The organism is Hymenobacter sp. FMD4 (genome assembly GCF_058932745.1).
Map to the genome: position 1 here is coordinate 1 of NZ_JBZYWH010000018.1, position 56,445 is coordinate 56,445.

Here is a 56,445-nt window from a genome sequence, read left to right on the forward strand (position 1 = left end):
TACAGCAGGCCCATTAGCGTTTCCAGGCCCATGCCGCGAGAGCCTTTTACCAAGATCTGCTGCTGGCTAAACGGGTGCTCCTGCAGCCATGCGGCAGCTTCGGCTTTGGTGGCAAAGTGCTGAAAGCCGGGTTGGTGAGCATACTGCATGTCCTGACCCACAAGTACCACCGTTCCAAAGCCCTGCTGCGCCAGCAACTCGCCGAGGGCCCGGTGTTCGGCTTCGCTTTCCGAGCCTAGCTCAAACATGTCGCCCAGCAAAGCCACTTTGCGGATAGCCTCACCAGGGCGGGCGGCCAGGCTGTGAATGGCAGCAGCCATGGACGACGGGTTGGCGTTGTAGGCGTCCAGAATTACTTCGTTACGCTCTGTGCGCACCAGTTGCGAGCGGTTGTTGGTAGGGTCGTAGGCGGCGAGGGCAGCGGCAATGTCTGAAGTCGGGACGCCGAAGTGTGCCCCCACGGCGGCGGCGGCGGCCAGGTTTACGAAGTTGTAAGCGCCGGTAATGGCCGCCTCCACGGGCGTGCCGTCAAATAGGCGCAAACGCACCTGCGGCGCAGCTTCTACCAACTCAGCGGGGTAGGTATCAGTAGGATTGGGGTAAGTAATGCGCTCTGCCACTGGCCCGGCCAGAGCCGGCAGACGTGCATCGGCGGTGTTCACGAAGGCCGTGCCGCCCGTGGCGGCCAGAAAGCGAAACAGCTCGCTTTTGCCTTTGGCCACGCCTTCAAGGCCACCGAAGCCTTCCAGGTGGGCCTTGCCAATGTTGGTAATTAAGCCGTGCGTGGGCTCGGCCAAACTGCTCAGCAGCTCGATTTCACCCTGGTGGTTGGCTCCCATCTCGATGATGGCCAAATCATGCTCGTCGGGTCGGATGGTGAGCAGCGTCAGCGGCACGCCGATGTGATTGTTGAGGTTGCCGCGGGTGTACTGCACCCGAAAGCGGCGGCTGAGCACAGCGTGCAGCAGCTCCTTGGTGGTGGTTTTTCCGTTGGAGCCGGTGATGCTCACCACCGGAATGCTTAGTTGGCGACGGTGGTGCCGGCCCAGCTGCTGCAGGGCCACCAGGGTATCGGGGGCGTAGCAGTAGCGGGTGGGGTCAGAAGCAGCTAGCTCGGCATCGTCCACTACGGCAAAGAGGGCGCCCTTTTGCAAGGCTTGGGAAGCGAAATCGGCCCCGCGGAACGACGGACCATTCAGGGCAAAAAACAAGGTGCCGTCCTGGGGTTGGCGCGTGTCGGTGCTCACGGCGCGGCATTGTTGGAAGCGGGCGTACAGATCAGCTGTGGTAGAAGGCGACATACCAGCGGTTTGGCGTAATTTGGAGGGCGAGAACGAAACATTCCCGGCGTAAATTTTGCTGTTTGTTTGCGCCCGATTCACTTTTCAGTTCAACACTTTCCTATCCCTGTCTATGCTAGGTCGTTTACCCGCGTTATTGGCCCTATTGCTGCCGCTCAGCTTGGCTGCCCAAAACACCCGGTTTGGCTTCGAATACCGCCCCCAGGCGGCCCGCATAGTGCATGGTACCGAGGAACTGGCTATGCCGTGGGCGGGAGGGATGAACAGTCCGCAGTTCTCCAACATCGATCTGAACGGCGACGGGCAGCAGGATTTGTTTGTGTTTGAGCGCATGACCAACCGCGTCATGACGTTTCTGAACGTAGCCGCCCCCAGCGGTGGCGGACGCCGCTGGCAGTACGCGCCGGAGTACGAAAGCCTGTTTCCGGCCGATATGAACAGCTGGGCCCTGCTGCGCGACTACGATTGCGACGGCCGTCCCGACCTTTGGACACAATCCGGCGCGGGTTATATCCGGGTGTTTCGCAACGTGGCCGGCCCGGGCGGGCGCCCCACGTTTCAGCTGGCCAACAACCGGCTGGAGTTTTTCAATTCGACACTCAACAGCGGCGAAATCCTGCTTGGTGGCTACGACATCCCAGCTATTCAGGACGTCGACGGCGACGGTAAGCTTGATATCCTCTCGTTCGACTTCGCCTTCGGCTCATACCTGCAGTACTACCGCAACACCAGCGCCACCTGCGGCGGTCTTTCGTTCCGGCAGGACTCGCCCAATTGGGGCGGCATCGAAGCTTGCCTGACCTCCTGCACTTCTTACGTCACGGCGGGTACGGCCTGCCGTCCTACCGGCACCGCCCACACCGGCGGCTTCGGCCTGCTACTACAAGATATTGACCGCGACGGTGACCAGGACCTACTCATAGGGCGCGACGGCTGCCCGGAGTGGCTGGGGCTACGCAATACCGGTACGGCGCAGGTAGCCGCCACCTCCAACACCAGCTTGCTGACCTCGCTGCCCAACGGCATCGGCACGGTATCATTGCCCAATTTCCCGGTGGGCTTTTATGCCGATGCCAACCAGGACGGGGTGATGGATATTTTGGTGGCGCCCGCCCTGCTCGACAACGCCGACCGCACCAGTTTGCGCAACAACGTCATCGTGTTTGAAAACACCGGCACCACGGCCGCCCCGACGTATACCCGGCGCGCCGGTGGCTTCCTGCAGAACCAGATGCTGGAAGTAAGCGAAGCCGCCGCCGCCGCTTTTGCCGACCTCGATGGGGACGGCCTGGTGGACATGCTGGTGGCCAATGCTGCCGACCAGTACGGCTCGCCCTTCAGCGACACTGACTACCGCGCTACCCTGGCCCACTACCGCAACACCGGCACTACCGCGCAGCCAGTGTTTACGCTTGTTACCAATGATTACTTGGGCCTGTCGGTGCGCAACTTTCGCAACCTGCGCCCGGTACTTAAAGACCTGAACGGCGACGGAGCCGTGGACCTGGCCTTCGGCGGGTATTACATCGGTGCCTCGTTTGTCTTCTATTATCTGAACACGGCCACCGCCGGCCAGCCCGCTGCTTTCAATACCGCGCAGCTCAACAACCTGAACAACATCAATAGCTTCAAGGGCGACACACCTTATTTTACCGATGTCGACGGCGACGGGCACCTCGACTTGCTGCTGAGCACCGATGTTTCGGGGCAGTCCAGCAGCCTTAGTTACTACCGCCGCAACCCGGCCCAGCCGTTGGCCGATGGCTTCACGCTCGTCACCAATGACTTCGGCGGCATCCGGACGGCTAGTAACGACCGGCCCTTCGGCCTCTCGCCCGCCGTGGCCGACGTCGACGGCGACGGCACGCTCGATCTGCTGGTGCTGGACCACACCGGTGTGCTGCGCTTCTACGCCAACTACCGCGCGCAGGGCAGCATCTTCATGGAGCGAACCGATTTGTTTTACACCAGCCTTTCCGGCCAGTCCGAAAGCTCGCGCTGGAGTTCCAATTCGCGCGCCCGCAACCACATCACTCTGGCTGATATTACCGGCGACGGAGCACCGGAACTGGTAGTCGGCCTCGAAAGCGGTGGCCTGCTGCTCTACGGCACCCGCAACCGCGTGACCAGCGCCCGTAGCAAAGCCGAAACGCTCCCGCTGCAACTCTACCCCAACCCCACGGAAAGCACCGTAACGGTGGAAACGCCCGCGCCCACGCGCCTCGTAATCCGGGACCTGCTAGGCCGCGCCGTGAAGCAAGTAGACACGCCCAGCCGCCGCCACCAGTTGTCGGTTCAGGCTCTGGCCGCCGGCGTATACTTAGTGGAAGCCACCGACAGCGAAGGCCGCCGTGGTGTGCAGCGCCTTACGGTGAAGAAGTAACCCGTGTAAGCCTAAACGAATCGGGGCGCCGCTGCATTTCGCAGCGGCGCCCCGATTCGTTTAGGCAATGTGGTTTTGCAGGGCTACCGGTTCGTGAATGGCGAAGCTATCGGCATCCAGCAGAGCCGGGAACCGGGTGCGGTAGGCCTCCAGATCGGCGCGGCGCAGGGTGCGCGTGATGCTTGTTTCCTGATTGCCGACTTCTACCAAATATTCACCCTTCATGTCCAGCAGAGCCGAGTCGCCGTCGTAGGGCTGGCCGTTGGCGTCCATGCCCACGCAGTTTACCCCCATGGTGTAGGCTAAATTTTCCATGGCCCGGGCGCGCAGCAGCGTCATCCAGGCAGTGCGGCGGGCAGCGGGCCAGTTGGCCACATACAGCAGCAGGTCGTAAGGGGCATTGCCTTCGTTGCGGCTCCACACAGGAAAGCGCAGATCGTAGCAAATCAGCGGACAGATGCGCCAGCCGCGCCAGTCCTCTACCAGGCGGTGCTGACCGGGCGTGTACACCTCATGCTCACCGGCCATGCGGAACAGGTGCCGCTTATCGTAAGTGCTATACGTGCCATCGGGGCGTACCCAGTGCAGGCGGTTGTAGTACCGGCCTTCATCCTGGGTGATGATGCTGCCCGTAACCACGGCGTCGCGGTCGGCCGCGATGTTGCGCATCCACGTCAGGGACGGGCCTTCCACCGGCTCGGCCAACTCGGCCGCAGCCATGCTGAAACCGGTCGGAAACATTTCCGGCAACACGATCAGATCAGTGGCCACAGAAATATCCCGGATATGGCTAAGCAGGGCGGCCCGGTTGACTTCGGGGGCGTGCCACTGAAGTGGCAATTGGATAAAAGAAACAGTTAAGTCGGACACAGAACTAGCGTTGCAGTAGGTGAGGAGGGCAGGTGGTAGAACCAAGTTCGTAAACACAACTCATAGTTCATAAAGTACCAACAATCTATTGTTGAGCTTGCTGAACTCTAGGTCCGAAATGCCGATACGATTTGTCTTCACCCTATCATCTGGTATACGCAACGCGAAAAGCCTTTCGAAAGGGCATAACCCGATAAAGCTTGTCTTGTCAAGCATAGCTGAGTCAGCTCGCATGCTGACTGCTGAGAGCAACCTCAATCAGTGAATTACCACCCGGCAAGAGGTCTAGGTTACTTGCTTAAAGCGCAACATGCTCGTCAGGACGGGCTAGCTTATCGTGCAATAAGATTTACAACTGGCGTAGGCGCTCGGCAGCGGCGCGCAAGGTGTCGTCTTGTTTGGCAAAGCAAAAACGGACGAGGCCGTGGTCGGTCTGATCATGGTAGAACGCTGACACGGGCACCACGGCCACGCCGGCTTCGGTAGTGAGGCGGCGGGCGAAAGTCTGGTCCCCTTCGCCCGGGGCGATGCGGTCGTAACGGGCCAGCTGAAAATAAGAACCTTCGGACGGCAGCAGCTCAAAGCGGGTGTCGCGCATCAGTTCTTGAAACAGGTCGCGCTTCTGCTGCATAAAGGCCGGGAGGTAGTCGTACGACGAGGCGTCACTAAGCACATCGGCAATGGCGAGCTGGGCCAGGGTGCTCACGGCAAAGGTCACGAACTGGTGTACGCGGCGCACTTCGGCGCTCAGGGCCGCTGGGGCTACGCAATAGCCCACTTTCCAGCCGGTAGCGTGGTAGGTTTTGCCAAATGACGATAGCACGAACGCCCGCTCCCGCAGGGCCGGGTACTGCAGCGCCGAGCGGTGCGGCTGCCCGTCGAACACCATGTGCTCGTACACCTCGTCGCTGAGCAGGAAGGCTTGCGTTGGAGCAAGAAGCTCGGCCAGCTGCTGCCAGTCGGTATCGGTAAACACGGCGCCGGTGGGGTTGTGGGGCGTATTTACCATTACCAGCCGGGTGCGCGGCGTGAGAGCAGCCTTAATTCGGTCCCAGTCGGGGCGAAACGTGGGTGCCGTGAGCGGCACATACACCGGGCGGCCACCCTGCAGCCGGATGGCCGGGCCGTAAAGGTCGTAGGCTGGCTCCAGCACCAGCACCTCGTCGCCGGGCTGCACCACGGCCGCCAGCACCGCGTACAGAGCCTCGGTAGCGCCGCTCGTGACGGTAATATCGGTAACCGGATCGGGGGCGGAGACGCCGTACACGGCGGCGGTTTTGGCGGCTATCAGCTCGCGCAACCGCAGCAGGCCTGGCATGGGCGCGTACTGGTGCTGAGTGCCCTCGGCGTGGCGCACGAGGGCTTCAGTGAGGGCCGCGGGCGGATTGAAATCGGGGAAACCTTGGGCAAGGTTAATGGCCTGGTGCTCGGTGGCGAGTTGCGTCATCACCGAAAAAATGCTGGTGCCCACGTCGGGCAGCTTAGAGGAAAGCGAAGGGGAAGGCATAGGTAGAAGTGGGAGCAGAAAAGAGGTCCTAAAGTACGTTTAGCGGGGCAAGGCCGCATGGGCTGGCAGGTGCAGGCGGAAAGTAGTGCCCTCATCGAGCTGGCTTTGAACTTCCAGGCGCCCGCCGTGCATCTGCACGATGCGTTGTACCAGGTACAGGCCCATACCCGAGCCCTCCACGTGGTCGTGGAAGCGCCGAAACATCTGGAACAGCTCCGACCCGTAACGCTCCAGGTCGATGCCCAGGCCGTTGTCCTGCACCGTCAGCACCACTTCATCGTGCTCCAGCACCGAGCATACCCGGATGCGCGGCGGCCGACCGGGCGCGGCGTACTTCACCGCGTTGCTGAGTAGGTTGTAGAGCACGCTTTGCAAGTTGGGGCGTACGAAATGCACCGCCGGCAGGGCCGAAAAGTCCACTTCGACGTGAGCCTCGGCGGCGCGCAACTGCTCCCCGATGCTGTACAGCACTTCCTGCGTGAGGACGGCCAGCTCTACCAGTTCGGCCGGCACGAGCTGATTTTGCTTCTGTACCTGCACCAGCGCGGCCAGATCATGGATGGTGACGTAGATCTGCTCCAGTGAATGCTCAAACATGCCCACTAAAGATTTGGCCTCCGGGTCCTGAAACCGGGCCATGTGCGTAAGCTCAGCGAAGATGCCGGCCATGTTGTCGATGGGCTGCTTGAGGTCGTGCGAGGCCGTGTACACGAAGTTGTCGAGGTCTTGGTTGATGCGCAGCAGCTCGTTGTTGCGGACCTGCAGCTCCTGCTGAAAGCGCTTGTAATCGTCGATGTCGGTGCTGGTGCCAAACCAGCGCAGGATCTGGCCGGCGGCATCGCGCATGGGGCGGGCCCGGTGCAAAAACCAGCGGTATTGGCCATCGGCGGCGCGGCGCATGCGGTGTTCCTGCTCGTGGTAGCGGCCCAGGCGCACGTTTTCGGCTAGCGTGTGCTGTGCCAAGGTGCGCTCCAGCGGGGGCACCAGGGTCAGCCAGCCGCCTGCGCGGGATTGTTCCAGCGTCAGGCCAGTATACTCTATCCAGCCTTCGTTCACAAACGAGACGGTGCCATCGGGCTCTAGGGCCCACACCAGCTGCGGAATGCTGTCGGCCAGAAAACGAAATTGCTCTTCCGAGCGCCTCAACTGCTCCTGCAGCTCGTACTGCTCGTGGATATCGGTAGTGGATCCGTACACTCGTACCAGGGTGCCCGCATCATTGGTTTCGGGTACGCCGCGCACCAGGTGCCAGCGGTACTGCCCGTCGCGGCGGCGCAGACGTAGCTGCAGTGCGTAAGGCAGGTGGTCGGTGAGGATGTGTTGCAGATGAGCTTGCGCATTGGCTATATCGTCGGGATGCACCGCTTGCGCCCAGCCGCTATCGGTGCCGATCAGGGTTGGATCGAGCGGGTCTTGGCCCGTAAAGCGGAACCACTGCGGGCTGAGGTAGTCCACCAAGCCTTGCCCATCAGAGGTCCAGATGATTTGCGGAATGCTGTGGGTGAGAAAGCGGAACCGCTCCTCGGAGCGGAGCAGGCGGTCTTGCAAGCTGCGCTGCTCGTGGATATCGGTGCTGGTGCCGTACCACTTCGTGATTTGTCCGGTGGCGTCGCGCATGGCAGTGGCACGCACCAAGTGCCAGCAGTAAGCGCCATCGGTGCCCAGCAGGCGGTGCTCGATCTGAAAATCCTGGCCCGTAGCCAGGCTGGTGGCCCACTGTTGCCGGGTAGCGGCGTGGTCGTCGGGGTGAATGGTGGTTAGCCAGTCGGGTGGAGTAGTGCCGTCGGGCTGCCCCACGTAGGCGCGGTAGCGGCGGTTCATGTAATCCAGTGCACCGGCGGGCGTGGCCGTCCAGATAAACAGCGGCACGGTATCGGCCACAAAGCGGAAGCTCTGCTCGCTGCGCAGGAGCTGCTCTTGCAGCTCTAACTGCTCGTGCACGTCCATCACCGAGCCGTACCACTGCGTGAGGTGGCCATCGTCATCGAGTACGGGCAGGGTACGGGCCACGTGCCAGCGGTACTGGCCATCGTGGCGGCGCAGGCGCAACTGTCCGGTCCAGAGGCTACGCCGGCGGTAAGCCTGCGCAAAAGAAGCCGTGCAGGCCGGCAAATCATCCGGATGCACGTAGTGCTGCCAATGCAGGTGTGCGGCCGCCTCTACAGGCTGGCCGCTATAAGCTGCCCACTGCGGGCTGATGTATTGCACGGCGCCATTGGCAGTCTGAATGTAGCTGATGAGCGGCAGCGCTTCCGCCATGGTGCGGATCTGGGTGTCGCGTTGGCGAATTTCGCGGGTTAGCTGCTCGCTTTTTTGCCGGGTAAGCACCCGCTGGGTGACATCGATGGCGAAAATCAGCACCCCCTGAATGATGCCCTGAGCATCGAGCAGGGGCTGATGCGTGAAGTCGAAATAATGCAGCTCGCGCTGGCCGGTGGCCGCATTGAGCACCTCATGGGCTGATTCCTGCTGCGTGATGGGCTGGCCGGAACGGTATACTTCGTCCAAGGATGCGATAATGCCGCTGGCGTGCAGTTCGGGTATGGTTTCGGCCAGGGCCCAGCCCACGCGCAAGCGGCCGCCCATCAGAGCCAGGTAGTTGGGCGTGGCAAAGGCGCAGATATGCTCTGGCCCGCGCACGGCGGCCAAGTACGCCGGCACCTGGCCCAAAATCAATTGTAGCTGCCGGTCCTTTTCCAGTAAGCGTTGCTGCACGCGTTTGGCGTCGTCGATGTCGGTGCAGGCGCCAAACCACTTGCTGATGCTGCCGTTGGTATCGCGCAGCGGCAAAGCCTGCACCAGAAACCAGCGGTAGCAGCCTTCGTGGGTGCGCAGGCGGCACTCCGTTTCGAAGGCAACGCCCGCCTCCAGCGCCTGCTGCCAGCGCTGCTCGGCGCCGCGCAGATCGGCTGGGTGCAGGGCCGTGGTCCAGGACATAAGCGCGTCGGGTGTAGCGCCGGTGTACTCGTGCCAGCGGCGGTTAAAGTAGTCGTGGCGGCCGGCGGCATCGGCAGTCCAAACCAACTGCGGAATAAACTCACTCAGGAAGCGGAACTGCTCCCGCTGCTGCGATTCGGTAGTGGGCTGCACGACCTGCGCCTGCGGCTCTACCACCTCGATGCGGCCAAGCAGATACCGAGGCACGGTGCCGGGCGCATCGGCCACCGGCCAGACCGTGAGCGAATAATGACAGGCGTGGCCGGTAACTGCAGAGGAGGCGGGCGGACCAAGCTGCTCGAACCCAAAGGTGCACTCTTGCCTTCGGCTAAGAACCTGCCAGAAGGCTGCGCGGCAGGGTTCGGGCTGCCCGATAGCCCCCAGCACCGCAGCCACCGGCTGACCTACCAGCTGTTCCGGAGTACGAGCCAGCAGCCGGCACAGAGCTGCATTGGCCGCTACTACGCTGAAGTCAGCAGGAGCCACTGCCAGATGCGGAGCTGGCAAAGCATTGAATAGCAGCTCAAAATCTGGTTGAGAAGGCGTAGTCATGGCTTGCGGAGTGATTCGCACTTTTCGAAGCCACTCCGTCAAATATACTGTTCTGGTCGCGGGTGGCGTACAAGTGTAACCCTAACCTCGACCATTCGTTATAGCGAGACGCCCGTAAGTAGCATTCCTATGGCCATGCGCCCGCTTTACCAGGACGAATTCATCAGCATCGCCTACGATTATGCCAACGACTGGCTGTACGTCGACTGGCAAGACCAACAGGATCTGCACAGCGTGCAGGCCGGGGCCATGAAGATGCTAGAACTGCTTAAGCAGGAGCGCTGCCGCAAGGTGCTCAACGACAATCGCCGCGTGCAAACCATCTGGGCTGATGCCGCCGAATGGGGCGGAAAGGTGTGGTTTCCGCTGATGGCCGATGGGGGCTGCGAGTACTTCGCCTGGATTTATTCGCCCAATATCTACAGCCGCCTCAGCACCGATCTGACCCTGCAGCACACGCAGGCGGGCGTCATCGTACTCACGTTCGACAACGTGGACACGGCCGCCAGCTGGTTGCGGCAGATGTAAACTTGGATTGGTATTGCTTGGTTAGCAGCAGCTTCCTTTACCTTTTCAGGTACTGGAAGATCGGTGCTGTCGCTAAGCAGGAAGTTAATGGGGTGCTATGTTGTATTCAGTAGTAGTAACATAGCGGCCTGAGATGAGTTGGGCCGTGGTACTGGTATGCTGCGTAAACACGAGCTCCGTTCGGTTTTCGTACACACGCACATCGAGCGAATGGCCTGCTGGCGGCTGATTTGAAGTAGACATGACTAGGCGAAGCTTGGCCGCCGGCCCACCTGAGAGCGTGGTAATGCTCGGCAGCTCTACCGTAGGGGTAGCCGACGCATTGCCGTAGCTGTTGCGCAAGGTGTAAGGCCTCAGGACATAATTGCCATTGCTATAAACCGGTTCTGAAGTATGCACCACAATAACAGCATCGTTAAGCTCAGCTAGCTGACCGTTAGTAGCTTGCTTGCTATAAGTCATGGATAAAGTGCGGTTTTGTTCGACTATCTGGGCACCCGGGTTGGGTTTGGCAACCTCCTTGCCGCAGCCAAACAGAAACAGAAGAAAGATAAAGGCAACAGATTTTGTCATTGCAATACAGGAGAGAATACAGGTAGAAAGCCGCAAATAGTATCGAGAAGCTTGAACAATTCTATTGAGCAAGTTAGCGCAATTGGACAACTACCGAGGAAAAAACCATTGCCGACTTAACTATACTGCCAGGGTGCCGTGTCTTATGGTTGGAAATACCACGTAGGCACAGCAGCTTTACTGCCTATGCTCCGCTTTTCTGCCCTTGCTGCCGTTGGACTGATGCTGTCGGCGGCGCTGCCTATCGCCGCCCAAACGCTTCCCATACTCACACAAAACCCACCCAGCCTGCGCTGGCAGCAGGTGCGCACGCCCAATTTTCGGGTGGTATATCCGGCGGGGTCTGACTCGGCGGCGCAGCACACGGCGCGGCGCTTGGAGCAGGTGCACAGCGTGGGCACGGCTACGCTGGGCGTAAAGGCGCGGCCCCTGACAGTGGTGCTGCAGAATCAGACCACCGTCAACAACGCCTTCGTAACGTTTTTGCCGCGGCACGCGCAGTTTTTTATCGTGCCGCCGCAAGATGCGAGCTTAGGCACGTTGGACTGGATTGATCAGCTGGTGGTGCACGAATTCCGGCACGTGGGACAGTTTGATAAAGCCCGGCAGGGCATCGGCAAGCTGCTGGTGCCGCTGTTCGGCGACGGGGCCCTGGGCATTGCCTCCGTGGGGCTGCCGCCGTGGTTTTTTGAGGGAGACGCCGTAGGCGCCGAAACGGCCCTGTCGCGCAGCGGGCGCGGGCGCATTCCCACGTTCGACGTGGGGCTGCGCGCCAACCTGCTCAGCGGCCGCCGCTACAACTACCAAAAGGCCGTGAACGGCTCCTTTCGCGACCATGTGCCCAACTGGTACGTGCTGGGCTATTTCATGACCTCGTCGCTTAAAAACCGCTATGGTGCTGAGGTGTGGGACCGGGTGCTCAATCGGTACTACCGCTTCCCGTTTTACCCGTTCTCGTTTTCGCGCAGCATCCGCAGCACCACTGGCCTGCGGGTGGAGGACCTCTACGTCCGCAGCATGGCCGAGACCGATTCTGCCTGGCGTGCTCAGCAACAGGCGCTGCAGCTGACGCCGGCGCGGGAGTTTCAGGCCGTGGCTTCGCAGAAAGTATTCACGCAGTACGAGCACCCGCAGTACCTCTCCGATAGCACCGTGCTGGCCCTGAAAACCGGCCTAGGCGACATTGCGCAGCTGGTGCGCCTGTCGCGCCACGGCCGCGAGGAGCGGGTGTTTGTGCCCGGCCTGCTGCACCTGCCCGACATGCTGTCGGTGGCCGCAGGCAAGGCGGTGTGGCCGGAATTCCGCAACCACCCACGCTGGGGGCAGGTGGTGTATTCCGAGTTGCGCGTGCTCGATCTGGCCACCGGTAAGCTTACGCACCTTGCCAAGCGCAGCCGCTATTCCGCGGCTACGCTTTCGCCGGACGGCACGCGCCTCGTGGCCACTGCCACCGACGAAAGCTACCGCCACGTGCTGCAGGTGCTCGACGCCCGTACCGGCGCCGTGCTCCAGACCTTGCCCAACCCACAAAACGACCTGTACATCCAGCCGCGCTTCACGCCCGACGGCCAGCAAGTGGTGACGGTGACGCTCAAGCCCGGCGGCAAGACCATTGAGCTGATCGACTTGGCTGCTGGCACCAGCCGCGCCTTACTGCCGGTGGCCAATGTGAACCTGACCAACCCGCAGCCCTGGCAGGACTACGTGCTGTACAACTCGCCGCAATCGGGCATCGACAACATCTTCGCCGTGCACCAGAGCACCGGCCAGGTATACCAGGTGACGAGCCGGCCCTTTGGCGCGTACCACGCCACCGTCGCGCCCGACGGGCGGCACCTGGCCTTCCACGATTACCAGGCGCAGGGCGCGCGCATCGCTGAAATGCCTCTCGATCCGGCTACGTGGACGCCCGTGGCCACTCCCGCCGCCGACCCCGAGCGTCTTTACACCGAGCGGCTAACCCAGCGCGAAGCAAACGCCGCCGATAGGCAGCCACTGCTGTCGAATGCAGTGGGTAGCCAGCGGTATCCGGTGCGGGCATACTCGCCGCTGCGCCACGCGTTCAATGTATTTAGCTGGGGCGCGGTGCAGAGCCCAGCCGGCAACGGCCTGAGTTTGGGCCTTCGCTCCCAGGACTACCTGAACACTACGCAGGCCATCATCGGCGGAACTTACAACCAGGCCGAGCGCACTGTCTCCGCGTTTGGCGGGCTGAGCTACCAAGGCAGGTTTCCGGTGTTCGATCTGAACATCGAGCACGGCGGGCGCAACGTGGCTTTGTACACCGACCGCCAGTTGCCGCTCGATTCGTTGGTGCGTGACCAGTGGCGCTACACCCGCCTGACCACCGGCCTGCGGCTGCCTTTGGTGCTCACGCGCTCCAAGTACCTGCAGGTCCTGACCCTGGGCGCGTACTACTTACACGAGCAGGTACAGGACTATGATCTGCCCGTGCGCCGACGCAACGAAGTCGGGCCGAACCGACCGCTCAATGCCATTCAAACCAGTCTGAGCTACGCCCGCCAGCTCAAACTCAGCACCCGCGACGTGGGCCCGCGCTGGGGCCAGTCGGCCCTGATTACCTGGCGCACCACGCCCTTTGGGCGCGGGCTGGATGCCTCGCAGCTTGCCGCGCAGGGCAGCCTGTTTTTCCCGGGCATCGGCAAGCACCACTCCGTGCGGCTGCGCGGCGGCTACCAATGGCAACAGCAACGGCAATACCAGTTCGCGCCGGCCGTGTTCTTTCCCCGCGGCTCCAGCTACGTGAGCTTCGATCGGCTGGCCATCGGCAGCCTGGAGTACCGCCTGCCGCTGGCCGACACACACTGGTCGTTTGGCCGCTGGCTGTACGTGCAGCGCTTCAAAGGCTCTGGCTTCGTGGATGTGGCCGAAGGGCGCAATATTTCCGGCGCTACCAGTGGCACCCGCACGTACCGAAACTTGGGTTTGAGCGCCACGGTGGTGTTCAACGTGTTGCGTCTGCGCACACCACTGGAAACGGGCCTGCGGGCCGTGTACAATACCCAGACCGGCCTGTGGACGATTCAGCCACTGGTGTTAGATATCGGCATTTAGCACCATTATTGCTGAGGTTTGCCAACGAAGAGGCTAACCTTGGCCTCCAGCTTCAATACATGCTAAGCGGTGGAGTCAGCCCAAGCTGCCCGCTAGCAACGTGAAGTAGCTCCTACTCTCTGCATCACATCTATTGAGTAATAACTACCCTTGTATATGCTTCAGTTGTCCCGCTTAGTCAAAAATGGTTTGCTGCTGTTGTCGCCTGTGCTGCTGGGCGCGGCTTACTTCAAGGCCGATGACCCGGCCGTTAGTCGCATCGTAGCCCGGTTGCGCGAGTACTACACCGCCAACAACCCCGAAAAGGTTTATCTCCATTTCGACAAAGCGTACTACGCATCTGGCGAAACGGTCTGGTTTCGGGCGTATGTGGTAGATGCAGGGCTGCACCGGCCCGATACGCTGAGCCGCGTGCTTTATGCTGATATAGTAGCCCCGAATGGACGCGTGTTTGCGCAACGCACCCTACGCCTGAATCAAGCCGGTGCTGCGGGCGACTTTGCCTTGGACGATTCGTTGGCTACGGGCGTGTATACCGTGCGGGCTTATACGTCTTGGATGCGCAACGCTGCGCCCGAATACCTTTTCTCCCGCCGAATCCCGATTTACCGCCTGACGGCCCCCACCACTGCCCAGCGCGCAGGCACGACCGGAAAAAGCCGGGCAGCTGCTCCCGCAGTAGCTCCGCGCACCGATGTTCAGTTTTTTCCCGAAGGGGGTAATCTGGTAGCGGAGCTGGACAACACCGTGGCCTTCAAGGCTACCGATGCCACTGGTGTGGGAGTGGCCGTGAGTGGGGTAGTGGTAAATGCTCGAAATGAAACAGTAGCGGCTTTTGAAAGCCGGCACCGCGGTATGGGCAGCTTTCCGTTACGCCCAGCCGCCGGCGAAACCTATCGGGCCCGCGTAAAACTAACCAACGGAGCCACGGCAGAGTATCCGCTGCCGGCGGTGCAAGCCACGGGCTACACCTTGGCAGTGCGGCCAGTGGGCGAAACGCTACTGGTAGTGGTCCAGCGCCGCGACGAGTCCGCCGCCCCGGCGGCGCCCGTGATGGTAGTGGCCCACGTGCGCGGGCAAGTGGTATATGTGGGCCAAGGGCAAGTAAGCAACGGCAGCGGTTTTTCGGCGCGCATTGCCCGCAACCGCTTTCCGGCAGGGGTGGTCCATTTCACGCTGTTTGATGCTAGTAGCGTCCCCCAAGCCGAACGCCTCGTGTTTATGCCCTCCCTCGGTAACCCGCGGGTGACGCTCACGCCCGATAAAGCCAGCTACGGACCGCGCGAGCAAGTGCAGGTGCAGGTAGACGTGCGCGATGCGGCCGGCCGACCCGTCGCCGCCGATTTGTCGGTAGCGGCCAGACAGGCGCCCGAATTGCCCGGTACGGCAATCTTCGGCGAGAATATCCTGACCAACCTACTGCTGACCTCTGACCTGCGGGGTTTTGTGGAAGACCCCACCTGGTACTTCCGTGAAGGTCAGCAGGAAACCCAGCAGGCGCTCGACTACCTGATGCTGACCCAGGGTTGGCGTCGCTTCGTGTGGCAGGAGCTATTGAGCCCTAAGTCCGAAGCAGCGAAGTTGCTGTACCCGGTGGAGCAGGGGCTAAGCGTGGGTGGGCAGGTATTGAGCACGAATGGCAGAAAGCCTGTGGATCAGGCTAAGGTGACGATGCTGAGCTCGAAGCCCGAGCGGTTGATATTACAAGCCACCACCAATGCCGATGGACGCTTCCTGTTTACTGGCTTTCAGTGGCAGGATACCGCTAAGGTGGTAGTGCAAGGAAAACAGGGTAAAAGCAGCAATGTACTGATCCGTATGCTGCCGCCGTGGCCCGATGTGGTGGCGCGCCCGCCCTTTGTGTTGCCCGAAACCACGGAGGGAACTGCGGCATTGGAGTCGTACGCCGTGCGCAGTCGCCGTCAGCAGCAAACCGAGCGGCAGTTCCGCCTCGATACCACCAAAAGCATTTTGTTGGGCAACGTGGATGTGAAGGCCCGCAAGCCCGTGACCCCGTCCGACGGGCACTTACGGCTACACTCCGCTAGCAGTGCCGATGTGGTCAGGGCTGCCGACATTCCGGGCGCCGACAACTACTTCAGTCCTTTGGAGCTGTTGCAGGGGCGAGTATCGGGCGTGTGGATTTCGGGCAATGGCATAAACGCGTCGGCCCAAATTCGCGGCGCCACTTCCATGATGGGGTCCAATGCCCCAATGTACCTCATCGATGGGATGCCTACCGACGTAACGGCCATCAACTCCATTCCTGTTAGCATGGTGGAAAGCATAGAGGTACTAAAAGGGACCAGGGCGGCCATCTACGGGAGCCAAGCCAGTGGAGGCGTTATTGCGGTATACACGAAACGGGGAAATCCCAATTATAACTATGCCAATGACCCGGTACCGGGCGTGGTTACGCTGAACAAGCCGGGCTACTACCGCGCCCGTGAGTTCTATGCTCCGCGCTACGACAAGCCTAGCCAAGCCCCGCGCCCCGATCCGCGCCGTACCACGCTGTACTGGAACCCCGTAGTGCGCACCGATGCGAGCGGACGTGCCCAACTTACGTTTTTCACTTCCGAAGAAACGGGTTCGTTTCAATTGCAGGCCGAAGGCCTGACCGCTTATGGTCAGCCGGGGTTGGGCACTGCTGAAGTCAAAGTAGCCGGGCGGTAAATGCGTGGCTGATTATGGACAGTGCCGGGGCACCGGCAAGGAAAATTGACAGGGCGAACTGAGGCTGATCAAAACAAATATTAGTCTACCTAAATCCGTTCGGGAGGAAGGCGCCGTAGGTTCTGGCACATTCATTCTCTCACATCCCTGTCATGAAAAAGAACCTGTTCTCCCTCGCTTTGGTAGCCGTACTCGGCGTAGCCGCTCACTCGGCTTCGGCCCAAGCCATGATGTCGCCCAACAGCGTAATGGTGGGTGGTAAAGCCATGCTGCCGAGCAAGAACATTGTGGAAAACGCGGTGAACTCCGCCGACCACACTACCCTGGTAGCCGCCGTGAAAGCTGCCGGCTTGGTAGAAACGCTACAGGGCAAAGGGCCCTTCACCGTATTTGCCCCGGTGAACGATGCCTTCGAAAACCTGCCTGCCGGTACTGTGGACAACCTGCTGAAGCCCGAAAACAAGGCTACCCTGACCAAAGTGCTGACCTACCACGTAGTAGCCGGTAACATGTCGGCTGACAAGCTGATGGCCGCCATCAAAGCTGGTAAAGGCAAGGCCACGCTTAAGACCGTAAGCGGCGGCACGCTGGTAGCCCAGATGAACGGCGCCCACAACGTGGTGCTCACCGACGAATCGGGTAACGTGGCCAACATCTCCACCTACGACGTGAACCAGAGCAACGGCGTAATTCACGTAATCGATAAAGTGCTGCTGCCGAAGTAAGCAACGGCTGCTTCCGTCGAAGCGATTTGCACAAAGCCCGCCGGCAACCTTGGTTGCCGGCGGGCTTTGTCGTTTCCGGGGCGCGGGGCCTAGCGCCACTGCCTGCTGCAAGGCTATCCAGCAAATGCTATTCATCAGTGCTTTTTCCGGCCAATGCAAAAAAAGTTGTGCTTCGGCTGTAACCTTGATCTGGAGCCGAAGTTTCCACACCCGAATACACCACCTACTCATCGCCCTTTCGCTTGAACTCGCTCACGGACAATGCGCTAATGCTCCAGGTAAAGGACGGGCAGGTCGATAAGATGGGGCTGTTATTCGAACGCTACCACCGGCCGTTGTTTGCTTTTTTCTACCATTCGAGCAGCAACTCCACGGTCAGCGAAGACCTGGTACAAACGGTATTCTACCGCATGCTTAAGTACCGGCACACCTTCACCGGTGAAGGCGAGTTCCGGACCTGGATGTACCACCTCGCGCGCAACGTGCTAGCCGATGCCGCGAAGAAAAACAAACCCTCGGCCCACCATCAGGACATAGCCGATTGGGCCGAGAAAATAGCCGACGGAGCCACGGCCGACGGTAACCTGCAGAAAAAGCAGGAAGTCGACCAACTGCACCGGGCTATGGCGCTGCTCAGCGCCGATCAGCGGGAAGTACTCGTGCTGAGCCGCTTCCAAGAATTGAAATACGAGCAGATAGCGCAACTGCTCGATACCACGGTAGGGGCCGTGAAGGTGCGCGCGCACCGTGCCCTCAACCAACTAAAGGACATCTATTTGAGATTGGAAAATGGAAGCAAAGTTCACTAACTGCGAGAGCGTGCAAGAGGGGCTGATGGACTGGCTGGCCAACGAATTATCCCCCGCCGAAGCGCACGTCATGGAAGCCCACCTAGCCCACTGCCCGGCTTGCCGGGAGCAGCAGGCCGCCGTGTGGCAGCTGTGGCAAACCATGGGGCAACTGCCTGTGCCCGAGCCCAGCGAGGAACTGCGTCCGCGCTTCTACGGCATGCTGGCCGAGTTTCAGGCCGAAGAGCAGCGCCGGCAGCGATGGTCGGTGCAAGGGCTGATGCAGCAGCTGCGCGACTGGTGGCAGCCCGAGTACGGCATGCGGCTGGCCTTTAGCGTGCTGCTGCTGGTGGTAGGCTTGGCGGGAGGGTATCTGCTGAAAAGCAATACTGGTACCAACGGCACCACTACATCCGCAGTAGCCGAGGTAGCCCCCTCTGCTGAGCAAAATAGCCAGCAACGCACTTTTCTCACCATGCTGGACAACCCCTCGGCCATACAGCGGCTGCGCGCCGTGAGCTACGCCGAAGAGCTGGCTCCCAGCAACGAACGGGTGGTGCAGGCCCTGCTGAGCACGCTCAACCACGACTCCAACGTGAACGTGCGCCTAGCCACCCTGGAAGTGCTGGCCGGACTGGCCGAAGACCCCATGGTGCGCCAAGGCCTGGTTCGCTCCTTGGCCCGGCAGGAGTCGCCGCTGGTGCAGTCAGCCATGGCCGATGTAATGGTGAAGCTGCAGGAGCCCCGCTCAGTGCGCCAGTTCCGGAAGCTGCTCAAGCAGGAAGACCTGAACGAGCAGGTGAAAACCAAAATCGAAGAAAGCATTCAGACGCTGTCGAACGAACGGCAACAAGCTGAACCCCAAACCGCCCCGAAATCCAATGAAACTCGCATCCATATTCAGTCTGGCCCTGACACTTCTGTGGCTGCCTAGCCACTGCCTACACGCGCAGGACCGCAAGGACCACACGGCCACCGATAAGTTCAACAAGGAGTTTGCGCTGACCGGCGACGTCAGCCGCGCCACCCTCGCCCTCTACAACATCATGGGCTCCGTGACGGTGCAAGGCTACAACGGCAAGAGCGTGGTGGTGGAAGTCACCCGCACCCTCAAAGCCTCTACCGCCGAGCTGCTGGAACGCGGCAAAAAAGAAGCCCAACCGGGCTTCGACCAACACGGCGACAGTGTGCTGGTGTACGTAGCCGGCCCGCAGGACTCGCGCCCGCAGCGCCGCTCCAACAACGGCAACAGCTACCAAGGCCGCTTCAGCGACAACTGGACCAACAACCAGGAACGCCCCGGCTACTCGTACAGCTTTGATTTTGTGGTGAAGGTGCCCGCCGCCATGGAAGTGCGCGCCTCCACCGTCAACGGTGGTAAGATGCTGGTGGAAGACGTGGCTGGCCCACTGCAAGCCCGGAACGTTAACGGCCCCGTTACCATCCGCAATGCCAAGCGCGCCACGGTGGCCCATACCGTAAATGGCAACGTGGAAGTGTCGTACTCTGACGCCCCCACCGCGCCGGCTACCTACCACACCGTCAACGGTAGCATCGTGGTAACGTACCCGAGCAATGTATCGGGCGACCTGTACTTCAAGAGCCTGAACGGCCACCTGTACACCGACTTTCCCCGGGCCGAAGTACTGCCGGCCCGCGTGACGCAAACCCAGCAGGCCGAAGGCCAGGGCACTAAGTACAAGCTCAAAAAAGACACGGCCGTGCGCCTCGGCAAAGGCGGAATAGACTTTCGCTTCGAAACCGTCAACGGCAACGTCACCATCAAGCAACTGACTCAATGAAAACCATATTGCGCAATACTTTGCTAGCCCTGTTGCTATTTGCCTGGGCCGGCCCGCTCGCGGCCCAAAACGTGACGAAAGAACAGTTGGTGGTAGCGCTCAGCTCACCCGGTAAGCCCGGTACCCTGCGCGTGAAGCTCACAAACGGCTCCATCCGCGTGGAAGGTTACAATGGAAAAGACGTGGTTATCGAGGTGGCAAACCGGGGGCGCAGCCGTGACAAAGACGACGACCGCGCCCGAGCCAACGCCGACGAATCAGGCATGCGCCGCATCTCTCAAACGCAAGGGTTGGAAATAGTTGCGGAGGAAAAAGACAACCAAGTACAAATCAAAACGCAGTCACACGTACGAACCATTGACCTGGTCGTGAAGGTGCCGCGTCAGTTTTCGCTGCGAATTGGGACCGTCAACGACGGCGACGTTGTGGTCAGCAACGTAGCGGGTGAGCTGGAAGCGTCGAACGTCAACGGCAGCATTCGCCTCGACGACGTAGCTGGCTCGGCGGTGCTGAACACCGTGAATGGCAGCATCACGGCCAAATTTCGGGACGTAACAGACAACGCGCCCATGGCTTTTTCCAGCGTCAACGGCAAGATCGACGTAACGCTTCCGCCCAAAACCAAAGCAGGTGTAAAGCTCAAATCCGACCGCGGCGAAATCTACAGCGACTTCGACCTAGCCGTAGACAGCAGCACCCCCAAAGCCACTCGCACGGCCAAAGACGGCACCTATCGCGTGACTGTGGAAAGCTGGACCTACGGCAAGATCAACGGGGGCGGGGCCGAGCTGATGATGAAGACGCTCAATGGCAACATTTACATCCGTCGGGCCAAATAGTGACCTTGGCCTTACTGGGTACTAGTTAGCCCATCATCCTGCCTGGTAGTGGAGTGGTGCACGGAACTGTGGTGAGTGAATGTGCAATGGGCGAGACTGGTACCCAGTAAAGGCTGGGAATGCTGAGCAGCACAAAACGTGCGCTTTGCCAAGATCAACAAAAAGCCCCGCCGTGCAATACGGCGGGGCTTTTTGTTGGCTGGAGTAGCTTACAGCTGTTCTCCTGGCTTGAGCAGCGCCGGAAACTCCTTCGCAAACTTCTGGAAGCGCGGCGTCGAGACGTTGCGCACGTAAGGGTTGTTTGGATTGTTTTTGAAGAAATCCTGGTGGTAGCGCTCAGCCGGGTAAAATACCTTAAAGGGTACTACCTGCGTCACGATGGGGTTGGGGTAGCGCTTCGAGTCGTTCACCCGCTTGATTTCGGCTTCGATCTGTGCTTTTTCCTCGGGCGTGCGGTAGAAGGCAACGGAGCGGTACTCGTCGCCGGAATCGGGACCCTGGCGATTGAGCGTGGTGGGGTCGTGCTGCACGAAGAACACCTTCAGCAGCGTCGGGAAGTTGATAACCTTGGGGTCGTAATACACCTGCACGGCCTCGGCGTGGCCGGTGCCGCCGCGGCCCACCTGCTCATAAGTGGGACTAACCACCGTGCCGCCCGAATGGCCTGATATAACGGTGCGTACGCCCTTAAGGCTTTCGAACACGTGCTCGGTGCACCAGTAGCAACCACTGGCAAAAGTGGCCACGGCCTCGCCCGGCAGCGGCTTGGGCAGCTCAGCAAAGCGGCGGTCCTGGTCTTGTTGTGTGCCAGTCAGCAGCGAGGAATTCAGCGTGCCGGAGTTGGCATCGCAGCTGACAGCGCCCAAGGCGGCCAGCAGCAGAAATAGCAGGCGTTTCATCATGGCTAGAACATACGTAAGGCGTAATTGATTCGGATGCTGATCGGTACTTATCCCAGTCCGAATTAGCTAAGGGTAGCTATCCTTACTTATCACTTGTACGTGGAGGAAGCCGAGCGCACCGCGGCCGACCCGCCGGGGCCGGCCTATCCCGTCAGCTCCCATATCTGGTGCACTACGGGGCCCCATCTTTCCTGTCAACTACACTTGCTGGTACCGCACGCCCACTACTTTCCGTACCGAGTCTTACCAGGAAGGCATGCTGGTGCTGGACTTCGTCGATGCCAAAACCACAACCTCGTGTGGCGGGGCTCCATCATTGATGCGGTAAGCAACCCGAACCAGGCCGGTGAGCGGTTTTCTGAAGCAGCGCGCGATATTCTGGACAATTTTCCGGTAAAGAAGAAGAATTAACGACTGCTCTTTGGGCGCCGTTTGCAACCTTTGGGTGCTTGCCGCGTAGCGCAGGCGTGACAGTCGTCATATCGGCTGTTTTTCCTCTTTTTGCTCTTTTATGGCCCTGCAAACCCTGCATCAGAACGCACATCTGAGCATTGCATACGATTATCTGAACGACTGGCTGTACGCCGACTGGACCGGGGACCAAGACTTGGAGTCCGTGCGTGAAGGCTGCCTAAAGATGTTGGAGCTGCTTAAGCAGGAGCGCTGCCGCAAGGTGCTCAACGATAACCGGCGCGTGACCAGCATGTGGTCGGATGCTTCCGAGTGGGGCGGAAAAGTGTGGTTTCCGGCCATGGCCGAGGCCGGACTGGAATACTTCGCTTGGGTGTACTCGCCCAACGTCTACAGCCGCCTCAGCACCGATCTGATGATGAGCCATGCCGACCGCCCCCTGGTGCTGGCCTTCGACGATGCGGATACTGCCAGTGCCTGGCTGCGGCAGATGTAAGGACCAGAATTGAGGAGAGGGAAGCCGGAATGTAACCTCGGGTAAACGCCCTTGGCTTCCAGTCCTCGCTTCTTACTCCTCAATTCTGGACGTGTGCTTGGTATCGGCCATGCGCCAATACACCAGCAGCGACAGTGCCGCACAGACTGCCACGTACCAATAGTAAGCGGCTTCTATACCCTGGCTTTTGGCTAGCAGCGCCCCGTACTCGGCCGAGCCGCCGAAGATGGCTACCGTCAGGGCGTAGGGGAGGCCCACGCCCAAGGCGCGGATGTGCGTCGGGAACAACTCAGCTTTCACCACGGCGTTGATGGAAGTATAGCCGCTCATGATTATCATGGCCACCACCAGCAAGCCAAAGGCGGCCCAGGTGCTAGTGGCTTGGCTCAGCAGCGTGAGCAGCGGCACGGTGCCCAGGGTAGCGCCCACCCCAAAAAATAGCAGCACCGGGCGGCGGCCCACGCGGTCGGAGAGGGCGCCCATGAGGGGCTGTAGCAACAGCGCCACGGCCAAGGCACCAAAGGAAACCTGCGTGGCCTGTGCCTTGCTGAAGCCAGCAGTGTTCACCAAAAACTTCTGGGCGTAAGTGGTAAAGGTGTAAAAGGCAATGGTGCCGCCGAGCGTGAGGCCTACCACCGTAAGTATCTCACGCGGGTGACGCAATAGCACCCGCAGCTTGCTTTCGGTGGGCGCATCGTGCTGCTGCTTCACGAAAGCATCGGTTTCCTCCATCTGCCGGCGCAGATACAGCGCCACCACGGCCGCCAGTGCCCCAATGATGAACGGCACGCGCCAGCCCCAGCTGTGCAGCTGATCAGGAGTGAGCAGCTGCTGCAAGGTGAGCTGCACAAGCAGGGCAAGGAGCTGACCGGCCAGCAACGTCACGTACTGAAAGCTGGAATAAAAGCCGCGGTGCTTGTGGTGCGCCATCTCGCTCAGGTACGTAGCCGAAGTGCCGTATTCGCCGCCCACGCTCAGGCCCTGCAGCAGCCGCGCCAGCACCAGCAGAATCGGGGCTGCTACGCCTATGCTTTGGTAACCGGGCGTAAGGGCAATTAGCAGCGAGCCGGCGCACATCAGCAGCACCGAAAACAGCAGCGCCGCCTTGCGTCCGTGGCGGTCGGCGTAGATGCCCATCAGCCACCCACCCAAGGGACGCATGAGAAAACCGACGGCAAAAATAGCGGCCGAATTCAGCAGCTGCGCCGTGAGGTTGCCTTCGGGAAAGAAGGCCGGCGCGAAGTACAGGGCAAAGGCCGAGTACACGTACCAGTCGTACCACTCCACGAGGTTGCCAATGGAACCGCTCACGATGGAGCGTATGCGCGAAGCCGTGGAACGACCGGTGGCAGGAGAGGCAGAAGGGTGCATGCGGGAGGTGAGCAGAAGTGGCAGCGCGGTAAGATTACGTGCATTTTGCCGATCCTGCCAACGAAGACCCAGCCCGTATTGGTAGATAACGGGCCCCGCTAGCGTGCCAGCAGCAACCTTATTCAGCAGCAGTGGTTATAGCAGGCGGTTCGCAAAGCAAACGGACACCGGCTACTGCTCAAGCATTGCGGGTCGGCAACGAATTAGGCCCTGCTGCGGTGCAGTGTTTAGCTTTGCGGAAAGATTTGCGCCTACGTCTATGTACACCACTGCTTTGCGACTTTACTTTGAAAATCCTGTAGGCTGGGCTTGGGAGCACCCTGAGGGTTTTGCCTTGCTGCAGTACAAGCCCGGGCCGCGACGAATGGTGGAGATGCAGGCTTTTCTCACCCATGCTTCCCAACTGCTGCGTTTGCGCGGCTGGCACAAGCTGCTGAGCGACCAGCGCAAGATGACGCCCTTCACCGATGAGGAAATTCACTGGATGATAGAGTATTGGCAGCAGCGGGCGCGGCAGCAGGATGTACCCTTGGTAGGAGCTACCATTTTGCCAGATGATGTGTTTGCTCGCTTATCGGTAAAGCGGCTTTTACACGAGGCAAAAGAAGTGGCCCTGACGTACCAGCTTTTCGCCAGCGAAGCCGAGGCACTGACTTGGCTTCGCCGCACCGTTCCGGTAGCTTTCTAAGCGAAGCCACCGCCCTTTCCGCTTCTGCTCCTTATTCCGCTCGCTTCCTCCATGTCCGTCGGTTCCATTCCCGCTGTCGATTACCAATCCTTGTTTCGGCTGCTGCCGCACAACTACTTGCTGCTAGCTTCAGACGGTACCATCGTCGACAACACCAATAGCCACGTGGAGGTGTCGATGCTGCCACGTGCGCAGGCCGTGGCCCGCAATATCTTCGAGGCGTACCCTTCGGCCCCGGAAAGTCAGCGGGAGCTAAACGAGTCTCACGAGTACGTGCGCCAGCACCGCCAGCCGCATACCATGCCCGTGATGCGCTACGACCTGTTGCGTCCGGCTGAAGAAGGCGGCGGCTATGAGGAGCGCTACTGGCAAATCACGCACTACCCGGTGCTCAATGCTGAAGGCGAATTGCAGTTTATTCTGCAACACCCGCAGGATATCACTGCCCAACACCTAGCCGAGCAGCAGCGCCTGGCCGCTGTCCAAGCCTTGAACGAAATGGAGGAGCGGGCTCGGTTCGTACTGGAGTCTCTTCCGTTGATGGTCTGGACGGCTCGCCCCGATGGCACCGCTGACTATTTGAACCGTCGGTGGCAGGATTACACCGGTCATTCGGCCGGGTTGGATCTGGATTGGAACTGGCTTGAGGTGGTACACCCCGACGACCGCGAAGCCGTGGCTGCCAACTGGCGCCAAGCAGTGGCCAATCACACCGTGCACGAGCAAGAGTACCGCCTGCGCCGCCACGATGGACAGTACCGCTGGCACTTAGTCCGGACAGTGCCCAAAATGGCTGCCGATGGCACTGTAAGTCAGTGGGTAGGGTGCGGGGCCGATGTACAGGACCAACGCCAACTGGTAGCAGACCTGACCGAGGCCAATGAACAGCAGCAGGCATTGATGGACCAAGCCTACGAGGCGGCGTCGGCGGCGCAGGCCCAACGCGAAACGTTTCACAACCTGTTTACGCACGCTCCGGCCATGGTTTCCATTGTACGCGGCGAGCAGTACGTATTCGAGTTTGTGAATCCCCGGTACCAGCAGCTCCGGCCGGGCGCGCAGATGCTGGGCCGGCGCGTAATAGAGGTATTCCCAGAGGCCGGCGAACAAGGCTTTATGGCGTTGCTCGACAACGTATACCGCACCGGCGAGCCATTTGAGGGCCGTGAGCTACCCCTACAATACGACCGATTCGGGACCGGGCAGCCCGAGCAAACGTATTTTGACTTCACTTATCAAGCCTTCCGCGAGAATGGGCAAATCGTTGGCATTACCTGCTTTGCCATTGATGTGACGGAGCGGGTACGCATGCGTCAGCAACTTTCGAACCTGCTCGACGGAAATACTGAGGACGGTGCGTAGCAACAGTCCGTCATTTTCCTTATCACTTTACCCTGTTCCTCATGGACATCACTAGCCTGGATTTCCAGCAAGCCCGCATCAAGCAGGTGGTGTTCAAGTCGCGCCTGCGCTCGGTGCTGTACGGCGTACGGGAGCCCGATGAAGCCTTGTTCTCACTGGCCGAAAACCCGCTGGGGCAGTGGCTACGCAGCGTGCTGGCACCTCGCTACGGCGCTAATTCGCTGGAAGTGCGCGACGCCGAACGGGTGCTGCAGCAAATGCTGACCTACGGCCGCGAACTAACAAAAATGTACCAGCGAGGCAACATCGAACAGGCCCGCGCCGGCTTGGAGAAAATCAACGAGTATGCCGCTCAGATTGATGCCATGCTGCTGCAGCTGGAGCGCCGCATCGCGGCCTGATTGGGGCTAATGATAAAGGCGCAGAAAGAAAAAGCTACTACGGAGCGCATCACAGCTCCAACTGCACATCGCCGCCTACCGGGTAACCGGTGCAAGTGAGAACCAAGCCGCGCTGGGTTTCGCGGTCGGTCAGGACTTCGTTGTAGCTCATCCATACCTGCCCAACGTTGCAGCGGGCCACGCAGTTGCCGCAACGGCCCGCTTCGCAGCTGTACGGCAGGCGCAGGCCAGCGCGTTTGGCGGCTTGCAGGATGGTCTCGGGGTACTGTACCCGCAAGCTGTGTTCTTGGTTACGCCACCGAATGTGCACTTGGTGCTGTTCGGTGTCGGGCGGCGTGAGCGATGGGGCGGAGGCCGGCTCCGCGTTAAAGCTTTCCTTGCGGATGTTGTCGGCCGGCACATCCAGTTCGCGCAGCGCGTAGGTGCACATCCGCATGTAATTCAGGGGGCCGCACACGAAGGCCAGCAGCTGCGCAGGCGGTGCTGTGGCCAGGCGACGCACCAAGGCCTCAAGCAGCTCCTTGTGGAGGCGGGCGCGGGCTAAGTTGGGGTGGTTGCTGAATAGCCACTCGATGCGCAGTCGTTCCGGGTATTGGGCGGCTAGCTCGTGCAGGGCATCGTGAAAGATGGTGGTGGCGGGGCTGTGATTGGAGTACACCAGCACCGCATTGAGCGTGGGCTGAGTGACGAGCAGCGTTTTTAGCAGCGAAAAGATGGGCGTGATGCCACTGCCCGCCGCCAGCAGCCATACCTGCCGGTGCGCAGCGGCAGCGACGGGAAGTGTGAAAAAGCCCGCCGACCCTGTGGTCAGCAGGGTGTCGCCCACTTGCGCCCGGTCCACGAGCAGGCGCGAAAAGGTGCCGTTTTCGATGCGCTTTACCGTAATGGCCAGCGGCTCCATCAGCGCCGGCGAGGAGCTGATGGAGTAGGAGCGGCGCACTTCGCGACCATGCTGCTCGTGTACCAGCGTGAGGTACTGTCCCGCCTCGTAGACGATAGGCACGCCCTCGGCTGCTGACTGTAGGATGAGTGTGCGTGTGTCAGCCGTTTCGCTACGGATGGCCGCAATGGTCAGTGGCTGATAAGGCGCCTCGGTAACGGAATCGGAAGGCATGATGGGAAAGGGTAACGGCCGGTGCCAACAGGATGGCAAGATAGTACCGGGCCGATCTGAGCCGGGTAGATTAACTGCGTCCTCATGCAATAGCCGAAGCAAGTGCCACAGCAGCAACGCCCGGTAGCGCCGCAAAAAGCGGGACCACCGGGCGTTGGGTGTTGGGTTGTGAAAAAGGGGAACGGATGCCTGCTTACGCAAGCGGCCCGACAATAGTTGAGCCTGCTTCTGTTACCTTATTAATCACGTGTTAGCAGTGCTGTGAAGCAGCACCTCCATCGTCCGGGCGCGCATCGTTCGTGTCCGTTCTACGCTAGCCCAACTGAAGCTGGGTAAGCTGCTCATTGATAAAGCTGAGCTCTTCCGCCGAGAGTTGTATTTGGATGGCTTGCGCATTTTGCCGGGCCTGCTCGGCATTGCGGGCGCCTACCAGCGCTACCGTAATGCCCGGTTGCGCCAGAGTCCAGCGAATGACCAGCTGCCCTAATGTGGCATTTTTGCTTTCGGCTAGCGGCCGAAGCTGACCCAGAAAAGCATTGACGCGGCTAACGTTATCGGGCGTAAACAGCCGGTGCGTGGCGCGCAGGTCACCTTCGCCGAAGCTTTGCCCGGGCTTGATTTTGCCGGTGAGCAGGCCCAGCTGCAAGGGGCTGTACGCCAGAATGGCTTTGTGGTGCGCCAGGCAATAGGGCACTACGTCCTGTTCTATGTCGCGGCGCACCATGCTGTAAGGCACCTGGTTGGAGGCAAGGCGCAGCGTCTGCTCGGCTTCCTGCATCTGGGCCGCGGAATAGTTGCTCACACCGGCCGCCCGCACTTTGCCCTGCTCTATCAGCCGCGCCACTGCCTCCATCGTGTCGGCGATGGGCGTGGTCTCATCGGGCCAGTGAATCTGGTACAGGTCGATGTAATCGGTGCGCAGGCGCCGCAGCGAGTCTTCGCACTCTTTAATGATGCTCTCGGGACCGGCGTACTTGTACACGTCGATGGGCTGCCCGGCATTGTCCTGGCTGCGCATGGCCAAAGTCCCCTTATCCAAGTCCCAGCGCATGCCAAATTTGGTCATGATCTGCACCTTGTCGCGGGGCAAGGACTTTACGGCTTCGCCCACGATTTCTTCGCTGAGGCCCTGCCCGTAAATGGGGGCCGTATCGATGCTGGTCACGCCCAGATCATAGCTGGTGTGAATGGCGGCCACCGCATCGTTTTGCTCGGTGCCGCCCCACATCCAGCCGCCGGCTGCCCAGCTGCCAAAAGCAATAACCGAAGCCTGCAACCCAGACTCACCTAGTTGTTTGTATTCCATTCGGGTATCTGCGTAAAGGGTTCAAGCCGGTCGGGAGCCGGCATCCTATGTGTTACCATGCCATAGTAGGGAAGGTTGCGCTGGGTTTTCCCTAGGCTGCAATCACCATGATGCTACCAGCTTTAAAAGTTCAGCCCGCATGATAGTTAACGGCTGTCAGCTGCTGCCTGACTCGCGGTAACCTGTTACGCCGAGTTCGTGCTGGGCTGTAGTTGCCGAGCTATGTTTCCGGTGGCTGCGCATCGCCGTACAACCACTTTTGACTTGGCTATGGTCACGATTCGTGTTTTCTCTGATTACGTCTGCCCATACTGCTTTCTGGGCGAACAAGTGTTGCAGCGCGCCACTGCTGATAAGGAAGTCCGCATAGAATGGCTGCCCTTTGAGCTGCGGCCCGAGCCCACGCCCACGCTTCGGCCCGAGGGCGAATACCTCCAAACCACCTGGACGCAGTCGGTATACCCAATGGCGGAAGCGCTAGGTGTACCCATGGTGCTGCCGCGGGTGTCGCCACAACCTTATACACACTTGGCGTTCGAGGGCTTTCAATTTGCCGAGGAGCAAGGCCTGGGAGAGGCGTATACGCACCGCATGTTTACGGCTTTCTTTCAGGAAGAGCAGAACATCGGCGACGTGGAGGTACTGGTGAAGCTGGCCGAAGAAATAGGGCTCGATGGCGCTGCATTTCGCGAGGCTCTCGTCAGTCGCCGCTACCGCGAGCAGCACCAAGTGGCTTTACGGGAAGCTGCTCAGCTCGGCATACAAGCCGTGCCCAGCTTCATCATCGGCAACAAGCTGGTACGTGGCCTACCCCGTGCGCAAGACCTAACCCGGATTATCGAAGCGGAAAGCAGGCAGCCGTAGAGGAACCCCAGTCCAGTAAAGCGCAAAAAAATGGCGCGAGCTGTGCAGCTCGCGCCTATCCTGAAGTCCGCGGCGGGTCCATTCCCCTAGACCCTCGCCTCCCGGCAGCTTGGACATTCTCCCAACCCCTGCTATACCCGGGTGACTTGCGGCTTCAGTGATGTTAAGTTTTCTATGCGTACGGGCTTGCCCGTGTCGATGCTTTGGCGCGCCGCAATGCCCACCAGGATGGACATGGCGCCGTCGCGCACACCGGCAGCTTGCCGGTATGGATCCTGGCCATCGGGCGCGAAGATCTGCTTGCGCAGCCGCACGTCGCCGCCGCCGTGGCCGGGCTCGTTATTGGGCATGCGGATGATTTCGCGCTTGCCGAAGTTCGTGGTCAGTTGAATTTCGTCGAAGGGCTCTTCTTCCCAGGTCTGCTTTTCCTTGATCCAGGCTTCCATGCGGCCTTTGGTGCCGTTGAAAGCAATGCGGTAGCCTTCGTAGGGCGAGTACGTGGTGAGCGAGTAGCTTACCTGCACCTTGTTGGCGTACTTGATCTGCACGGCCATCTTATCGAAGATGTCGATGTCTTCGCGCCACACGCAGCCGTCGCGGTGGTAGCCGTCGTGGTGCTCGTTGGCGGCGTAGATTTTCATCAGCCGCTCGTCCTTGGTCATGTCCCAGTAAAAGGCGCACTTCTCCTTGTGGGGGCACGGGCGGCAGTGCGTGTGCCGGAAGGGGTTGTTTTTGCCGTAGTGCTCCAAGGAGCCGTACGCAAATACCTCCTCGGGCTCCGATTCCAGCCACCAGTTCAGCAGATCGAAATGGTGCGTAGACTTGTGCACCAGCAGCGAGCCGCTGTGCTCCCGCTTGCGGTGCCAGCGCCGGAAGTAATCGGCGCCGTGGTGCACATCGAGGTACCAGTGAAAATCGACCGACGTGACCTGCCCGATGGCGCCCGCCCGCAGCAGCTCGTACATCTTCTGGCGCTGCGGCGAGTAACGGTAGTTGAAGGTTACTTTCACCTTCTTGCCGGTGCGCTTTTCCGCGTCGATGATGGCCTGGGCCTTCTTCTCGTCGGTGGTCATCGGCTTCTCCGTCACAATGTCGGCACCATACTCCATGCCCTTCACGATTTGCTCGTGGTGCGTACCGTCGACGGTCGTCACGATGAGCAGATCGGGCTTCACCTGCTTCATCATCTTGTCGAAGTCGGTGAAGGTGGGGCACGTTACGCCCAGCATCTTTTTGCCGGTTTCCACGCGGCCGGGGTTGATGTCGCAGAGGCCTACGAACTCCACCCGGTCGCGGTGCTCCTTGAGTACATCCACGCCCCACATGCCCAGGCCGCGGTGGCCCGTGCCCACCATGGCTACACGCGTCTTCTTCGGACCCGCCAGCGTAGCCGCCAGCAGATCGGGAGTAAGAAGCGTGCCGGCTACTGCCGCACCCGTGGTCTGAATGAAAGTGCGCCGCTGCATGGCTCGTGGGAGGTGAAAGAAAGAGTTGCGCTCAGGTAACTGATTGTGAATGTGAGGCTGATACGGCGGAATGCTACCCCCGAGGGCTGACTTTTTTTGCGCAATCGTTATCGGGAACGTTGCCGGAAGCAGGCCTACGAACGCCCGTTAGCAGGCTTTGGGCAGGCCAATGGGTGCCTGAGCCGCCGCCAGCAAAGTGCCGTTGGCAGTAGCTGTCACGTTTGCCGAACCACAGCGGGGACCCGATAAAAGAGGTGAGAAAGCCGCCGCACCCGCGCGCAGTGCGGGGTGTGAAGCGGTAAGGCGACGGGCAGGTAGGCCTACTTGCGGCAGTAGTACCATCCGCGGGCCAAGCGGCCCGATGTGCGCGGCAGTCGCGTGATTGTCATAGGCGGAGGAAGGAGCCCAAAAGCTTATTTCAAGCAAAGTATTTTGCTCGTCAGTTGCAAATACCAATCTAGCCTTGGTAAAATATAATATTGGCTTCACCTGCGAGATGTGGCCGTAAAAAGTAACTACGCATGCCTTTTGCTTCGTAAGCAGACGGTTAGCCGCCTTCCTTGGCAGTTTTTCGCTAACTTGGGATTTACTGTATCTGACCTAGCGCCCGATTTTAGCCAATGACTCGCTTCCTACTTGTGTTTTGCGCCGCCCTCAGCACGGATCCGGCCGTGGCCCTGGGGCAGCCCGCTGCCGATGCCGGCAATCCGGTCACCTCGCCCGTTACCGTAGTAGTGTCTCGGCTGGCCTCCACGCAGTCGACCGTGAAGCTGTATTTCTACAACGTACGGGAGTCTTTTCTGAAGCCAAATCAGTACGCCTTCTTCAAGGTGGTGAAGCCCGATGGGCAGAACCGCATCACGCTTCCTGTGGATCTACCGCATGGCGACTGGGCCGTGGCCATCACGCAGGATACCAACAACAACGACAAGCTGGACAAGAACTTCATGGGCATCCCAACCGAGCCCTACGCCTTTTCCAACAACGTACGCCCGAAGCTGGCTCCGCCGGCTTTTGAGGAGTGCAAGTTCACCGTGAACGGCAGCGGTACGGTGGTAGCCATTCAGCTCAAATAAACTCTGCCCGCGCGGCTTGCGCCGTGGCTCACGTGCAAAAGGCCCTGACCAATACTGGTCAGGGCCTTTTGCATAACACGAACGACTGTTATTATACGCCAGGCTTCGCCACTCCGCGGCCTTTGCCGCTAGCGCTGGGCGGGTGAACGATAGGGCCAGGAGGGGGCGGCGCGTTTGGCCAGGTCCTTGGCCAAGTTGTGCGGTATCACGTTCGCCGTGCCGGTTTGTTCATGATCGAAGCGCCAGGCGAGCTGCCCGGTGCGGCCGTCGTAGATGGCCAGCCGCGTAATCAGCTGATTGGGCTCTATGGGCGTGCCCATGGGAGCGTCCAGCAACAGCAGTACCGCCAGGGCGCTGGGCATGGGCTGCACCACGCGCGTCTCGCCGGACAACAATGCATCAACGCGCAGAATACGTTGCAGCTCCTCGGTGCTGCGGTAGTTCAGGCTGTCGAACGGCACGCCAGCTTCGTTCAGGCGCTGGTTGGTTTCGGCAGCCGATAGGTACTGCACCGTGCCGGGCTCGCGCTGCAGCTGGCCTAGCAGCTCGCCCTGCAGCCCGTAAGCCAACTCCCGAATCTGAGCTTCCTGCTGCTGCTTAAACTCGGCCTCCGTTATACCCAAGTCGTCGTAGGTCAACTGGCTCAGCCACGGCCGCTCAATGCGGATGTAGAAGGGCAATACGGCCACGCTGCGGTGCGTGCCAAGCAGCGCGGGCACGTTGTCGCGCACGGCGTAAATCCGTTCCACACAGGCCGTGAGTAAGCTCGACAGCAATAGCAATACTAAAAAGGAAAAGCGACGCATAGCACCACAAAGGTAGATGCCCCGGGCGTGCAGCACCGCAACTACCGGCCGCATCTACAGATTTTGCCGTAGCCAGCGCTTGGCTTCTTCTGGGGTGGTGAACATGGCCGGCTCCAGGGTATAGTCTTCGCGGGACGTGGTATTGGCGATGTACACCTGCATGGCAATGCGCCCGAAAATGTTCTCGGAAGACACGATGCCGATCTGGCGAATGCCGGCCACGTAAGCGCGAGGATTCCAGTCGGTTTCCAGCCAGTATTGGTCGGCGGGCACCAAGGCGCTCATCTGGCGCGAGTCCATGAGCAGGGCCAGGGGCCAGGTGAGCTGGCTATTCTCCTGAAACTGCAGAAGCGCCCGATCCATCAGCGAGCGGAACTGCGTGCTGTTGGCAAAGCTATGCCAGCGCACGATCATGCACGGCACATCGGACGACATAAGCACGTCGCCGAAAGGCTCGGAAATGATCAATGTTTCGGGCATGGCACAACGGGGCGGAAGGTAAAGCTTTGCCATTAACGTGCAGTTGCCCGGTCGTGTTTTGTGCGGGCGGCAGCAAGCGGTATAGCGGATATAGCATTTTACCGGCTGAGGGCCTGACCATGAGCCTGAACAGCTGCCTTTAGGAATAGCTCAGAAAGAGGGCTTAAACCGCAGGGGAGGCCAATGCTTAGGTACATTAAGTCCCGAATCGGGCTGAAGGTGGCAGGTCGAAGCAGGTAGGGCGCTTGACCGGATTTAAATCAATATTCAGGCTATGCAATCCTAAAACTTAACAATAACATGTAAGCCGCTGGTGCCGCCGGCTACCAGGGCCAACGGATTTCTGCGGCTTGGCAGTACTGCAGTTAAGAAGTGGTGGGCGGCAACTGCCGTAGCTCCGTAATGTCGGTGTTGGTGCCGAACCAGTGCAGCGTGTTGCCTTCCGCATCTTGAATGGGCACAGCCTGGCTTAGAAACCAACGATACTCGCCCCCCTGGCTGCGCAGCGGGAAGACATCCTGCCACGGCTCCCCCAACTCGAGGCTGCGTGACCAATGGGCCAGCACCCGCTCTACGTGCTCGGGGTGGTGTACCTGCTGCCAGCCCCAGCCCCGCATCTGCTCCAGGGTAGTGCCGGTGTAGTCGTACCAGCGCTGGTTGTACCACAGGATATAGCCCGTGGGCGACGTCATCCAGGCTAGCTGTGGAATGGAGTTGGCAATGTTGCGGAACTGGGCTTCGCGGGCGCTAAGCTGCTGCTGCAGCTCGCGTTGTTCGTGAACATCGGTGCAGATACCAAACCACTTCATGATGTGGCCCTCGGCATCGTATAGGGCATGGGCACGGGCAGAGAACCAGCGGTACTCGCCAGTGTGGCTACGCAGCCTGAACTCCAGGGCGTAGGGCTGCCCCGATTGCAGGGAACGGTTCCAGCGTGCCAGGCAGTTGCTCAGATCATCGGGGTGAATGACAGGGCCCCAGCCCCATTCGAGGGCTTCGCTCATGCTCTGGCCGGTGTACTCCTGCCAGCGTTGGTTAAAGTATTCGGCCCCACCATCGGGCTTGGAAATCCAAAGGATGTCGGGTACGGTTTCGGTCAGAAACTCAAAATCCTGCTGGTGCTGCTGCGCAGAGGCGCGGGTGCGGTGGCGTTCGGTGATGTCGATGCAAAAGCCCTGGATGCGCTCCGGCATGGTGTGCGAAGCATCAAACTGCACACTGCCCACCGAGCGCAGCCAGCGCGTTTGGCCGTGGTAGCCCGGTTCCACCACGCGGTATTCGTTTTCGTAGCGGCCATTGCCGGCTGGGTCGGTAGCCCGAGCCAGGGCCTCGTGCACGCGCAGCCGGTCTTGCGGGTGCACAGAGGCCATCATTTCGTCAAAAGTAACCTCACCGTTCAGCGGCAGCCAGAACAGAGCCCGGCATTGATCCGACCAGACGAGCCGTCGCGAGGGCAGCAGCATTTCCCACACTCCGACGCCCGCCGCATCAAGGGCCGACTGTAATTGTTCGATGGGAAAGCGAGTGGGCATAGTAGATAACTAAGGGGAAAGGATGGCGACACTAAGTAAGGGTACGGCGGGGATAATGAGGAGTTCCACCCGCATCGATGCGCGCCGGCAATGCCGCTAAAGGAGCAAGGCTTATGATAACAAATAGATGTGCAGAAAAAGCCAACCGCCGAATAGACTGGCTTCCGCTGATATTTCCTAAAGCGTACTTCCGACTTATGTACTGACTCCGCCCAAGCTCTGCAGCTCTCCCAAGTACCCGAAGAAATAGCAGAGGCAGCTAGCTGGCAGCAGAAACAATAATCAGCTAAACCAAGGCTGGCTCACGGGTGGCCCGGCTCGGAACCGGCGACGGGTTAAAGGCCGGATGGTAGCCGTCGAGCAGTACTTTTTTCAGCCGGGGATTTACCGGGCGGGGCCGCATAGCCGGCGCTGGGCGCGGCTGGGTAACAACCGTAACGGGTGGGGGAGTGGGCGCATGGGGCAGCCCCGTAACAGCCCAGTTGTCGCGCTTCCAAACGCCTCCCCGAAACGAATACAAGCATAAAGTCAGCAGGGAAAACAGTAGCAGCTCGTTCATCGTCCAATCAGCACGTGGTAAGTCCGACCCTTTACCCGGCTTCCAGCTTAAAGGTTATGGATGAGCACGTGATGTTTTGGTTAAGAACCTGCTGAATATTAGCTCACTGCCTGGGGAGGGCGAAAAGGATTTCCGCCAGTGGCCAGCTGGTGCAGCATGTTCACCACGCGCTGCGCCCGGGTTTCGGGCCGCTTGGCCTGCTCGATGTAGTGCACCAGGTTGCGCTGCCGGCCGGGAGTAAGCCGCTGAAACGCCTCGGCCGCCTCGGGCCATTCGTCCAAACCTTCGGCCAGTTCCTGCGGCAGGTCTACCTGGTCGGGGTTGGGGTCGGGGGCAAGGCTCACGGCTACTTCCTCTCCTGAGCCTAGGTTCAGCTGCTTGCGCAGGGCTTTACTGACCATCAGGTACCGCTCGCCGGTGCGCATGGGTAGCAGGCCCCGGCGGATGCTGTGCCCGTTCAAGGTGCCCACCACTCGTTTGACGGCCTTGCCACCCAGGGCTTCCACTATTTCCTCGGGCACAATGAGGATGTGCATCGGCATAAAGCCCAAGCCGTTGGGCTCCAGGCGGGCCTGAAAGGTGTACGGAGTTTCCATAGAGCGGAAATTTAGGCCCAAAAGGCAGATGATCGAGCCTTGGCTACCGCCGTAAACTTTTCTGCCTGCTTTTAGCTTATTGCCCCCAAACCCTGCCAACCATGAAAATCGAAATCTGGTCCGATATCGTTTGTCCTTTCTGCTACATCGGTAAGCGCCGCCTGGAAGCTGCGCTGGCTGAGTTTCCGCACCGCGACACCGTGGAAGTGGTGTGGCACAGCTTTGAGCTCGATGCGGAGGCCAACCCCGAGCCCGGCGCCAATTTATACGAGCGGCTGGCCGCCAAATACAGTCAGCCCGTGAGCTGGGCTCGGCAAATGAGTGCCAACATGACCCAGATGGCCGCCGAGCTAGGCTTGCGCTTCGACTTCGACAAAGCCATTCCGGCCAATACTTTTAAGGCTCATCGGCTGGTGCACCTGGCTGCCGAACACGGCCAGCAGGATGCGGCCAAGGAGCGCCTGTTTAAGGCTTATTTGGAAGAAGGCGAGAACATCAACGACGATGCTACGCTGCTGCGCCTCGGCACTGAACTGGGCCTGGATGCCGCCGCCGTCAGCAGCACCCTGGCTTCCGATGCCTTCGCGCAGGCAGTACGCCACGACGAATACCAAGCCCGCCAGATCGGCGTGCGGGGCGTGCCCTATTTTGTGTTTGATGACAAGTATGCCGTGTCGGGTGCGCAGCCTACGGAGCTTTTTCGGGAAGTGCTGGATAAAGTGTGGGAAGAAGCCAACCCACTCGTGGATGCCGAACTAAATGGCCCGGCTTGCGGCCCTGATGGCAACTGCTAAGCTGCGGCGCTAAAAGCTTATAGAGGGACGTGATAAGTGAAGCTAGCTTTTGAATCAGACAACGTCCACCTCGGACCTACACTAGTTTGGTAGCACGTAGCTTCACAAAAAAGCCACTTCGTTTATCGAGGTGGCTTTTTTGTGAAGCTACGTGCCGAGCTTATTTCTTCTTGGCGGTAGACGCCGCAGCCTGAATAGGCGCGGCTTTCAGCTGCGTGCCGGCCGGCATGGGAATCTCGCGGGCCGTCTGGAAAGATTTTACCTCCGAGTCAGTTTCGTTGGTACGGCGCTGCAGAATGTTCAGGCGCCCTCCCGCCCCCGGCACGATGGCCAGGTCGTCGCCGGTGCCTGAATTGGGCTCGTAGCTCCGGAAGCCGATGAGCATATTGCTTGGGAAGCCTGCGCGCTTGGCTTTTTCCTCGTCTACCACATCAGGCTTGCCCAAAAAGCGGCCCAGGTCAATTTCCTTGGTTTCGCTGCCCTTAAGCACCAAAAAGGCAGTGGTTTTGGGCAGCATGGGGTCGGCATCCTCGCCGGTCACGGGCTTGAAGCGAAACGATGCCTGCAAGGTTTCGGCTGTAGCGGTGGCAGCGGGTGCATCGGGGGCCGGCGTGGCTACGCCGCTGGTGGCGTCGGCTGGAGCGGGCACCTCGGCGGCGGGTTGCTCGGTGGCAGTGGGCGCGTCGGCTTGTTCAGCGGCTGGCGGCGTCTGGTTGCAGCCCGCTAGCAGCAGGGCGGCTGCCAGCAAGGGGAGAGTAGAGAATTTCATGCGGTGGAGCGGTGAGAGAAGTCGATGAGGATTTTCGGCCAATAAGAATAAGCATAATTGCTCGGCTGCCGCTATGTAGCACCCATGCGGGGCTTACGGGCGCCCCAAAGCAGCAAGTCTAACTGGCAAGCGACCTGCGGAAAGCAGGCCACTTCCGGGCTTATTCGGCCTCCTTTTCTTTGCGGCGCAGGTCAGCGTTAAGTACCAGGCTTAGGATAAGGCCGTTGTTGTACTGGAACACGTTGCGGCCCTGCACCTCGCGGCCCAGCTGCACTAGCTGCTGCAGGTAGCCGCCTTCTACGCGCACCGTGGGGCTGAAACGGTGGCCCACCAGTACGCCCAAGCGGTTCTGGTCGAACACGTTCTCGTTTACATTGCGCCCGAAGCCGAGGAATACTTCATCGTACAGGGCCGCGTACCATTCGTGGTCGTCGAGGGTGGGGCCTTGCAGCGGTACTTGGGCGCGCACCATGTAGCGAAAACGATTCAGCAGGGCGTAGCGGTCGGGCCGTTGGCTTTCGGCGGCGTTGAACTGGCCCAGCCAACGCTGCTCCAGCCGGTAGCGGTGCAGCACATCCACGCGACCCACCTGCTGCGTAAGGTTCAGCTGCTCATAGAGACGGTGCTCCGGAAACTGCTTGCCCAGGCCGTTGAGCGGGTAGTCGCCGTAGTTAAACGTCTCGATCCAACCGTAGCCCACGTGCAGCAGCAGGTTAGGGGTAGCGTGAAAGTTGATACCGGTGCGAAGCAGGCTTTGCTGCCAGTTCTTGATCAGCTCCACGCGGCGCCACTGGTACTCGGTGTGCAGGCTCCACTTATCAGCAGCCCGAAAAGTACCCGTGTAGGTGTACCAGCCGATGGTGTTGTCGTCGCGCAGGCGGGTGTTCTGGGCGGAGGCAGGAGCTGCAAGCAGGCTTCCAGCTCCCAAAAGCAAGCTGAGGATGTACTTCATTTGACTGCAAAGCAAGCAAGAAGCACTGAAATTGGCGGGCAGCAGCAGCGAGGAAGGATGGCATGGTTGAGCTTGATTTTGAATATAATATATTGTTAATCAATAATTTAAAGTGGGTGTGCAGCAAAAGATGATGCAGCGAAATTAGCAGGGAGGGCGGCCGGCCCTGGACCCAGCCCTGCAACGAACCTATTTTCGAAGCCGGCGTTGAATAACCCCATTAGGCGGCTGTTTCTGTATTACCCCAAGCCGCACCGTAAGCGCCTGACGCTTACGATACTAGTCTGATATGCACCATATTATTTACATCAGCACCCCGATTCGCGAGCTAAGCGAAGACGAGCTGCTGCAGCTGTTAGACCAGGCCCGCCGCAAAAATGCGGCCTTGGGCGTAACGGGGGTGCTGCTCTATGGGCATCAAACGGTGGTACAGGTGCTGGAAGGCGAGCAGGAAGTAATAGAAGCGCTATACCAGTGCATCGCACAGGACGAACGACATTCCGGGGTTATCAAACTGGCCGATAAGCCTATTGAGGCGCGCAGCTTCGCTGATTGGTCGATGGGCTACGAGGGATTGGCGCCCGAGCAAGCCCGACATCTGCAGGGCTTCATCGATCCTACTCGCCTGGATGTGGATACCCTCAAGCTGACCGGGGCAGATAGCTTGGTGGTGCAGTCGGTACTAACAGCAATTCTGGGTTGGAACCGTACGTAAAAAACACTGCCGGGATACAGGTTTTTTGTATCAAAAAAAGTGTGCAAATACTTAGCCTCTTGTGAGTTAAACAGCGTAGAAGCACACTCGCCGGGTATAGCTAAATCGGGTTAGGCAGGCTGTCGTGACACCAAAGGCTGGCCACCTGCTTGCTCTGATGTACTGTACGCTGGGGTTCCACCCGACCAAGAGGAAGCGTGTTTTTGGGGAAGATGTGGCCGTTCATTGCCGGGCAATGAAACGGCGGCTGGTGGAGCTTGGACCTGATTATTTTTACCCTGAATTGTTGCTGCCCCCTATGACTTCTTCCACTCCTCGCGTGCGTGCTTTTGTTGAAACCAGTGGTTCGGTTGCTGAGATTCGTCTGCTGGTGCAGCCTTCGCCCGGCACCGATGTGCCCTGGCGCTGGGATTTGCCCTACCCGCTATGGGCCAGCTGGGGCACTGCCCGTACCGCCCGCTGGCTAGCCGATCAGTTCTTCCGGCATGATATTGCCTTGTCGCGCACGGTGGGCACCGAAGTGGTGCGCAATGCCCTGCTCAGCGCCTTGGAGCTACACCGCCGTTTCTTTAAAGTAGCCTGGCTTTCGAATGTGACCTAGCCGTTTCTGGGTTCGGTGGTCGATGGCATTACTGCGCAGGATTCAGAAACGAGAACGTTCGGTTTTGGTAGCGCGGGTGTTGCAGAGCTTCGCGTAGCTGCACAAACGTCTTGTGCGGTGCTACCGTGGCGGCTTTGTTGACGAGCCACAGCGGCAGTTCGCCGCCGGGGTCCACCCGGAAAACGTAGTCGATCTGGAGGCGCTCCTTATTCAGGGGCCGAATGGTCCATTCGCCCTTCCAGTAAGGCACGCGTACCAGCCCTTGCCGGGGTGGTACCAGGGCGGGGGCGTCATAAGTACTGATGCGTAGCATGTCGGCGGATGCATCGTAGGCAAAAAGCACGCGCATAGCCAGGTCGCGGTCGGAAGCAGGCCACGGCAACTCGGTGTGGACATAGTAGAGTAACTCCTGCTCACTCACGCGCCGCAACAGCCGGGTGGATTTGGTGTTGGCCATTACTTTGGAATAGTTTTCCACATCGGAATACAGGGCGACCAACTGCGCCAGGGTGCCCGGCATTTCGGCGTGTACTTTCACTTCCTTAAGGCGACTATCCGGGACGCTACGCGAGTATACCTTGATGCCGTCTTTGTGAACTGCCAGCTGCCAGTTTCCCTCGGTTTGAGCCCAAAGCAGTTGGGGCGTTACCAGTATTGATAGAACCACAAACAACAGCCAAGCAATAAATCGAACAGCAGTACGCATCAGGTAAATCAGGTTTCGGCAACTACCGCACAGCGGCATGAATAAAGCCTATAAACGAGATTAAGTCCTGATTGGCTTGCCCAGTTACCGGAAGGCCCGGCCCCGCAAAGCATGGCCGGGCCTTCCGGTAACTGGGCTAAACAGGATTAATTCACCGTGGGATTCAGGCGATATGCCGGCTCGGCATCCGTCTGCCGGACTGCGGCGACGGGTTGACGCAGCTTCCACAGGCCGTACGGAATGGCCATAAAGCCCAAGAACAGCAGAGGAGAGATGACTAGCACGGGGCTGTCGCCAGCAGCGGCGTGGGCCACGCATGCCCCAAGCAGATTGAAAGTGAAGCCAGCGTATGCCCATTCTTTCAGCGTGCGAAACCAAGGTTGCGCCAAAGCCAGCGCCCCAAGTGATTTGCCAGCCCCCAGCACCAATAGCACATGTGATGGGTAGCCCAAATGCTGCATAATTTCTCGACCCTCCGGCCCTTGCAGAAGCTCGATGATGCCGGCCATCAGCATAAAGGCCGAGAACAAGGCTGTGGTCAGCCAGTAAAAAGCGTTAGTAAGTTGAGCTTTCATGGCAGGTTTGGCTAAATTTTTTGACATCTACTTGTTGTTGAATATCCAAAATTATTAGCAAATTGAGGTGGGCAGCGGGGGTACATGCGCCCTTCTGCGGGGGCAATTGCGCCATCAAGTAGAAGTTTTGTTCTTAGAGGTATGAAGCACATTTCCATACTAGTGCCCAAAGGCGCCATCTTGGGCAGCATCGAAGGCCCGCGCCTGGTATTCAGCGAGGTAAATGCTTTGTTGCAGCGTATGGGCCGGCCACCATTGTTCGAGGTGCAGCTGGTGGGCCTGGTGCACGAGACGCCCGTGTGCGGTGGCTTGTATCAGATCCGGACTGAGCAGCTGTTGCAGGATATAGCCCGTACCGATCTGGTCATCATCCCGGCCATCGACGGCGACCTACGCAAGGCCCTGGAGGCCAACCACGACTTTGTGCCGTGGATAGTGCAGCAGTACAAAGGAGGCGCCGAAGTAGCCAGCCTGTGTGTAGGCGCGTTCTTGCTGGCCGCCACTGGCCTCATCGATGGGCGTCAATGCACCACGCACTGGGCGGCGGCGCATTATTTCCGGGCACTATACCCGCAGGTGCAACTGGTGGAAGACAAGCTCATCACCGATGAACACGGCATTTACTCCAGTGGCGGGGCCTTCTCCTACCTGAATCTGGTGCTGTATCTCATCGAGAAGTACGCCAGCCGCGAAATGGCCGTTACCTGCGCCAAAGTGTTTCAAATTGACATTGAACGGGTCAGTCAATCCGCTTTTGCCGTGTTTCGCGGGCAAAAGGACCATGGTGACGAGTCGGTGCTGAAAGCCCAGACCTACATCGAAGACAATTACCACGAGAAGCTCACAGTGGATCAGCTGGCCGACTTGCTAGCTCTGAGCCGCCGTAATCTGGAACGGCGCTTCAAGAAAGCTACCGCCAATTCAGTGGTGGAATACATTCAGCGCGTCAAGATCGAAGCCGCCAAAAACAGCCTTGAGGCCTCACGAGAAAACGTAAACGAAGTGATGTACCGCGTGGGCTACGCTGATGCCAAAGCGTTTCGAACAACATTCAAGCGCCTAACGGGCCTTTCACCGAAGGAATACCGCGAGAAGTACAACCGGGAGCGGGTAGGCGCGGTGTAGCGCCGGTAGTTTGGTCGCGGCGTATTACACAGTTGGTCTGGCTCGGGTGCCAGTGATTAGAGCTGGAGCGAGTTTCCAGCCACAGCTAAGCAGAGGCAAGGGAACAGTTGATTAACACCAGGACGACAGTAGCCGAACCTCATATCGAGCAGGTTGCGCCTAGATAAGGGCCCGAAGCATCTCGCCGGATAATAATCTACTGCGTGCGGTTGCTCCACGCCTGCATGCGTGAGGTCTGCCTTGCGCCTTTCTTGATTTGGTAGCTCGGGATGACGGGCAATTTTCGATGTGCACGCTTAGGCATTACTCTCAACCCATGGGCTCGGGGCGAAGAACTCAGCTAGGTAGAAAAAATAGGACTAGGCTCTGACTGCAATTCGCTCCGCTACCCGCGTCAGTAAACTCCTTCAAACCATTAATACTACGCTTAATCCGGAGAAAACTTCCTTTTATGATATGGCGCTCTTGAAATTATATTAATTAATAAGGATTAAAGTTTTTCGCTGACTACCTTCGCTTGTTAGTAATTTTTGCTCCTTTCTAGTGTGATTTTCCCAAGAGGCATTTGCCAGCGCGCGGGTAATCAGTCTTCGTTTCACTCTCCTTTTTTCTATGCCCACAACTACAAGATTTCTAGCGCGCCTGCTTAGTATGGTAGCGCTGGCCGGGTTGTCCATTGGCACTGGTATGGCCCAGCAGCGCACGGCACCGCGGCTCTGGGACCCTAGCGAAAACAATCCGCAGTACCAGATGCAAAAGCAGCAGCTCGTTCGGCAGCAGCAAGCTATGCGGGCTGGCGAGCCGTTCACTCCGGTACCCGGCCGCGTGCTTACGCCCGTCGCCCGCCCGGCCTGCTTCGAGCCGTTTGACACTACTGCTGCTGGTGGCTGGTCGCAGCTGGGCCGCAACGACGACGGGTCATTCGGCCCGGTCAACCTGGGCTGGAATTTCTCGCTGTTTGGTACTACCTACAATCAGGTATTCATCAACAACAACGGCAACATTACCTTCGACAGCGCGCTGGGTGCTTTCACTGCATCGGGCTTTCCCATCCCCACACCCATGGTTGCGGCTTTTTGGGCTGATGTGGATACGCGTGCCACCGGTAGCGGCACCGTCTGGTACAAAGTATTCTCCGACCGCTTGGTCGTGGTCTGGAACCGCGTGGGCTATTACAATGGCCAAGCTGATAAAAAGAATACTTTTCAGCTCGTTATCAAGGCTAATACGGCGCCTGGCTTTACCGGCAACGACGTACTGATTTCCTACGACGATATGCAGTGGACCACTGGTTCGGCGTCGGGGGGAAGTGGCGGCTTCGGGGGCACTCCGGCTACGGTAGGTGCCAACCGCGGCAACAACATCAACTTTATTCAGACGGGCCGCTTTGACCGCAGCGGTAACAGCGCCCCCAACGTTCCTAGCGTGGGCGACCCAGGCGGAGTTGACTGGCTGGATGGGCAATGCCTGGGCTATCAGGTAGGTGCCGTAAACAACAGCAATATTCCACCGGCAGTAGCCGGCTTGCCGCCCAACAACACCGTGACCCTCAACCAAGGAGACACCCGTACGGTGACCCTGCAGTTTTCAGGGCCTGAAACCAACCAAACGGTCAACGTCAGCTCGAACCTGAACGGGCTGTGCAACGCCACGGCTACAGTAGCCGGCAACGGCGGCTCAAACCCGACCTTGACCTTCACGGCTACCGGCAGCGCCTGCAACATCGGTACGAACAACGTCACGTTTACTGCCGTCGACAACGGCTTGCCCACGGCGGCCCAAAGCACGTTTACTATTCAGGTAGTCGTGAACCCACCAGCTACGGCCAATGGCACGTGGACCGGTGCCGTGAGCACCGACTACGCCACCGCGGGCAACTGGAGCAACAACGTGCTGCCCGGCCCGGCCGATAACGTAACCATACCGGCTGGTGTGGTACGGATGCCCGTGCTGTCGACCAGTGCTGGAGTCAACAGCCTGAACGTGGCAGCTGGGGCTTCGCTGACTATTGTCGGCAGCGGCTCGTTGCGCCTCAATGGCAACCTGAACAACAACGGCAATATCGGCGGGACTGGTACCTTGCTGACGGCTGGTAGCGCCGTACAGAGTATCAACGGTACTAATGCCCTGAGCATTGGTAACCTGACGGTGGGCGCAGCTGGACTGCAGCTTAACAGCGGCGTGGCAGTTACGCTGCTGCTCACGCTCAACGGCAACTTGGCCTCCAACGGCAACCTCACGCTGGTTTCTAACCCCGCCGCGACGGCCATGGTGGTCAACAACGGTAGTGCCGTTGTTACCGGCAGCAGCACTGTGCAGCGCTACCTCGATCAGACCATGAACGCCGGGGCTGGCTACCGCCACTTCTCGGCGCCCGTGGCCAATACCACGCTGGCCGACCTGACTACAGCTGCTTTCTCACCGGTGGTAAACACGGCTTACAACACCTCGCCTACACCGACGCTGGTTACGCCTTTCCCGAACATCTTCTTCTACAACCAGGCGCAGGTAACGGCTAGTGGTGCCAATGCCAACGCTAATTTCGACCAAGGCTGGGTATCACCCGCCAGCACGGCGGAGACCATGACGCCCGGCCGTGGCTACACCGTGAACCTGGCCGGTGGCCAAGTGGTAGACTTCGTGGGCACCCTCGGCAACGGGGCCGTGAACATCAGTGGCCTGAGCCGTAGCACGCAAGACCAAGGCGGTTGGCACCTAATTGGCAACCCGTATCCGGCACCTATCAGCTGGACGCAGGCATTGGCCGGCGCTAGCGGTCTTGATAACGCCGTGCACGTATACAAATCGAGCGGGCAGTACACCGGTGGTTATGCCAGCTTTATTAACGGCACGGGCGTCAACGGTGGCTCCAACATCATTCCCGTTGGCCAAGGCTTCTTTGTGCGCGTGAGCAACCCCGGCACCACCGGCAGCTTGTCTCTGACCAATGCTGCCCGCGTCACTTCTTACACCAACGCAGTGATGAACCGCGGCGCGGAAACGCGCCCGCTGCTGCGCCTGGCGCTGAACGGAAACGGTTCGACCGATGAAGCTGTGGTGTACTTCCAGCAAGGAGCCACAGCTGGTTTCGACCGGGCTTTCGACGCACCCAAGCTGACCGCCGGCAACAATGCCCTACTGACGCTGGGTAACGACGGCGAGCCACTGGCCATCAACGGCTTGCCGCTGCTCGGCAATGCTACCGTGACCGTACCCCTGGGCGTGCGCGTGGGCCAAGCCGGCAGCTACACGCTGCGCACCGATGAGCTGCTGAATATGCCCGCTGGCGTGACCGTGCAACTGCGCGACGCCCTCACCGGCACGAGCACTACTTTGACGTCGCAAGCTGCTTACACTTTCACTACGGATGCTCAGCCCAACAATGGTCGTTTCTCGCTTGTGTTCAACTCAGCGCGGGCTTTGGCTACAGCTCCGGCGCAACTGAGCGCGCAGGTAACGGTGTACCCCAACCCGGCTCATGAGCAGCTGTGGCTGACCATGCCGACCACCAAGCAAGCAGTAGAAGTGGTAATGCTGAATGCGCTGGGCCAGCAAGTGCTGAGCCAGCAGTTGGCAGCCAACCGCGGTAATGCGGCTCAAGCCCTGTCGCTGGGCAAGCTGGCACGTGGCGTGTACACGCTGCGCATCAGCCTGCCGGAAGGCATGGTGACCAAGCGCGTGGTTATCGAATAAGGCTAAGCTTCGGCTTTAAATAGAAAGGCCCGCCTTGTGCGGGCCTTTTTTTGTGAGCAAGCGGGTAGTAAGGTGGCAAGGAAACAATGACGCGGGCTGATCAACCGGCAGGTTTGCTGCCAGGCTCTGCGGGCAATAAAGGATACGTCTGGAGGCTATACTTCATTCTCTCCCACTATTGCCTGCAGCCCTAATACAGCACCGTTACGTGGGACTTATCGTAAAGCTGCACCCAGTCGCGGCGCAGGATGGCGTAGAGCAGTTCATCTTCGAACTCGCCGTCGTCGTTTATACCCGACTCGCGCATCACGCCTTCGAACTGAAAGCCCGGCGTTTTCTCAATTGACCGCTTCGAGGCCAGATTCGACACAAGGCAGCCGGTGGCCACACGGTTCAAGCCCAGCAACTCGAAGGCTAGGTAAAACAAATGCGCCTTGCTGCGCGGCGTAATACCCCGGCCGCGCATGTGCTGAAAAATGTCGGCCCCGGTGGAGCCGGCGCGCTCCTCCCAGCTGTCCACGGTAAGCAGCGTCATGCCGGCCACCTCGGTACCCAGCAGCGAGTAAAAGCCGAAGTTGGTGCGCTGGCCTTGCTCGTAGCGCGGGAGGTAATTGCGAAACAGCTCCTCCAGCATTTCCCGCGAGTCGGGGTAACCTTGAAACAAGGCGTACACCTCGGCCAGGTTGTCGTCGTTGATGAGGTGCAGGGTGATGCCGTCGGATTGCAGGGCTTTGAACATAGGTTGTTGAAGCTCACGCCGGTAAACGAGGCAAAAGGATGTGGTAAGTAAGCGAAAATAGGTACTTTGACTACAGTGATAAGTGCAGCGCTGTTCCTCCACGTAAAGCTTGGCTCTCATGCGAATAGCCGTATTATTTGCCGGGTTGGTCCTGGTGACTACCATCGGGTTCGGCCAGCAGCGTCCTGCCGATCTGATTCTAATCCGGGGCCAAATATTTACTGCTGACTCCGTTCGGCCCGCAGCCGAGGCATTGGCCATTCGGGGTGAGCGAATTGTCGCGGTGGGTACTACAGCAGAAGTCGTAAAGTTGGCCGGCCCCAAAACCCGCCGCCTCGACCTGCAAGGCCGGGTGGTGACGCCGGGCTTCAACGACTCCCATACGCACTTCAGCCCTAAGCCTCGCGGCGTGCAACTGGCCTTCGCCAGCATGGAACCTAGCTGGGAAGAAACGGAGCACGCCATTCGGAAAGCCACGGCCGAAGCACCAGCCGGTACCTGGATTTTTGGATCGGTGGGGGCGCAGGTCGTGCTGAATGAACAGGTAAATCGGGCCGCGCTGGATAAGCTGGCACCCCGGCATCCGGTGCTGCTGAGTGCCTACTACGGGCATGGCTACATCCTGAATTCGCTAGCCTTGCCCCGGTTGGAAACCGCGGCACAAGAGCCCGACCCCATGGGAGGCCACTACGAGCGGCAAGCCGGTTCGCAGCAGTTGAATGGTCGCTATTGGGAATATGCCCAGTGGAAATCCCTCCGGGCTCTGGCGGCGCAGGTTTCTGATGAAGCAGCCGTAGAAGAGCTGCAACAATTCAGTGCCGAAGCAGCTCGTTTCGGCATTACTTCGGTGCAACTGTTTTCGGCTATGCCCATTGAGCGGGTAGCCCGTCTGCTGCAGCAAGCGCGGCTACCCATTCGGGTGCGCGCCATCCCGTTTCCTGCCACCACTGCGCAGGGCCGTGATGTGACGGAGCAGCAGCAATTGGCGCGGCTAACGAGTCAGGCGCCTCGCGTAACCATTAATGGCATTAAGTGGATAATCGATGGCACGCCTTACGAGCGCGGCGCCGCACTGCGCCAGTCCTACGCCGACCGGCCAGGCTGGTCAGGCCAACTGAACTTTGCGCCCACCGAAATTGCCCGGATGGTGCAGGAGTCGCTTGAGCTAAACCAGCAGCTGCTGCTGCACTGCGCCGGCGATGCAGCCGCTGCCGTAGTGCTGCAAGCGCTGGAAAGCCACCGCCCACCCATCGACTGGAAAGCTCGGCGCGTGCGCATCGAGCACGGTGATGGAGTGGTGGGCGACCTGCTGCCTCGGGCCCGGCGCTTGGGCGTGGTGGTGGTGCAGAATCCCAGCCATTTCATGGAGCCAGCTTTGTTTCAGCAGCGCTGGGGGGCGGGCATGCAGCCGCTCAAGTCGTTGCTGGTCGCCGGTATACCGCTGGCCCTAGGCTCCGATGGGCCGCTAAATCCCTTCCTCAACATCATGTTTGCCACGCTGGCCCCCGCCAACCCCGCCGAAGCCATCAGCCGGCAACAAGCAGTGCAGGCCTACACCTTGGGCTCAGCCTTCGCCGAGTTTGCCGAGCAGCAGAAGGGCCGCATTGCCCCGGGCATGCTGGCCGATGTGGTGGTGCTCTCGCAGGATATTTTTTCGGTGCCCACCCCAGAGTTGCCCAAAACAAGCAGTGTGCTTACCGTGGTAGGGGGAACCGTTGTGCACGATGCAAAGGTGCTAAAGGAAGTCCGCTGACCGCCTCCATAATTACAGCGTCACCACCACCTTACCCTGCGTGTGGCCGCTGGCTACTTGCTCCATGGCTTGGGGCAGTTCGGCGAATGCGAAAGTGTGTGATACGTGGGAGCGGAGTGCGCCGCTGGCCAGCAAATTGGCCACCTGCTGCATGCCCGGCTCGTTGGAATTCACCAGCATGGCTTTGGCCGTCACTTGTTGCTGTGCAGCGCGTTGGGGCGTATCGGGCGTGAGGCCCAGAATGCTGACCAGAGTACCACCGGGCTTAATGATTTGCAGGGAGCGTAGCTGTGTGTCGCCGGCTACGGTATCGAGCACCACTTCCACGGGCGCTACCACCTGCTCGAAGGCTTGCTGCTGGTAATCCACGTGCTCATCGGCACCCAGTTCCAGCACGAAGTCGCGCTTGCCCGCCGAAGCGGTGGCTACCACATAAGCGCCGAGGTGCTTGGCCAACTGCACGGCATAGTGGCCCACGCCCCCGCCGGCGGCATGAATCAGCACGCGTTGGCCAGGCTGCAGGTTAGCATTGTGCACCAGCGCCTGCCAGGCCGTGAGAGCAGCCAGCGTGCCTGCAGCGGCTTCGGCACTTGATAAGTGGGCGGGCTTGCGCACCAGGTGGGCAGCAGGGGCCGCCACCAGCTCGGCGTAGGCGCGACCGTGGCCCGGAAAATTGATCATGCCAAATACTTCGTCGCCGGGCTGCAGGCCGGTTACGCCTGCGCCTAGGGCGCGCACTATGCCGGCTATGTCCCAACCGGGCATCACGGGCGGCTGCTCCTTGAGACTGCCGTATAAGGCCTTGCCCTGGCAGGTTTTGACGTCCACAGGATTTAGGCTGATGGCTTGCACCTGCACCAGCACTTCGCCTGCAGAGGGCGTAGGAGAGGGCTGCTGAGATAGATAGAGGCCAGCGGAACCGGTTGGCTCAGCAAGGATATAAGCTTGCATAAGAGAGAAATGACAGAGGGTGATGAGTAGGGCGGTGCGGCTCACTAAACGAGCCTGGACTGGCATATAAACCGCGCTGCGGCCCAAAAGGATATGCTGCTATGCAGCAGGCCAAACATCAAGGGCTGCTAAATGGACCGCATACCCAGTGGACAAGCTGAAGCATATCAAACGGAACAGACGGCCCGTAATTTCCTGGCCTCGCCTCCCCGTTTTAAAGCACTGATTCCCGTTCGCACTTAGCTGGTTTTATCCTCGCTCACTCTTGTCGGCCTGTTCCCGCTGCTTGGCAGAATGCTCAGCAGTTGTGCTGCTTCCAAACCTGGCACCGCCATACAATAGGAGCAGCTAAGTCATATTGGGGCCTTCAATGAAAACGCCCCGGCCTGCACGCTAAGCTGTGCAGGTCAGGGCGCCAAGTGTTTGGGTCGAAACCTAGTAATTAGGATTGCTGGCTTTCGGGCATTTCCTCCGGGCGCGAAAGCAGGGTAACCACCCCGGCAATGAGACCCATGGCTAGGAAGGCATTGCGGGCGCGCTTGTTATCGGCAAAGCCAAAAAGCCACGGCGCGGCCAACGCCGTTACGCCACTTACAGCATCAATGGCCAAGTGAGCCTTGTAGGGAATGACTTTCACGGCGCCCCACTCGGCGCGGGTAAATAAGGATGAGAGCAGCGCCGTGCCGCTGAGCACGTAGCACAAGGTAGAGGCCGTTTTGTCGTCGGTGAAGCCGATGGCGGCGGGGGCGGCGGCGATGGACGGAATCATGGTAAACTCCGGAATGGCGTGCTGGCGGCGCGAAATGGGCTGATTCATAGTTGATCAGGTTGGTAAGGTGATGGTTGGCTAGCTGCCTGCTGACGGCAGCGGGAAGTACCATTCCCAACGCTTCAATCGAGTAAAAGGATAAGGCTGAGCTTGATAGCCGTAAGGACGTGGTTTGGCCAGCTCACCTTACTATCAAGTGCCTACAACTAGGCGTCGGGGGTATTGTACAACATCAGGCCTGGAAAGCTCGCGCGAGCCTTGACTGTTGGCGTTTTTGCCGCAGGGGTCATTCCTTCTAATAATACCAAATGCAGGCCAAGCCCCGTTGTCGATAGCCTTTTGGGCCCGGCTACTGCTGTTGAGCTAGTCCAATAAAGCAAAGACCAATCAAGCTCGTCAGTGGTTCATTATTAACAACTTAACAAATGAGGTGGCGTAAATCATTCGCAAGCTCAGTAGCAGTAAGCCACGTCGGCGTTGGCCGGATGCGCTGTACTGCTGCTGGTTTAGACTAACTGTATAACCTCACACCACAACCATGCACACTGTAATAGGAATGTTTGATAATGCTGCCCAAGCGCAGCAAGCCGCGCAGCAACTTCAAAGCGCTGGCTTTAGCCTCGACAACGTAGACATAGCCCGCGGTGGCTCAGGCCAGGCTGGCAATAGTGATTATCGTAACAGCAGCGGTACGGCCGTGGAAGGCGCCGCCGATACTGCTGGCCGTACCGCCGACCAGGTCGGTGATTCGTTGGGCCGCGCCGCCCGCCCCGATTACGATTCCTCGGACTACCGCAACAGCAGCGGCACCGCTACCGAAGGCGTAGCCGACGCCGCTGGCCGTACTGGCGACAGCATTGGCAACTTCTTCGGCAACTTGTTTGGCACTAACGATAGCGACGACGCCCAGCGCTACTCGCACGTAGGCCGGCAGGCTGGTTCCATCGTGACAGTGCATTGTGACTCGGCCGAAAACGCCCGTCGTGCCGCCGAAGTGCTGGACCGCGCCGGAGCCATTGATGTGGATGACCGCGCTGCTCAGTCAGGCTACGCCTCTGCCAACTGGACGGGGGCAGCCAACACGGGCCAGAACATAACCGGCCGTGGCCAGGATGTAACGGATCAGTCCATTCCGATCATCGAAGAGAACCTGCAAGTGGGCAAGCGCGAGGTGGAAACCGGCGGCGCCCGGCTACGCAGCCGCATCGTGGAGCGACCGGTAGAGGAGCACCTGCGCCTGCGTGAAGAGCACGTGTGGGTTGAGCGTACCCCCGTGAACCGCCCCGCCACCGAAGCCGACATCCAGAGCTTCCGCGAAGGGCAGATTGAAATTACGGAGCACGCCGAGGTGCCCATCGTCAATAAGGAAGCCCGCGTGGTAGAAGAAATCCGCCTCGGCAAAGAAGTGGAAGAGCGCGACGAGACCATACGTGATACCGTGCGCAAAACCGAAGTAGATGTGGAGCGCCTGCAAGGCAACGATACCAACCGTCTTGACCCAGACACTGATCAGCGGCGTTCGTAACTAACCGGTGCCTTAAGGGCTCATACGCGCAGGCAGCCGGGAAACCAGCTGCCTGCGTTTTTTTATGGGTAGCGTTTACAAGGCTGCCCGAGCGGCCGTGGCGGGGGCTTTGGCGCGCTCCACGGCCCGCATCACTCGGAAAAGATTGCCGCTCCAGATTTTCTCAATGTCGCGGCGCGAATAGCCGCGGCGCACCAGCTCCAGGGTCAGGTTGGGGTACTCGCCCACGTCGTTGAGCCCGTTGAGCTCGGTGCCCCCGTCGAAGTCGCCGCCGATGCCCACGTGGTCGATGCCGGCCACCCGCACGATGTGGTCGATCTGGTTTACCGCGTCCTGTACGGTGGCCAGCGGCACCGGGAATTGCTTGCCGAGCTCATCCATTTCAGCCAATGCCTGCTGCTGTTGGGGCTGCGGCAGGCTGTACACGTTCAAGAAGTTCTTGATTTTCCACTTGGCATTAAAGGCCTGCACAGCGGCGTCGCGCACTGGGTCCGAGGGCAGGGCCTTGACGTAAGGGCTAAACAGGTTCAGCTGAATCACGCCGCCGTGCCGGGCTAGGGCGCGCAGCATGTCGTCGGAGAAGTTGCGGGGCACGTCGCTCAGGGCCCGGGCTGCCGAATGTGAGGCGATGATAGGCGCCTTCGAGACGCGCAGCACGTCATAGAACGTAGAGTCGGAGGTGTGCGACACATCCACCATGATGCCGAGGCGGTTCATTTCTGCCACGGCCTGCAAACCCAAGGGGCTGAGGCCGTTGTATTCCGGCCCATTGGGGTCGGTGGAAGAGTCACAGAGGTCGTTGTTGGTGCCGTGGCTGAGCGTAATGTAGCGGGCACCCAGGTCATAGTACTGCTTGAGCAGCGTCAGGTCGCGGCCCACAGGATAGCCGTTTTCGATGCCGATGAAAATAGCCCGCCGGCCCGATTTGCGGATGCTCATGGCTTCTTCCGGTGTGGTGGCCAGGGCTATTTCGGTGGGATGGGCTTTGAGGGCCGCATGGATTGCCCCGAAGATCTTAAGCGCTTCCTGCTTCGCTGCCGCGTTGCCTTCGGGCGTGCGCGGGCCCTGGCCCATGTACACGGCCCAAAATACCGCGTCCAGCCCGCCGCGCTTCAGCTTTGGAAAGTCTACTTTGATGTCTTTCGGGTCGTTGTCTTTGGTCAGATCGAAGCCGGACTTCACCAAGTTCATGGGCGTATCGGCGTGGGTATCTACCGTAAAGGCGCGCTCGTGAATCTTGCGGGCTTTGGCTTCCAGTTTAGGGTCGGTTTGCGCCATGGCAGTGGTAAAGGGAAGTGCAAGAAGTAGAGCAACGAGGAAGGGTCTTCTTTTCATGGGGCGCGGATGAGGGAGAAAGGATAATTTGATGGTGGTTTATACTTTTTCTGACCACATTATCAACCTCAAATAGGATCAATTTCAAGGAGCCGTGGGGTTTACAAATTTTATATTGTATTTTTAATATATGCTTCACGTTATTTTATCGTGTAAGTAATAAGGTTCTGATTGTCAAGAAATAAAGCAAAAAATTATAAGTTTAATCTTCATTGAAAAATTATATTCGCTTATTTTGTTCCGGGGGTTATAATGTAGAACTTGACATATAGCCAACTACTAAAGCAACACACTTATGAAAAAGACAGCAATTCTTGCCTTGCTGGCAAGCACTTTATTAGCCAGCAGTGGCTGTGACAAAGTACACGACGTTCCGTCTCCGCGTACAGAGTCTGTAACGCAGGAAGCCGCCAGAGACAAGACCCGAGGCCTCCAAGTGGCCATCAGCGGAGTTATGCGAGGCAAAACGTTTACTGCCAACCTACGAGTTGAAAGCTTTCAAACGGAGTCGGGGGTGATTTTCGCCAATGTATTCTTGGAAAAAGTCAGAGGGCTTACCAAAGCTGATGGTGATGCAATAGAAAACTACTCCTTCCAGTATTCTGTGCGGCAGACCGGCATGAGCTGCACCTCGCTTACGCTAGAACTATTTCCTGCGGCTTACCAAGGCGATTTTGGTAATCAGTTGCAGCTAAGTACTGAGACAGTAGTTGTTGACCCCAGCTCACCCCGCTACGACCAGCTTGGCACCACGCTTTGTGACATTGTAGCCTGGTGGGATGGGTTCTTCAGAGGGGACGTTAATACCTATGATGGGCTTGTAGTATTGTACAACAAAGTGTCCAGCACAATAGGAACCCGACTCTAAGCGTACGTTTACTCTAACAGTAGTGAGGAACGCATCCTATTGATGCGTTCCTCACTTGTTTTAAATGGAATTTGTTCTGCCTGCTTATGATCAACTGGCAATAAGTGTACGAAGGCTTTTTACATGCTTTTCTTTGCCGAGTAACTTTAGCATCATAGCCGTAAGCACCATCCTACTACATGCCAACTGTCCCTATTCTTTACGCCTACCTCCACGGCGAATTCACGCCGCTGAACCAAGCCTGCCTGCACATCAGCGACCTGGCCATTCAGCGCGGCTACGGTGTGTTTGATTTCCTGAAGGTGCAGGACGGCCAGCCCTTGTTTCTCGACTTATATCTGGACCGCTTCTACCGATCAGCTCAGCTAATGGAGCTGGCTGTGCCGCTGGAGCGCCCGGCGTTGCAAGCGGTGCTGCACGGGCTATTGCAGCGCAACCACCTGCCACTCTCCGGCGTGAAGCTGCTGCTCACCGGTGGCTATTCCGCCGATGGCTACCAGCCCGCGGCCCCCAACCTCATCATCACCCAGCAGCCGCTCACGCTGCCCACTGCCGAGCAGCAGGCACAGGGCATCCGTGTGATTACCCACGAGTACGTACGCGAAATTCCGCCTGCTAAGACCATCAACTACGCCGTGGGTATCCGGCTGCTGCAGCAAATCAAGGCCCGCGGGGCCGATGAAGTGCTTTACCACCACGGCGGCACGGTGACGGAGTTTCCGCGGGCTAATTTCTTTATCGTACGCGCCGACGATACCGTTGTCACGCCCGCCGCCGACGTGCTGCCGGGCATTACCCGCCACAACTTGCTCACGCTGCCCAATACCCCATACCCCGTGGTGGAGGGGACCGTGACGCTGCAGGATGTATACCAGGCCAAAGAAGCTTTTCTCACCAGCACCACCAAGCGCGTGCTGCCCGTGGTTCAGGTCGATGAGCAGGTTATTGGTACTGGCAAGCCCGGTGTCGTTACGCTTGCTTTACTTGAGGCGCTAATGCAGCTGGAAGCCCGGCAGCTCGTCCATTCTCCCGCATGATTTCTACTTCGCTCTCCGCTATTCGCGGCCATTTTCCGGCCCTCCAATCCACCAACGGCCGCCAACCCTACATCTATTTCGATGGCCCCGGCGGCACCCAAATGGCCCAGCAGGCCCTGCAAGGCATGACGGCCTACATTACCGGTGGCATGGCCAATCTGCACGGCACCTTCCCCACCAGCGTCGGCACCGATACCCTGCTCGATGAGGGCCGCCAAGCCGTAGCCGATCTGCTAAACTGCCAGCCGCAGGAAGTTGCTTTCGGTCAGAATATGACTTCCCTGGCTTTTGCCATTGCCCGCGGCCTGGCTGGCTTTATCGGCCCTGATGACGAAGTGGTAGTAACCGAGCTGGACCACCGCGCCAACGTGGACCCCTGGCTGACACTGGCTCAGGACCGCGGCGCCACGGTCCGGTTTATCCCCGTCAGCCCCGACACGTACACACTGGAGCTGGATAACCTAGCGGAGCTTATCACCGAGCGCACCAAGCTGGTGGCCGTGGGCATGTCGTCGAACGTGACGGGCACCGTGACGCCGGTGGAGCGGGTAATTCAGCGAGCCAAGGAAGTAGGAGCCATTACGGTGATAGATGCGGTGCACGCCGTGCCGCACTTGCCCATCGACTTCGGGCAGTTGGGCTGCGATGTGCTGCTGTGCTCAGCCTACAAATTCTTCGGTCCGCACGTAGGCGTAGCCGTGGTTTCGGCAGCGCTGTTTGAGAAGCTGGCCGTGTACAAGCTGGCCCCGGCGCCCACCGATATTCCGCACAAGCTCGAAACCGGCACCCAAAACCACGAGGGCATTGCCGGGCTGATCGGCGCCCTAGAATTCGTGCAGAGCCTTGGCCAAGGCACCGGCCGCCGTGAGCGGCTGCGCTCCGGCCTCGAAGCCATCGACGCGCACGAGCAGCAGCTGGCCCAGGAGCTGGAGGACTATCTGCTGAGCCTGCCGCAAGTGTGCCTGTACCGTGCCCCGGCCGGCACCCGCAAAACGCCCACGCTGGCCTTCACCATTGAAGGTCGAAATTCTCGCGAAGTAGCCGCGTGGTTTGCCGAGCATCACCGCATGTGCATCGCCGATGGTCATTTTTACGCTACCACTCTGGCCGAAAAGCTGGGTGTAGGTGCGCAGGGTGGCTGGGTTCGTATCGGCCTGGCGCCCTACAACACGGCCCAGGAAGTAGCGCAGTTCAAAGCTGCCATGCAGGATTTTCTGCGCACGTAAGCCGTGAAGCGCGGATAGCGGAAACATCTCGCGTGTATGGATAGGAGTTCCAATAGGAAGAATACTACCTAAAGTCAGCACGCGAGATGCCTCGGTCCTTGCTCTAGGCGCAACATGCCCTACATGCATGACGTGCGGATTGATATAGCAACGTCTTTGGATTTGCTACTGCTTCGCCACCGGTTTGGCGCTGGCTTTCACGCTCAGATACCGCTCACGTAGCGCATCACTCGGGCCAGTGGATTTCAGCACCGGCACTGGCTGCGAAGTGTCTACATCGAAGCCTTCGATGAGGTCCTGCTTGGTCAGGGGTAGGTCGGTGCCGC

General features: G+C 59.4%; 49 protein-coding genes (1 of these 49 only partly in view). 25 read left to right on the top strand and 24 right to left on the bottom strand.

All coding sequences use genetic code 11. From position 1 onward, the window contains the following. The coding region (locus AC5FXY_RS15585) for a UDP-N-acetylmuramoyl-tripeptide--D-alanyl-D-alanine ligase (RefSeq protein ID WP_493557625.1) at positions 1-1,301 on the bottom strand (1,301 nt) is incomplete at its 3' end. A gap of 112 nt (positions 1,302-1,413) precedes the next feature. Here AC5FXY_RS15585 and AC5FXY_RS15590 point away from each other — a divergent pair. Next, a complete protein-coding gene (locus tag AC5FXY_RS15590) occupies positions 1,414-3,684 on the top strand; it encodes a T9SS type A sorting domain-containing protein (RefSeq protein WP_493557626.1) in 2,271 nt (756 codons plus the stop codon). 60 nt (positions 3,685-3,744) lie between these two features. On the opposite strand, the gene AC5FXY_RS15595 is transcribed toward AC5FXY_RS15590, so the two are convergent. The 3 genes from AC5FXY_RS15595 to AC5FXY_RS15605 all read right to left on the bottom strand — a co-directional run bounded on the left by AC5FXY_RS15595 (position 3,745) and on the right by AC5FXY_RS15605 (position 9,550). Further along, positions 3,745-4,554: an amidohydrolase gene (locus tag AC5FXY_RS15595; RefSeq protein ID WP_493557627.1), complete on the bottom strand. Its 810-nt coding sequence runs from the start codon at positions 4,552-4,554 to the stop codon at positions 3,745-3,747. A gap of 349 nt (positions 4,555-4,903) precedes the next feature. Beyond that, positions 4,904-6,061 (bottom strand): methionine aminotransferase, encoded by a 1,158-nt coding sequence (locus AC5FXY_RS15600; protein ID WP_493557628.1) that lies wholly within the window; start codon positions 6,059-6,061, stop codon positions 4,904-4,906. A 39-nt stretch (positions 6,062-6,100) separates the two neighbouring features. Next, positions 6,101-9,550, bottom strand: coding sequence for a PAS domain-containing sensor histidine kinase (locus AC5FXY_RS15605; protein WP_493557629.1), 3,450 nt, complete (start codon positions 9,548-9,550; stop codon positions 6,101-6,103). Positions 9,551-9,685: 135 nt separating this feature from the next. Here AC5FXY_RS15605 and AC5FXY_RS15610 point away from each other — a divergent pair, with 135 nt between their 5' ends. Beyond that, positions 9,686-10,078, top strand: coding sequence for a hypothetical protein (locus tag AC5FXY_RS15610; protein ID WP_493557630.1), 393 nt, complete (start codon positions 9,686-9,688; stop codon positions 10,076-10,078). 84 nt (positions 10,079-10,162) lie between these two features. On the opposite strand, the gene AC5FXY_RS15615 is transcribed toward AC5FXY_RS15610, so the two are convergent. Beyond that, a complete protein-coding gene (locus AC5FXY_RS15615; RefSeq protein WP_493557631.1) occupies positions 10,163-10,651 on the bottom strand; it encodes a hypothetical protein in 489 nt (162 codons plus the stop codon). 186 nt (positions 10,652-10,837) lie between these two features. Here AC5FXY_RS15615 and AC5FXY_RS15620 point away from each other — a divergent pair, with 186 nt between their 5' ends. The 7 genes from AC5FXY_RS15620 (at position 10,838) to AC5FXY_RS15650 (ending at position 20,556) form a co-directional block, all read left to right on the top strand. Continuing rightward, positions 10,838-13,726: a hypothetical protein gene (locus tag AC5FXY_RS15620; protein ID WP_493557632.1), complete on the top strand. Its 2,889-nt coding sequence runs from the start codon at positions 10,838-10,840 to the stop codon at positions 13,724-13,726. A gap of 156 nt (positions 13,727-13,882) precedes the next feature. Next, positions 13,883-16,402: a TonB-dependent receptor plug domain-containing protein gene (locus AC5FXY_RS15625; RefSeq protein ID WP_493557633.1), complete on the top strand. Its 2,520-nt coding sequence runs from the start codon at positions 13,883-13,885 to the stop codon at positions 16,400-16,402. Between the two features lie 152 nt (positions 16,403-16,554). After that, a complete protein-coding gene (locus AC5FXY_RS15630; protein ID WP_493557634.1) occupies positions 16,555-17,127 on the top strand; it encodes a fasciclin domain-containing protein in 573 nt (190 codons plus the stop codon). A gap of 242 nt (positions 17,128-17,369) precedes the next feature. Continuing rightward, entirely contained in the window at positions 17,370-17,936 is a 567-nt protein-coding gene (locus AC5FXY_RS15635; protein ID WP_493557635.1) for an RNA polymerase sigma factor, read from the top strand. Beyond that, positions 17,917-18,849 carry a zf-HC2 domain-containing protein gene (locus AC5FXY_RS15640; RefSeq protein ID WP_493557636.1) on the top strand — a complete coding sequence of 311 codons (933 nt, stop codon included), beginning with the start codon at positions 17,917-17,919 and terminating at the stop codon, positions 18,847-18,849. Before AC5FXY_RS15635 ends, AC5FXY_RS15640 begins: the two co-directional genes overlap by 20 nt. Beyond that, a complete protein-coding gene (locus AC5FXY_RS15645) occupies positions 18,797-19,717 on the top strand; it encodes a DUF4097 family beta strand repeat-containing protein (RefSeq protein WP_493557637.1) in 921 nt (306 codons plus the stop codon). The genes AC5FXY_RS15640 and AC5FXY_RS15645 overlap by 53 nt, the downstream gene beginning before the upstream one ends. Continuing rightward, positions 19,714-20,556, top strand: a complete 843-nt coding sequence (locus AC5FXY_RS15650) for a DUF4097 family beta strand repeat-containing protein (protein ID WP_493557638.1) — start codon at positions 19,714-19,716, stop codon at positions 20,554-20,556. The genes AC5FXY_RS15645 and AC5FXY_RS15650 overlap by 4 nt, the downstream gene beginning before the upstream one ends. Before the next feature lie 209 nt (positions 20,557-20,765). Here AC5FXY_RS15650 and msrA read toward each other — a convergent pair whose 3' ends face one another. Further along, the gene (gene msrA / locus AC5FXY_RS15655) at positions 20,766-21,458 is read right to left on the bottom strand and encodes a peptide-methionine (S)-S-oxide reductase MsrA (protein WP_493557639.1); all 693 of its coding nucleotides are present in this window, start codon (positions 21,456-21,458) and stop codon (positions 20,766-20,768) included. 511 nt (positions 21,459-21,969) lie between these two features. On the opposite strand from msrA, the gene AC5FXY_RS15660 reads away from it, so the two are divergent. Continuing rightward, positions 21,970-22,365 (top strand): hypothetical protein, encoded by a 396-nt coding sequence (locus tag AC5FXY_RS15660; protein ID WP_493557640.1) that lies wholly within the window; start codon positions 21,970-21,972, stop codon positions 22,363-22,365. Positions 22,366-22,437: 72 nt separating this feature from the next. Here AC5FXY_RS15660 and AC5FXY_RS15665 read toward each other — a convergent pair whose 3' ends face one another. After that, a complete protein-coding gene (locus AC5FXY_RS15665; protein WP_493557641.1) occupies positions 22,438-23,736 on the bottom strand; it encodes an MFS transporter in 1,299 nt (432 codons plus the stop codon). 259 nt (positions 23,737-23,995) lie between these two features. On the opposite strand from AC5FXY_RS15665, the gene AC5FXY_RS15670 reads away from it, so the two are divergent. The 3 genes from AC5FXY_RS15670 to AC5FXY_RS15680 are packed head-to-tail and all read left to right on the top strand — an operon-like array spanning position 23,996 to position 26,187. Then, a complete protein-coding gene (locus AC5FXY_RS15670; RefSeq protein WP_493557642.1) occupies positions 23,996-24,424 on the top strand; it encodes a hypothetical protein in 429 nt (142 codons plus the stop codon). 51 nt (positions 24,425-24,475) lie between these two features. Beyond that, on the top strand, positions 24,476-25,786 hold the full coding sequence (locus tag AC5FXY_RS15675; protein WP_493557643.1) for a PAS domain-containing protein: 1,311 nt from the start codon (positions 24,476-24,478) through the stop codon (positions 25,784-25,786). A 41-nt stretch (positions 25,787-25,827) separates the two neighbouring features. Continuing rightward, positions 25,828-26,187: a hypothetical protein gene (locus AC5FXY_RS15680; protein WP_493557644.1), complete on the top strand. Its 360-nt coding sequence runs from the start codon at positions 25,828-25,830 to the stop codon at positions 26,185-26,187. Between the two features lie 49 nt (positions 26,188-26,236). On the opposite strand, the gene AC5FXY_RS15685 is transcribed toward AC5FXY_RS15680, so the two are convergent. Next, entirely contained in the window at positions 26,237-27,301 is a 1,065-nt protein-coding gene (locus AC5FXY_RS15685) for a 2Fe-2S iron-sulfur cluster-binding protein (RefSeq protein WP_493557645.1), read from the bottom strand. Between the two features lie 313 nt (positions 27,302-27,614). Continuing rightward, positions 27,615-28,607, bottom strand: coding sequence for an aldo/keto reductase (locus tag AC5FXY_RS15690; RefSeq protein ID WP_493557646.1), 993 nt, complete (start codon positions 28,605-28,607; stop codon positions 27,615-27,617). A gap of 270 nt (positions 28,608-28,877) precedes the next feature. Between AC5FXY_RS15690 and AC5FXY_RS15695 the strand changes: the two genes are divergently transcribed. Further along, positions 28,878-29,471: a DsbA family oxidoreductase gene (locus AC5FXY_RS15695; RefSeq protein ID WP_493557647.1), complete on the top strand. Its 594-nt coding sequence runs from the start codon at positions 28,878-28,880 to the stop codon at positions 29,469-29,471. A gap of 131 nt (positions 29,472-29,602) precedes the next feature. Here the strand turns inward: AC5FXY_RS15695 and AC5FXY_RS15700 are convergent, their stop codons facing one another. Next, the gene (locus AC5FXY_RS15700) at positions 29,603-30,937 is read right to left on the bottom strand and encodes a Gfo/Idh/MocA family protein (protein ID WP_493557648.1); all 1,335 of its coding nucleotides are present in this window, start codon (positions 30,935-30,937) and stop codon (positions 29,603-29,605) included. A gap of 620 nt (positions 30,938-31,557) precedes the next feature. On the opposite strand from AC5FXY_RS15700, the gene AC5FXY_RS15705 reads away from it, so the two are divergent. Next, positions 31,558-32,013 (top strand): DUF2141 domain-containing protein, encoded by a 456-nt coding sequence (locus tag AC5FXY_RS15705; protein WP_493557649.1) that lies wholly within the window; start codon positions 31,558-31,560, stop codon positions 32,011-32,013. 128 nt (positions 32,014-32,141) lie between these two features. Here the strand turns inward: AC5FXY_RS15705 and AC5FXY_RS15710 are convergent, their stop codons facing one another. From AC5FXY_RS15710 to AC5FXY_RS15730, 5 genes are all read right to left on the bottom strand, one after another. Further along, on the bottom strand, positions 32,142-32,819 hold the full coding sequence (locus AC5FXY_RS15710) for a hypothetical protein (RefSeq protein WP_493557650.1): 678 nt from the start codon (positions 32,817-32,819) through the stop codon (positions 32,142-32,144). Positions 32,820-32,873: 54 nt separating this feature from the next. Continuing rightward, positions 32,874-33,299: a hypothetical protein gene (locus tag AC5FXY_RS15715; protein ID WP_493557651.1), complete on the bottom strand. Its 426-nt coding sequence runs from the start codon at positions 33,297-33,299 to the stop codon at positions 32,874-32,876. 365 nt (positions 33,300-33,664) lie between these two features. Further along, positions 33,665-34,831, bottom strand: a complete 1,167-nt coding sequence (locus AC5FXY_RS15720) for a PAS domain-containing protein (RefSeq protein WP_493557652.1) — start codon at positions 34,829-34,831, stop codon at positions 33,665-33,667. 286 nt (positions 34,832-35,117) lie between these two features. Beyond that, the gene (locus AC5FXY_RS15725; RefSeq protein ID WP_493557653.1) at positions 35,118-35,390 is read right to left on the bottom strand and encodes a hypothetical protein; all 273 of its coding nucleotides are present in this window, start codon (positions 35,388-35,390) and stop codon (positions 35,118-35,120) included. 98 nt (positions 35,391-35,488) lie between these two features. Further along, positions 35,489-35,986: a YdeI/OmpD-associated family protein gene (locus AC5FXY_RS15730; RefSeq protein WP_493557654.1), complete on the bottom strand. Its 498-nt coding sequence runs from the start codon at positions 35,984-35,986 to the stop codon at positions 35,489-35,491. Positions 35,987-36,087: 101 nt separating this feature from the next. Here AC5FXY_RS15730 and AC5FXY_RS15735 point away from each other — a divergent pair, with 101 nt between their 5' ends. Then, entirely contained in the window at positions 36,088-36,780 is a 693-nt protein-coding gene (locus tag AC5FXY_RS15735) for a DsbA family oxidoreductase (RefSeq protein WP_493557655.1), read from the top strand. A gap of 160 nt (positions 36,781-36,940) precedes the next feature. Here AC5FXY_RS15735 and AC5FXY_RS15740 read toward each other — a convergent pair whose 3' ends face one another. Together AC5FXY_RS15740 and AC5FXY_RS15745 are read right to left on the bottom strand one after the other, a co-directional pair. After that, positions 36,941-37,549 (bottom strand): hypothetical protein, encoded by a 609-nt coding sequence (locus tag AC5FXY_RS15740; RefSeq protein ID WP_493557656.1) that lies wholly within the window; start codon positions 37,547-37,549, stop codon positions 36,941-36,943. 160 nt (positions 37,550-37,709) lie between these two features. Then, a complete protein-coding gene (locus AC5FXY_RS15745; protein WP_493557657.1) occupies positions 37,710-38,501 on the bottom strand; it encodes a DUF2490 domain-containing protein in 792 nt (263 codons plus the stop codon). Positions 38,502-38,790: 289 nt separating this feature from the next. On the opposite strand from AC5FXY_RS15745, the gene AC5FXY_RS15750 reads away from it, so the two are divergent. Both AC5FXY_RS15750 and AC5FXY_RS15755 read left to right on the top strand, forming a co-directional pair. Then, a complete protein-coding gene (locus tag AC5FXY_RS15750) occupies positions 38,791-39,216 on the top strand; it encodes a BLUF domain-containing protein (protein WP_493557658.1) in 426 nt (141 codons plus the stop codon). A 298-nt stretch (positions 39,217-39,514) separates the two neighbouring features. Continuing rightward, positions 39,515-39,817: a hypothetical protein gene (locus AC5FXY_RS15755; protein WP_493557659.1), complete on the top strand. Its 303-nt coding sequence runs from the start codon at positions 39,515-39,517 to the stop codon at positions 39,815-39,817. Positions 39,818-39,845: 28 nt separating this feature from the next. Here AC5FXY_RS15755 and AC5FXY_RS15760 read toward each other — a convergent pair whose 3' ends face one another. Next, positions 39,846-40,523, bottom strand: a complete 678-nt coding sequence (locus tag AC5FXY_RS15760; RefSeq protein ID WP_493557660.1) for an START domain-containing protein — start codon at positions 40,521-40,523, stop codon at positions 39,846-39,848. A 146-nt stretch (positions 40,524-40,669) separates the two neighbouring features. Then, positions 40,670-41,098 (bottom strand): DoxX family protein, encoded by a 429-nt coding sequence (locus AC5FXY_RS15765; protein ID WP_493557661.1) that lies wholly within the window; start codon positions 41,096-41,098, stop codon positions 40,670-40,672. Positions 41,099-41,239: 141 nt separating this feature from the next. Here AC5FXY_RS15765 and AC5FXY_RS15770 point away from each other — a divergent pair, with 141 nt between their 5' ends. Both AC5FXY_RS15770 and AC5FXY_RS15775 read left to right on the top strand, forming a co-directional pair. Further along, positions 41,240-42,223, top strand: coding sequence for a GlxA family transcriptional regulator (locus AC5FXY_RS15770; RefSeq protein ID WP_493557662.1), 984 nt, complete (start codon positions 41,240-41,242; stop codon positions 42,221-42,223). Positions 42,224-42,835: 612 nt separating this feature from the next. Next, complete coding sequence (locus tag AC5FXY_RS15775) at positions 42,836-45,916, top strand: DUF8693 domain-containing protein (RefSeq protein WP_493557663.1); 3,081 nt, start codon at positions 42,836-42,838, stop codon at positions 45,914-45,916. Positions 45,917-46,106: 190 nt separating this feature from the next. Here AC5FXY_RS15775 and AC5FXY_RS15780 read toward each other — a convergent pair whose 3' ends face one another. Further along, complete coding sequence (locus tag AC5FXY_RS15780; protein ID WP_493557664.1) at positions 46,107-46,655, bottom strand: GNAT family N-acetyltransferase; 549 nt, start codon at positions 46,653-46,655, stop codon at positions 46,107-46,109. A gap of 118 nt (positions 46,656-46,773) precedes the next feature. On the opposite strand from AC5FXY_RS15780, the gene AC5FXY_RS15785 reads away from it, so the two are divergent. Continuing rightward, the gene (locus AC5FXY_RS15785; RefSeq protein ID WP_493557665.1) at positions 46,774-48,408 is read left to right on the top strand and encodes an amidohydrolase; all 1,635 of its coding nucleotides are present in this window, start codon (positions 46,774-46,776) and stop codon (positions 48,406-48,408) included. 12 nt (positions 48,409-48,420) lie between these two features. On the opposite strand, the gene AC5FXY_RS15790 is transcribed toward AC5FXY_RS15785, so the two are convergent. Next, a complete protein-coding gene (locus tag AC5FXY_RS15790) occupies positions 48,421-49,359 on the bottom strand; it encodes an NADP-dependent oxidoreductase (RefSeq protein WP_493557666.1) in 939 nt (312 codons plus the stop codon). 442 nt (positions 49,360-49,801) lie between these two features. Continuing rightward, positions 49,802-50,176 (bottom strand): SPW repeat domain-containing protein, encoded by a 375-nt coding sequence (locus AC5FXY_RS15795; RefSeq protein ID WP_493557667.1) that lies wholly within the window; start codon positions 50,174-50,176, stop codon positions 49,802-49,804. Positions 50,177-50,666: 490 nt separating this feature from the next. Between AC5FXY_RS15795 and AC5FXY_RS15800 the strand changes: the two genes are divergently transcribed. After that, positions 50,667-51,653, top strand: coding sequence for a YsnF/AvaK domain-containing protein (locus AC5FXY_RS15800; protein ID WP_493557668.1), 987 nt, complete (start codon positions 50,667-50,669; stop codon positions 51,651-51,653). Between the two features lie 75 nt (positions 51,654-51,728). On the opposite strand, the gene AC5FXY_RS15805 is transcribed toward AC5FXY_RS15800, so the two are convergent. Next, positions 51,729-52,931, bottom strand: a complete 1,203-nt coding sequence (locus AC5FXY_RS15805) for a dipeptidase (protein WP_493557669.1) — start codon at positions 52,929-52,931, stop codon at positions 51,729-51,731. Between the two features lie 352 nt (positions 52,932-53,283). On the opposite strand from AC5FXY_RS15805, the gene AC5FXY_RS15810 reads away from it, so the two are divergent. From AC5FXY_RS15810 to AC5FXY_RS15820, 3 genes are all read left to right on the top strand, one after another. After that, complete coding sequence (locus AC5FXY_RS15810) at positions 53,284-53,856, top strand: hypothetical protein (RefSeq protein WP_493557670.1); 573 nt, start codon at positions 53,284-53,286, stop codon at positions 53,854-53,856. 179 nt (positions 53,857-54,035) lie between these two features. After that, positions 54,036-54,893 carry an aminotransferase class IV gene (locus AC5FXY_RS15815; RefSeq protein ID WP_493557671.1) on the top strand — a complete coding sequence of 286 codons (858 nt, stop codon included), beginning with the start codon at positions 54,036-54,038 and terminating at the stop codon, positions 54,891-54,893. Then, the gene (locus AC5FXY_RS15820) at positions 54,890-56,119 is read left to right on the top strand and encodes a cysteine desulfurase-like protein (RefSeq protein WP_493557672.1); all 1,230 of its coding nucleotides are present in this window, start codon (positions 54,890-54,892) and stop codon (positions 56,117-56,119) included. The genes AC5FXY_RS15815 and AC5FXY_RS15820 overlap by 4 nt, the downstream gene beginning before the upstream one ends. A gap of 165 nt (positions 56,120-56,284) precedes the next feature. On the opposite strand, the gene AC5FXY_RS15825 is transcribed toward AC5FXY_RS15820, so the two are convergent. After that, positions 56,285-56,445: the 3' portion of a M61 metallopeptidase family protein gene (locus AC5FXY_RS15825; RefSeq protein WP_493557673.1), read on the bottom strand. Its footprint extends 1,357 nt past the window's final position; 161 of the gene's 1,518 nt are visible here — the last part of the coding sequence; its start codon lies beyond the right edge, outside the window — the gene reads right to left on this strand; it ends in the stop codon at positions 56,285-56,287.

Excerpts from the sequence above, each read along its gene's own strand:
- AC5FXY_RS15590 (WP_493557626.1), top strand. The coding sequence starts at position 1,414 with ATGCTAGGTCGTTTACCCGCGTTATTGGCCCTATTGCTGCCGCTCAGC.
- AC5FXY_RS15600 (WP_493557628.1), bottom strand. The coding sequence starts at position 6,061 with ATGCCTTCCCCTTCGCTTTCCTCTAAGCTGCCCGACGTGGGCACCAGC.
- AC5FXY_RS15605 (WP_493557629.1), bottom strand. The coding sequence starts at position 9,550 with ATGACTACGCCTTCTCAACCAGATTTTGAGCTGCTATTCAATGCTTTG.
- AC5FXY_RS15610 (WP_493557630.1), top strand. The coding sequence starts at position 9,686 with ATGCGCCCGCTTTACCAGGACGAATTCATCAGCATCGCCTACGATTAT.
- AC5FXY_RS15615 (WP_493557631.1), bottom strand. The coding sequence starts at position 10,651 with ATGACAAAATCTGTTGCCTTTATCTTTCTTCTGTTTCTGTTTGGCTGC.
- AC5FXY_RS15620 (WP_493557632.1), top strand. The coding sequence starts at position 10,838 with ATGCTCCGCTTTTCTGCCCTTGCTGCCGTTGGACTGATGCTGTCGGCG.
- AC5FXY_RS15625 (WP_493557633.1), top strand. The coding sequence starts at position 13,883 with ATGCTTCAGTTGTCCCGCTTAGTCAAAAATGGTTTGCTGCTGTTGTCG.
- AC5FXY_RS15630 (WP_493557634.1), top strand. The coding sequence starts at position 16,555 with ATGAAAAAGAACCTGTTCTCCCTCGCTTTGGTAGCCGTACTCGGCGTA.
- AC5FXY_RS15640 (WP_493557636.1), top strand. The coding sequence starts at position 17,917 with ATGGAAGCAAAGTTCACTAACTGCGAGAGCGTGCAAGAGGGGCTGATG.
- AC5FXY_RS15645 (WP_493557637.1), top strand. The coding sequence starts at position 18,797 with ATGAAACTCGCATCCATATTCAGTCTGGCCCTGACACTTCTGTGGCTG.
- AC5FXY_RS15650 (WP_493557638.1), top strand. The coding sequence starts at position 19,714 with ATGAAAACCATATTGCGCAATACTTTGCTAGCCCTGTTGCTATTTGCC.
- msrA (WP_493557639.1), bottom strand. The coding sequence starts at position 21,458 with ATGATGAAACGCCTGCTATTTCTGCTGCTGGCCGCCTTGGGCGCTGTC.
- AC5FXY_RS15660 (WP_493557640.1), top strand. The coding sequence starts at position 21,970 with ATGGCCCTGCAAACCCTGCATCAGAACGCACATCTGAGCATTGCATAC.
- AC5FXY_RS15665 (WP_493557641.1), bottom strand. The coding sequence starts at position 23,736 with ATGCACCCTTCTGCCTCTCCTGCCACCGGTCGTTCCACGGCTTCGCGC.
- AC5FXY_RS15670 (WP_493557642.1), top strand. The coding sequence starts at position 23,996 with ATGTACACCACTGCTTTGCGACTTTACTTTGAAAATCCTGTAGGCTGG.
- AC5FXY_RS15675 (WP_493557643.1), top strand. The coding sequence starts at position 24,476 with ATGTCCGTCGGTTCCATTCCCGCTGTCGATTACCAATCCTTGTTTCGG.
- AC5FXY_RS15680 (WP_493557644.1), top strand. The coding sequence starts at position 25,828 with ATGGACATCACTAGCCTGGATTTCCAGCAAGCCCGCATCAAGCAGGTG.
- AC5FXY_RS15685 (WP_493557645.1), bottom strand. The coding sequence starts at position 27,301 with ATGCCTTCCGATTCCGTTACCGAGGCGCCTTATCAGCCACTGACCATT.
- AC5FXY_RS15690 (WP_493557646.1), bottom strand. The coding sequence starts at position 28,607 with ATGGAATACAAACAACTAGGTGAGTCTGGGTTGCAGGCTTCGGTTATT.
- AC5FXY_RS15695 (WP_493557647.1), top strand. The coding sequence starts at position 28,878 with ATGGTCACGATTCGTGTTTTCTCTGATTACGTCTGCCCATACTGCTTT.
- AC5FXY_RS15700 (WP_493557648.1), bottom strand. The coding sequence starts at position 30,937 with ATGCAGCGGCGCACTTTCATTCAGACCACGGGTGCGGCAGTAGCCGGC.
- AC5FXY_RS15705 (WP_493557649.1), top strand. The coding sequence starts at position 31,558 with ATGACTCGCTTCCTACTTGTGTTTTGCGCCGCCCTCAGCACGGATCCG.
- AC5FXY_RS15710 (WP_493557650.1), bottom strand. The coding sequence starts at position 32,819 with ATGCGTCGCTTTTCCTTTTTAGTATTGCTATTGCTGTCGAGCTTACTC.
- AC5FXY_RS15715 (WP_493557651.1), bottom strand. The coding sequence starts at position 33,299 with ATGCCCGAAACATTGATCATTTCCGAGCCTTTCGGCGACGTGCTTATG.
- AC5FXY_RS15720 (WP_493557652.1), bottom strand. The coding sequence starts at position 34,831 with ATGCCCACTCGCTTTCCCATCGAACAATTACAGTCGGCCCTTGATGCG.
- AC5FXY_RS15725 (WP_493557653.1), bottom strand. The coding sequence starts at position 35,390 with ATGAACGAGCTGCTACTGTTTTCCCTGCTGACTTTATGCTTGTATTCG.
- AC5FXY_RS15730 (WP_493557654.1), bottom strand. The coding sequence starts at position 35,986 with ATGGAAACTCCGTACACCTTTCAGGCCCGCCTGGAGCCCAACGGCTTG.
- AC5FXY_RS15735 (WP_493557655.1), top strand. The coding sequence starts at position 36,088 with ATGAAAATCGAAATCTGGTCCGATATCGTTTGTCCTTTCTGCTACATC.
- AC5FXY_RS15740 (WP_493557656.1), bottom strand. The coding sequence starts at position 37,549 with ATGAAATTCTCTACTCTCCCCTTGCTGGCAGCCGCCCTGCTGCTAGCG.
- AC5FXY_RS15745 (WP_493557657.1), bottom strand. The coding sequence starts at position 38,501 with ATGAAGTACATCCTCAGCTTGCTTTTGGGAGCTGGAAGCCTGCTTGCA.
- AC5FXY_RS15750 (WP_493557658.1), top strand. The coding sequence starts at position 38,791 with ATGCACCATATTATTTACATCAGCACCCCGATTCGCGAGCTAAGCGAA.
- AC5FXY_RS15755 (WP_493557659.1), top strand. The coding sequence starts at position 39,515 with ATGACTTCTTCCACTCCTCGCGTGCGTGCTTTTGTTGAAACCAGTGGT.
- AC5FXY_RS15760 (WP_493557660.1), bottom strand. The coding sequence starts at position 40,523 with ATGCGTACTGCTGTTCGATTTATTGCTTGGCTGTTGTTTGTGGTTCTA.
- AC5FXY_RS15765 (WP_493557661.1), bottom strand. The coding sequence starts at position 41,098 with ATGAAAGCTCAACTTACTAACGCTTTTTACTGGCTGACCACAGCCTTG.
- AC5FXY_RS15770 (WP_493557662.1), top strand. The coding sequence starts at position 41,240 with ATGAAGCACATTTCCATACTAGTGCCCAAAGGCGCCATCTTGGGCAGC.
- AC5FXY_RS15775 (WP_493557663.1), top strand. The coding sequence starts at position 42,836 with ATGCCCACAACTACAAGATTTCTAGCGCGCCTGCTTAGTATGGTAGCG.
- AC5FXY_RS15780 (WP_493557664.1), bottom strand. The coding sequence starts at position 46,655 with ATGTTCAAAGCCCTGCAATCCGACGGCATCACCCTGCACCTCATCAAC.
- AC5FXY_RS15785 (WP_493557665.1), top strand. The coding sequence starts at position 46,774 with ATGCGAATAGCCGTATTATTTGCCGGGTTGGTCCTGGTGACTACCATC.
- AC5FXY_RS15790 (WP_493557666.1), bottom strand. The coding sequence starts at position 49,359 with ATGCAAGCTTATATCCTTGCTGAGCCAACCGGTTCCGCTGGCCTCTAT.
- AC5FXY_RS15795 (WP_493557667.1), bottom strand. The coding sequence starts at position 50,176 with ATGAATCAGCCCATTTCGCGCCGCCAGCACGCCATTCCGGAGTTTACC.
- AC5FXY_RS15800 (WP_493557668.1), top strand. The coding sequence starts at position 50,667 with ATGCACACTGTAATAGGAATGTTTGATAATGCTGCCCAAGCGCAGCAA.
- AC5FXY_RS15805 (WP_493557669.1), bottom strand. The coding sequence starts at position 52,931 with ATGGCGCAAACCGACCCTAAACTGGAAGCCAAAGCCCGCAAGATTCAC.
- AC5FXY_RS15810 (WP_493557670.1), top strand. The coding sequence starts at position 53,284 with ATGAAAAAGACAGCAATTCTTGCCTTGCTGGCAAGCACTTTATTAGCC.
- AC5FXY_RS15815 (WP_493557671.1), top strand. The coding sequence starts at position 54,036 with ATGCCAACTGTCCCTATTCTTTACGCCTACCTCCACGGCGAATTCACG.
- AC5FXY_RS15820 (WP_493557672.1), top strand. The coding sequence starts at position 54,890 with ATGATTTCTACTTCGCTCTCCGCTATTCGCGGCCATTTTCCGGCCCTC.